Raw genomic sequence first — 57333 nt, forward strand, 5'->3', positions numbered from 1 at the left:
AACCTCACGCTCTCGGGCAACTCCGGCAACGTCCAGCTCGCGGGCTCGACGGTCGGCGGGCGCATCGCGCTCACCGAGAACGCGCCGGCGGTCAACTTCGGTGCGGGCAACACCGCCGCCGGAGTCGACGGCACCTTCACGGGAACGGCGGCGGGCGCTGCGGCGGCCGGCGACCAGGCCGTGGCCGTCATCGTCCCCGAGGCCAACAAGGGCGAGCTGACCTGGACGCTCGAGGGCACCAGCAACCTGGTGAACCTCGGCGTCGCCGAGGAGCAGGGCGACCACTTCGCCGCCTCCGGTGAGCTCGTGCCGGTCCGCGTGACCGACACCCGCCTCAACGGCCCGGCCTGGTCGGTCACCGGCCAGCTGAGCGACTTCCGCTCCGGCGAGAAGACGTTCTCGGGCAAGCACCTCGGCTGGACCCCCGAGGTCCTGGAGAACACGGGCGGTGCCGTCGCCGGCGCTGCCGTCCCCTCCGGGTTCGACTCGGGCAACGGCCTCGCCACGCCCCGCGTCCTCGGCTCCGCCGCGGCGCAGCACCCGACCGGATCCTCGGTCCTGGGCGCCGACCTCGACCTGAAGCTCCCGCTCTCGGTCGGAACCGGCACCTACACCGCGACGCTGACGCTCACCGCGCTCGGCTAGCACCGGTGGGGCGGCCTCCGGGCCGCCCCACCCTCCCCCCGTCTCTCCGCGAGACGCCACTCCGGTACGCCCCGCTCGGCGTGCCGCGCACCGGAGCGGCGTCCCACGGGGAGGCATCCCCCCTTGCAACGGAAGCCTGATCGATGCCGCTCATGCCACGCACCTCCCGCACCACCGCCGCCCTGCTGCTGATGACGCTCCTCGCAGCCGGCGGCCTCTCGGCTCAGGCGGGTGCCCAGGAGGCGGACCCCGCCTCCACGCCGGTCACCTGGGGGGTGCGCCCCGCCGACACCGAGCAGGGCAGCGAGCGGCCGAACTACGCCTACGCCCTCGATCCCGGCGGACGCCTCAGCGACGCCCTGATCGTCTCCAACTACGACGACGAGGAGCAGACGTTCCGCGTCTACGGCTCCGACGGCTTCATCACCGAGGCCGGCCAGCTCGACCTGCTCCCCGCCGCGGAGCCCTCGACGCAGCTGGGCAGCTGGATCGCGTTCCCCGAGCCCGAGGTCACCGTGCCCGCCGGCGAGAGCGTGCAGGTCCCGTTCGAGGTCGTCGTCCCCGACGACGTGACCCCGGGCGACTACGCCGCGGGCGTCGTCTCCTCGATCCTGGTGCAGGGCGAGACCGGAGTCTCGGTCGACCGGCGCCTGGGCTCGCGCATGTACCTCCGCGTCGGCGGCGAGCTCGCCCCGCGCCTGTCGATCGACGGCCTCGCCGTCTCGTACCAGGGCGGCTGGAACCCCTTCGCCCCCGGCTCCGCGACCGTCGACTACACCGTGACCAACGCGGGCAACACCCGTATCGCGCCGGGCGCCGAGATCAGCGTCGCCGGCCTCTTCGGCCTCGCGCCGGTGTCCGCGACCGACCCGGAGCCGCTGCCCGAGCTCCTCCCCGGAACCTCCGTCTCGCGCACCGTGACCGTCGCCGGAGTCTGGCCGCTCTTCGTCGCGACCGCCCGCGCCGCGCTCTCGGGCACCGTCGTCACCGCCGACCAGGCCGCGCAGGCCGACTCCGCCGTCGTCGTCCCCGACGTGCCGGTCGCCACCGCCGAGACCTCGGCCGCGGCCGTGCCGTGGAGCGCCGTGCTCCTCCTCGCCCTGCTCATCGGGCTCATCGTGCTGACCGTCGTCCGCCGCCGCCGCCGGGCCGCGGGGGAGCAGGCGCGCATCGACGCCGCCGTCGCCGCCGCTCTCGGCGCCCAGCCGGAGGACGCCGACCGCGCGGAGGTCCGCTCCTGACCGGGTGCGGCCGACGCGGTCCGCGGGGGATCGCGCCGGCGCGGCCCGCCGTCTCCGGGCGCGCGGCCGCCGCTCTAGCGGACCGCCCGCCCCTCGGCGCGCAGCTGCTCGAGGAAGCCGTCCACCACGGCGGGGCTGAGCAGGTGCCCGCGCAGCATCAGCGCGGCACCGCGCACGCCCCCGCTGCCGCCCAGCTCGGCGGTCACCACGTCGAGCCGCTGCGTCGCGAGGGGGAGGGAGCGCTCGTCGATCACCGAGCGCACGGCCGTCAGGATCTCCGGGCTGGCGAGGGCGACCGCGCCGCCCAGCACGATGACGGAGGGGTTCAGCAGGCTCACGCAGGTGGCCAGCACCTCGCCGAGCTGGAGGCCCGCGATCCGCGCCGCCTCGACGGCCTCGGGATCGCGCGCCTTCAGCAGGTCGATCAGCTCGCGCACCGACTGCACGTCGCGGCCCGCCCGGGCGAGCCCGGCGGCCAGAGCGGAGCCGCCCGCGACCGCCTCGAGGTCCCCCTCCTGACCGCCCGCCGCGGCCGGGGCCGTGCGCGGCACCTGGACGTGGCCGAGATCACCGGCGGAGCCGAGGGCTCCGCGCTGGAGCAGCCCGGACGAGACGATGCCCGCGCCGATGCCGGTGCCGACCTTCACGAACATCAGGTCGAGGGCGTGCGGGAAGCGCGAGGCCCGCTCGCCGAGCGCCAGCAGGTTCACGTCGTTGTCGACGAGCACCGTGGTGTCGTAGCGCCGGCGCACGAAGGCGGGGATGTCGAAGCCGTCCCAGCCGGGCATGATCGGCGGGCGCACCGGGCGGCCGCTCGCGTGCTCCACCGGGCCGGGCACGCCGACCCCGATTCCCGCGAGGGCGGTGCGGTCGACCCCGGCCGCGGCGAGGATCCCGTCGCAGACGTCGAGCGCGTGCCCGAGCACCGCCACGGGGCCCTGCGCGATGTCGAGCTCCTCGCGGCGCTCGGCGATGATGCGGCCGTCGAAGTCGGTCAGCGCGATGGTCGAGTGCGCCGCGCCCAGGTCGATGGCCAGGAGCGAGCGGACGGCCGGGTCGAAGACGAGGCGCGCGGACGGGCGGCCGCCGGTCGACGGAGCGCGGTCGAGGTGCGCGATCAGTCCGAGCTCGAAGAACTGCTCCAGGCGCGTCATCACCGCGGTCCGCGCGAGGCCCGTCTCCTCGACCAGCTCGGCGCGGGTGCGCGGTCGACCGTCGGCGAACAGCCTCAGCATGTCGCCGGTCGCGGTACCGGCGCGCTCGGCCACGCTCAGCTCCTTCTCTCGGCCCGGAGGACGGGTTCGGGGGACAGCACACCTGAGGAAACCAGTCGACGCACGGTCGCGCAATCTCGGCGGGCCCTGCGTGCGGGTCCTGCGCAACACGGCCGGCCGGAGGCGCGACGCGCGCCCGGCCGAGGCCCCTCCCCACTCCGATCGCCCGGGTGCGCCCCGACGATCGCCGCTCAGCCAGCCCTTCCAGACAGGAGAGAACGATGACCTCGTCCGACACCACCACCACAGGCGCCCCCCGATCGAGCGGGCGCATCGGCCTCTGGCTGATCGGGGCCCGGGGCAGCGTCGCCACCACGGCCGCCGTGGGCCTGCACGCCATCGCCGCCGGAGCCGCGCCCAGCTCGGGCTGCGCCACCGCGACCCCCGCCTTCGAGGACGTCCCGCTCGCCGGGTTCGCCGACATCGTCATCGGCGGCCACGACGTCTCGCCGACCCCGCTGCTCGAGAAGGCCACGGGCCTCGCGGCCGGTGGCATGTTCCCGACCTCGGTCGTCGCCGAGGTGGCCGACCGGATCGACGCGACCGACGCCGAGATCCGCCTCGCCCCCGCCGACGCCGCGTCGCAGCAGGAGGAGATCGACCGCCGGGCCGCCGACATCGTCGCCTTCCGCGAGCGCCACGGCCTCGCCCGGGTCGTCGTGATCGACGTCGCCTCGACCGAGGTGCTGCCGGCCGACCGTCCCGAGTTCCACGACCTCGCCGCTCTGCGCGCCGCCCTGGCGCGTCCGGGCGAGCGCCTCCTGCCGCCGAGCTCGATCGCCGCCCTCTCGGCCGTCGTCGCGGGCGCGGCCTACGCCTGCTTCACTCCCTCGACCGCGCTGGCTCTGCCGGCCCTGGAGGAGTGGGCCGCCGAGGCCGGGATCCCGATCGCCGGCCAGGACGGCAAGACGGGGGAGACCCTGCTCCGCAGCGTGCTCGCGCCGATGTTCACGGCGCGCGGGATGCGCGTGCTCTCGTGGGCGGGGGCGAACCTCCTCGGCGGCGGCGACGGGCAGACCCTCGCCGACCCGGAGGCGGTGCGCTCGAAGCTCGTCTCGAAGAACCGAGGACTCCGCAGCCTCCTCGGCGACGACGTCGTCACTCCGCTCCACATCGACAACGTCCCGGACCTCGGCGACGTCAAGACCGCCTGGGACCACGTGCACGCGGAGGGCTTCCTCGGCTCGCGGATCACGGTGCAGACGATCTGGTCGGCGTACGACTCGGCCCTCGCGGCGCCGCTGATCCTCGACCTCGCCCGCCTGCTGGCGCTCGCGGACGAGGCCGGCGTCTCGGGCCCGGTCGGCGAGCTCGGCTTCTTCTTCAAGGACCCGTGGGGCAGCGACGTGCACGGCTTCGCCGAGCAGACCGCGGAGCTGGTGGCCTGGTCCGCCCGCACCGGCGCGCTCGTCGCCGAGCGCCGCACCCCGGTGACGAGCGGGACGCGGAGCGATGGCTGAGCTGCGCGACTACCTCGAGCTCGTCCGCGCGAAGGCCGCGCTGACCGTGATCGGCGACACCGTCGCGGGCCGAGCGTGGGCGGGCCGCGGAGTGGGAGCGCGCACGGTCGCGCTCCCACTGTCCTCGGCGCTGCTCTACTCGGCGGGCATGGCGCTCAACGATTACGCGGACGCCGAGCTCGACGCCCGGGAGCGGCCGGAGCGGCCGATCCCCTCGGGGCGCATCCGGCGCTCGGCGGCACTGGGCACGGCGGCCGCGCTGACCGCGGCGGGGATCGTCGTGGCGGCCGTCGTGGACGGGCGGCGCTCGCTCGCGCTCTCGCTGCCGCTCGCGGCCGGGATCTGGTCGTACGACCTTCTCGCGAAGCCGACTCCGCTGGGCCCGGTCGTGATGGCGGCCTGCCGCGGTCTCGACGTGCTGCTCGGCGCGGGCGTCGACGGCGTGCGCGCGGCGGCCCCCGCCTCCGCCGCTGTGGCCGCGCACACGCTCGGCGTCACCGTGCTCTCGCGCGGCGAGGTGCACGGCACCACCCCGGTCGCGGCGGGAGCGGTCTCGGCCGGCACCGCGGCGATCGCGCTGTCCACCGCGGCCGGCGCTCTGGCCGAGCGCCGGGCCGCCCCCGCCGCGGTCGTCGCCGCGGGCCTCGGGCGCTGGCTCCTGCTCGTGCTCACCGCGCAGCTGCAGGCCGTGCGGACGCCGACGGCCGCGGCCGCGCGGACGGCCACCCGCGCGGGCATCACCGGGATGATCCCGCTGCAGGCTGCGCTCGCCGGTCTGAAGCGTCCCGAGCTGGGGGCGGCGCTGCTCGCGCTCGACGCGCTCGGCTCCCTCCTGCTCCGCCGCCCGCGGACGGCGGACATCACATGAGCGCCACCGGACCCGTCCTCGGCTACGGCACCAACGGCTTCGCCGACCACACCCTCGACGACGCGCTCACGGTGATCCACGCCGCGGGGTACCGCGCCGTCGCGCTCACCCTCGGGCACCCGCACCTCGATCCCTTCGCAGCCGACTGGCGCGAGCGGACGCTGGCGCTCCGGTCGCGGCTCGACGAGCTGGGCCTGCGCGTGGTCGTCGAGACGGGCGCGCGGTACCTGCTCGACCCGTTCGCGAAGCACCGCCCCACGCTGGTCGACGAGGAGGCCGGCCCCCGGGTCCGCTTCCTCGAGCGCGCGATCGAGATCGCCGCGCTGCTGGGCGCCGACGCCGTCTCCCTCTGGTCGGGGGTCGTGCCGGCGGGCGCGGATGCGGCCGCGGCCTGGCGGCTGCTCGTCGAGCGGATGCGCGGCGTCGTCGCGACGGCCGAGCGCCACGGCGTGCGGCTGGCCGTCGAGCCCGAGCCGGGGATGCTGGTGGAGACGGTGGCCGACGCGCTGCTGCTGCGCCGCGAGCTCGGCGACCCGGAGTCGGTCGGGCTGACGGTCGACCTCGGCCACTGCGTCGTGGTGGAGCCGGACGGCGTGGTCGGAGCCCTCCGCAGCGCCGGGGACCTGCTGCTGAACGTGCAGGTCGACGACATGCTCCCGGAGCGGCACGAGCACCTCGAGCTCGGCACCGGATCGCTCGACCTCGCGGCCGCCTTCGCGACCCTCGCCGAGATCGGCTACCGCGGGATCGCCGCCGTCGAGCTGCCCCGGCACTCGCACGACGCGCCCCGCCTGGCCGTGGCGAGCCTCGCGGCGATGGAGGAGGCGCTCGGCGGCGCCTCCTCGCACGCCGAGCACCCGTGGACCGCGGCCGCCCGCTCCGCCGTCCTCGAGCGCCCGTCGCGGATCGAGCGCTTCTTCCCCGCCGCGGGCCGCGAGGCCGGACGCGAGCCGCTCCGGCCCGCCGAGGACCCGCACGGCCTCGTCCACGGCACGCACGACGACGCGGCCCGCGCCGCCCTGGTGCAGGCCGCGGCGCAGGCGCTCGGCGACGACGACCTGGCCGCTCTCCTCCTCCGCCTCTACCGCGGCGGGGACGGCGCCGAGCGCCGCGGAGTGCTGGCCGGGCTGAACGCCCTCGGCGACCCGGGACCGGCGACGACCCTCGCCGGTCTCGAGCTGACCGCCGACGCCCTGCGCGCCAACGACACCCGGCTCGTCGCCGCGGCGATGGGCTCCTTCGCCCGCCGCCACCTCGACGCGCACGCCTGGCGGCACGGGGTGCTCAAGCTCGTCTTCCTCGGCGTCCCGCTCGCGGCGGTCGCCGGGCTGGAGGAGCGCAGCGACGCCGAGCTGCGCGCGATGGCCGGCCGCTTCGCGGACGAGCGCCGCGCGGCCGGGCGCCCGCTCCCGGACGATCTGGCGGTGCTCCTGCCGAGCTGACCGCCCCCGAACGCCGCCCCGACCGCGGGGCACCACCACCGATGAGAAAGGCGCGACGATGCGCATCTTCGACCCGCACATCCACATGACCTCCCGCACCACCGACGACTACCAGGCGATGTTCGACGCCGGCGTCCGCGCGGTCGTCGAACCCTCCTTCTGGCTCGGCCAGCCGCGCACGAACGTCGGCTCGTTCACGGACTACTTCGACGCCCTGATCGGCTGGGAGCGCTTCCGCGCCGCGCAGTTCGGCATCCGCCACCACTGCACCATCGGGCTCAACCCGAAGGAGGCGAACGACCCGCGCTGCCGGGCCGTCCTGCCCGAGCTCGACCGCTACCTCGCCAAGGACGGCGTCGTCGCGGTCGGCGAGACCGGCTACGACTCGCTCACCCCCGAGGAGGACCAGGTCTTCCGCCAGCAGCTCGAGCTCGCCGGCGAGCACGGCCTCCCCGCGATGGTGCACACCCCGCACCGCGACAAGGAGTCGGGCACCCGCCGGACCCTCGAGGTCGTCGCCGACTCGGGGCTCGAGCCCGGGCGGGTCCTCGTCGACCACCTCAACGAGGTCACCGTCGACGCGGTCCGCGACTCCGGCTGCTGGATGGGCTTCTCCATCTACCCCGACACGAAGATGGACGAGACCCGCCTGGTGACGCTGGTCGAGCGGATCGGGCTGGACCGCGTCCTGGTCAACTCCGCCGCCGACTGGGGCCGCTCCGACCCGCTCACGACCGCGAAGACCGGCCGCCTCCTCCTCGTCGCCGGCTTCAGCGCGGGCGACGTGGACCGGCTGCTCTGGCAGAACCCGGTCGAGTTCTACGGGCAGAGCGGACGCCTGGACCTCTCGCCCGTCGCGGGCTTCGACGTGCAGGAGTCGGCCGGCCGCACCTTCGAGGGCAACTCCGTGCTCCGGGGCGCGCCGCGCGTGGCGGAGGTCGTGTGATGCACCTCTCCTACTGCACCAACGTCCATCCCGCCGAGGACCTGGCCGGAGTCGTCCGCCAGCTCGACGTCTACGCCGGACCCGCGCGCGTGGCCGCCGGGCTCGCCCTGGTCGGAGTCGGCCTGTGGATCCCGCGTGACCTCGCGGCCCGCCTGGTCGCCAGCGCCGAGGACCGCGCCGTCCTCCGCGCGGCCCTGCAGCGCAACGGCCTGGAGGTGCGCACGCTCAACGCGTTCCCGTACGCCGCGTTCCACGCCGAGGTCGTGAAGCTCGACGTCTACCGCCCCGACTGGACCACGCCGGAGCGCCTGCAGTACACGATCGACTGCGCGCGGATCCTGGCCGACCTGCTGCCCGCCGGCGCCGACGGCAGCATCTCGACGCTGCCGCTGGGCTGGCGCGAGGGCTGGGGACGGGAGCAGGACGAGGCCGCCTGCCGGAACCTCGCCCGGCTCGTCGAGGAGCTGCGCGACCTGCGCCGCTCCACGGGCCACGCGATCCGCCTGGCGATCGAGCCCGAGCCCGGCTGCATCCTCGACACCGTGGACGACGTCGTCGACTGGCTGCACCCGCGGATCGGAGTGGTCGACCCGGCGTACGTGGGCGTGTGCCTGGACACCTGCCACCTCGCCGTCTCCTTCGCCGACCCGGTCTCGGCCGTCCGCCGCATCCGCGACGCGGGCCTGCGCGTGGTCAAGGTGCAGGCCTCGGCCGCGCTCCACCTGGAGGACCCCTCGGGCCGCGCCGCGCTCACCCCGTTCGTCGAGAAGCGCTACCTGCACCAGACCCGCGAGAACGGGATCGACGGAGTGCTCCGCGTCGACGACCTGCCCGAGGCGCTGGACACGCTCCCCGGCACCGGCCCGTGGCGCGTGCACTTCCACGTGCCGCTGCACCACCGGCCGGAGGCGCCGCTCTCGGCGACCACGGCCGTCCTGGCGGAGGCGGTCTCGGCGGTCGACGCCGCCTGGCCGTACGACGAGATCCACCTCGACGTCGAGACCTACACCTGGTCGGTGCTCGCCGACGCCCCGAGCGACCTCTCGACGGGCATCGGCGCCGAGCTCGCCTGGGCGGCCGCGCACCTGCTCACGCCCGCCTCCCGAGAGGCGCTGCTGGCGCCCCTCCTCCCGCAGGCGGCGGCGCTGTGAGGCCCGTGCTGCTGCTCGACGTGGTCGGGCTGACCTCGACGGCGCTCGCCGACATGCCCCGCCTCTCGCGGCTGGCCCGCGCGGGCGGGCGCCTGCCGCTGGACACGGTCCTGCCCGCGGTCACCTGCAGCGTGCAGTCGACCATGCTCACCGGCTCGATGCCCGCGCAGCACGGGATCGTCGGCAACGGCTGGTACTTCCGCGACCTCGGCGAGGTGCACCTGTGGCGCCAGCACAACCGCCTGGTCACGGGGGAGAAGGTCTGGGAGACCGCGCGCCGGCTGAGCGGGGAGCCGTACCGCGCGGCCAACATCGGCTGGTGGTACGCGATGGGGGCGACGACCGACGTCACCGTCACTCCGCGCCCGATCTACCACGCCGACGGCCGCAAGTCGCCGGACGCGTACGTGCGCCCGCCGGCGCTGCACGACGAGCTGGTCTCGCGCTTCGGCGCCTTCCCGCTGTTCCAGTACTGGGGGCCGACCGCGTCGCTCCGCTCGACCCAGTGGATGGTCGACGCGACCCGGCACGTGCTGGCCGGAGACGGCTCCGGACCGCCCGAGCTGACCACGGCGTACCTGCCGCACCTCGACTACGACCTCCAGCGCTTCGGTCCGGACTCGCCCGAGGCGCGCCGGGCCGCGTCGGAGCTCGACGTGGTGCTCGCTCCGCTGCTCGACGACGCGGAGGCGCTGGGCGCGTCGGTGATCGTGGTCGCCGAGTACGGGATCGCCGACGCCGACACCCCGGTCGACGTGAACCGGGCGCTCCGCCGCGAGGGCCTGCTCGAGGTCTACGTGCAGGACGGCCGCGAGCAGCTGGACCCGTGGACGTCGCGCGCGTTCGCCGTCGCCGACCACCAGGTCGCCCACGTCTACGTGCAGGACGCGGCGGACCTGCCGCAGGTGCGCTCGATCCTCGAGGGGCTCGACGGCGTCGACGAGGTGCTCGACCGGGAGGCGCAGGCCCGCTACGGCCTCGACCACGAGCGCTCGGGCGAGTTCGTCGTGGTCGCCCGGCCGGGGGCGTGGTTCACCTACTACTACTGGCTCGACGACGACCGCGCGCCCGACTTCGCCCGCGGCGTCGACATCCACCGCAAGCCCGGCTACGACCCGGCCGAGCTCTTCTTCGATCCGGCCGACCCGCTGGTGAAGGCGAAGGCGGCGGGCAACCTGGCCAAGAAGGCACTGGGGCTGCGCTACGCGATGAACCTGGTGCCCCTGGACGCGTCGCTCGTGCGCGGCACGCACGGGAGGCTGCCGTCCTCATCGGCCGACACCCCGCTCGTGCTGGCCTCGGACGCGGACCTGCTGCCGGCCGGAGCCGCGTCGCTCCCGGCCACCGCGGTGCGCGACCTGGTGCTCGCGGCGCACGGCCCGGCCCTCGCGAAGGAGGCGTCGGCGCTCGCGCGCTGAGGGAGGGGACGCCCGGCGGCCCGTGCGCGGGCCGTCGGGTGTCGGGGGCTCAGCCGGGGTCGCCGCGGTCCGACGCGAGCTCAGGCGAGCTCGCCGCGGACCGACGCGAGCTCAGGCGAGCTCGCCGCGGACCGCAGCGGGCTCAGGTCCTCGCCGCGGACCCAGCCGGGCGGCCGGGCGGCTCAGCGCGGCACGAGCCCGGTGAGCCGCGCCGTCAGCCGCTCGACGGGACCCGCACCGAGGAACCGCCACCACAGCACGGCGGCCGCGCACAGCCCGAGCACGAGGGCGAGAGCGGCGAGCGGAGTGTCGGCGGAGTAGCCGAGGCCCGCCCGCGCGAGCGCCGCGACGAGAGCGACCTGCAGCACGTAGACCGAGAGCGCGAGCGTGCCGATCGCCCGGAGCGGCACCAGCAGCCGCTGGACCGCGGTGGAGCGCGACGTGGTCAGCAGCACCACCGCCACGTAGGCCAGGAGCACGAGCCCGAGGTCGTGCAGGGTGTCCGGGAGGCTGCCGGAGGGCGACTCCACGCCGAGCAGGAGCGCGACCAGCGGCCGCACCGGGTACGCGACGACCGCGACCGCCGCGAGCACCGGCAGCAGCCGGTCGCGCTGCGCGCCGTGCCGCAGCAGCAGGGCTCCGAGGAGGAAGAAGGGGAGCAGGTTGGTCGCGCGGTAGCTCGGCCCGGTGAAGAGCCAGACGGCGAGCGGAGAGCCGGGTGCGGCGGCGGCGACCGCGGCGTTCGCGGGCCCGGCGGCGAGCGCGAGCACAGCGGCCAGCGCGGCGATCGTCCGGGAGCGGAGGAGCAGCAGCGGCGTGCCGAGCACGAGCACGACGCCGAGGTACTGCAGCACGATCGCGATCCAGCTGCCCCAGGTCTCGAGCCAGACGCCGAGCGCCACGAGCACCGCGCCGCGGATCGCGTTCCGCAGCAGCACCCGCCCGGGGGAGGCACCGGGCCGCGCGAGCACCAGGGCCGCCGACATCCCCATCACCAGCGCGAACAGCGGTGACGCGAGATCGTTGACGTTCCACGCCAGGAACCCGACCACTCCCGTGCGCGCGCTCGGCACGAGCGGCATCGCGTGCGCGACGAGCATGGCCGCCACCGCCACTCCGCGCAGCACGTCGGGGGCGACCAGTCGGTCGTGCCGGAGTCGCGGAGCCGTCGCAGTCATCCCGCGAGAGTAGGCGCGCCCCCGCCGCCGCGCCCCGCGCGAGCGCACCTCGCGCCACCGGCCGCCCGCCGGGCCGTCCGCCGGGCCGTCGGCCGGGGCGCCACCCGCTCCGCCGACGTGCGCTGCTGTCCGCTCCCCTCCGTCGGCCGGGGCCTCCGGCCGCCCGCTCCCAGCCGTCGCTGACCGGCCGCGGCGCCGCCCGCCCCGCCCGCGTGCGCTGCTGTCCGCTCCGCTCCGTCGGTCCGGGCCTCCGGCGGCCCGCTCCCACCCGTCGCTGACCGGCCGCGGCGCCGCCCGCTCCGCCGACGGGCGCTGCTGTCCGCTCCGCTCCGTCGGCCCGGCCTCCGGCCGCCCGCTCCGATCCGTCGCTGACGGCCCGTTCCGTCCTCCCGCACGGGCCGTTCGTGACGGATCGACGCCCGGCGCCCTCCGGCAGGCCCGCGCTCGCTCCGCATGCGGCGCCCAGTCGCGCCCGGCCCGCTCCGATCCGTCGCGGACGGCCCGTCCTGCGCTCCTCCGCAGGCCGTGAGCGACGGATCAGCGCCCGCCCGCGCCGCCGCCTCGCGCGGATCCCCGCCGCAATGCCCCGTCCGTGCCCTCGGCCTGCTCCGATGCGGCACGAACGGCTCCTTCCGTCCTCCCGAAGCGACCGGCCGTGACCCCTCGGCGCCCGTTCGTCCGCACGCGCGCCCGCGCCGCCGCCTCGCGCTGGGCGCAGGATGTCCCGGCCGTGCCCCCGGCCCGCTCCGATGCGTCGAGAACGGTCCCCTCCACCCGTCGGAAGCAACCGTTCGTGACCCCTCGACGCCCGCTCGTCCGCACGCGCGCCCGCGCCGCCGCCTCGCGCTCGGCGCCGCCGCGACGTCCCGGCCTCGCCGCGGCCTGCTCCGATGCGTCACGAACGGTCCCTTCCTCCCTTCCGAAGCGACCGTTCGTGACCCTTCGACGACCGTTCGTCCGTACGCGCGCCCGCGCCGCCGCCTCGCGCTCGGCACCGCCGCGACGTCCCGGCCTCGCATCGGCCTGCTCCGATGCGTCACGAACGGTCCCTTCCTCCCTCCCGAAGCGACCGTTCGTGACCCCTCGGCGCCCGCCCGCCCGCGAGCGGCCTGCACTCGGCCCGCACCGAGCACGACCGGGCATGCTGGACGGATGACCGACGCCGCCCCGTCCCCCGACCGCCCGCGCCGTGCCCGCAGCCAGCACGTGCTCACCGTGCTGCGCACCGAGCGCCTCACCGGCCACCTGGTCCGCGTGCACCTCGGCGGCGACGGGCTCGACGCGTTCCTCGCCGAGTCCGACCCCGAGCGCCTCGCCGCGACCGACCGCTACGTGAAGCTCCTGCTCCCGCCGCGCGGCTCCGACCTCCAGCCGCCCTTCGACCTCGACGCGCTCCGGGCGAGCGTCGCCCCCGAGCAGCTGCCCGTGCGCCGCACCTACACCGTCCGCTCGGTCGACCTCGAGCGGCGCTCGATCGCCGTCGACTTCGTCGTGCACGGCGACGAAGGGGTGGCGGGACCGTGGGCGCTCGCCGCGGCTCCCGGCGACCGGATCGCCCTCTCCGCGCCCGGCGGCGCCTGGTCGCCGAGCGCCGACCCCGAGGTCGTGCACCTGCTGCTCGGCGACGACTCCGCTCTGCCGGCGATCGCCTCCGCCCTCGAGGGGATGTCCGCGCACGCGCGCGGCCTGGTCCTGATCGAGGTCGACTCGGCCGCCGACGAGCTCGATCTTCCCGCTCCGGCCGGAGTGGAGGTGCGCTGGCTGCACCGCGGCGGTCTCGAGGCCGGCCGGGCGCTGGTCGTGGCCGTGCGGGCCGAGCCGAGGCCCGAGGGCGTGCTCGAGGTCTTCGCGCACGGCGAGCGCACGGCGATGAAGCAGCTGCGCACCCTCCTGCAGGACGAGTGGGGCGTGGAGCGCCGGGCGCTCTCGCTCTCGGCCTACTGGGCTCTCGGCCGCGCCGAGGACCGCTTCCAGGCCGAGAAGCGCGAGCCGGTCGGCGCCATCTTCGCCGACTGACGCGGGAGCGCACTCCGTCCGCGCACCTCCGGGAAGGGACCAGCCTCGGACCCACCTCTACTCCGGTCCCCACGACCGGACCGTCCGATGGCGGTCCGGCCCTGCGAGCCTCGCGCCCGCCGCCCCCGCCGTTGTGCGGGCTGCTCGACCGACACGATGAGGAGAGCCCCCGTGGGAGTGCTGATCTTCGGCGCCTGGCGGCGCCGGATCGAGTTCGAGGACCGGACGCTCGCGAACGTGCGGATCGCCGTGCGCGCGCGGATGGAGCAGGGGCAGCCGTTCCGCTTGACCTGGAGGACGCTGCAGGAGTCGGAGCCGCGCTCGCACGCGATCCTCGTGCAGCCGAACGCGGTGCTGGAGTACCGCTTCGATCGTCCCCGTCTGCACGCCGTGAACCGCCTCTGGCTGCGCGAGCTCCTCACCCCCGCGTCCGGCCGCGACATGGTCGTCGCCGCCGAGCCCGAGCAGGCGCCGCTCCTCGGTGACGACCGTCCGTCCCCGGTTCCCGAGGGAGGGCTCGCGGCCTAGTCGGAGCGGAGCCCCTCACTCCCGGGCGAGGCCGACCGGGAGCCCGCCCGCGAGGGCGGCGGCGGATCCGAAGAGCAGCGCCCCCACCCCGCCCGGGGCGGTGGCGACGACGGTGTTCAGCACGGCTCCGACGAGCGCGAAGCCCAGCACGTTCGGCAGCGAGAGGATCGCGTCGAGGTCGACCTGATCGCCGACGACCTGCCCGAGGAGCGTGTCGGCCTGGGTGAAGAGGTCCGAGTGCACGAGCAGCGGATGGGCGACCAGGACGGCGACGAGGCCGAGCACCGCGAGCGCGAGGCCGAGCAGGAACGAGAGCTTGACGGCCGACCAGAAGTCGACGTGCACGAGCGTGAGGCGGAGCGGAGCCTGATCGCCGGCCGGCTTCCCGGAGCCGGTCATCGGGCGTCAGCGGCGCGCTGGTCGGCGGCGACGACGTCGACGACGACGAGGGCTGAGGCGGCGGCGAGGGCGAGGGCGCGGTTCACGAGGGTCTCCTGGGGCGGGACGGGCGCCGGGAGCAGAGGCTCGGCGGCGTTCTGCCAGAGTCCCGGGCCGGAGGAGTCCGTGCGTCGTTCGGGAGTAGCGTCCGGTGCGCCTCGGGGATGACCGCGCGTCCGCTGCTCCCGCCGACAGCCCGCCACCCGCCGAGGGCCCCTCCTCTCCGGCGTGCGGTCGATGCGGATCGCCGCCTGCCGCTCGCAGGACCTCCTCCGCGCGGTGGATCCTGCCCGGACACGGAGCGCCGCGCAGGACGCCGCGGCCACCGCCCCAGCGGGACTCCCGCCGACACGGATGTTGCAGCGCCGCCGCAGCCGGACATGTACCTGTGACTCCGCGAAAGGGGAACCATGAGCATCCGCTCCCGAGACGACTTCTCCGAGCTGTACCGCGCCCACTTCGACGACCTGCTCCGCTTCGTCCGCCGCCGCGCTCCCGCCGCGACGGTCGACGACATCGTCGGCGAGACCTTCCTCGCCGCCTGGCGTCGCCGGCAGGACCTGCCGGAGAACGTGCGGCCCTGGCTGTTCGGCACCGCCCGGCACGCGATCCTCAACGCCGCCCGCGGCGAGAACCGCCGGCAGGCGCTGGCCGTGCGGATCGGGACCCTCGCCCCGGAGGAGCAGGCCGACCCGTCGGTCGGCGACCGCCTCGACCTGGCGAGCGCGTGGAAGCGGCTGCCCCTCGCCGAGCAGGAGGCTCTGGCCCTCCACGTGTGGGAGGACCTCCCGCAGGCCGAGGCGGCGCAGGTGCTCGGCTGCTCCCGGGCCGCCTACGCGATGCGGCTCAGCCGCGCGAAGCGGCGGCTGGCGGCGCTGCTCGCCCCCCTCGACTCCACCCTCCTCTCCTGGCACGGCAGAACGGACCCTCTCATGACCGACCAGCTCCTCGACCTGCTCCGCGCCCACGACGCCGAGCCCCGCACCCCCCTCACCGCTGGCGAGGCCGCACGTCGGGACGCGCTCCTCGGCGAGATCCTGGTCAGCGAGGACGCGGCCGCTCCCCGTTTCTTCCGCCCCCGCGACTGGGCCGTCGCCGGCGCGGCGACCGTGCTCCTGACCGCCGCAGCCGCAGCCGCGGTGGTCGTCGTGGTCCCGGGTCTCATCCCCGGCACCGGCTCCGTCGGGCTGAACCGCGCGGTGCTCGCCTCCTGGACCGCGATCCCCGAGCGCATCCTGCCGAGCTCCGAGCTCGGGCAGTCGGCGACGCAGTGGTGCGCGACGAACCTGCAGAGCCCCAACGGCGAGGCAGGGCCGGCGGAGGTCTCGCACCTCGACGCGCGCGGCGACGCCGCCTCGATGATCTACCGCTTCGACGACTCCCGCTACTACTGCCTCAGCGCCGGGAACGGCGCGGGGATGTGGGAGGTGGCGGACGCCGCACCGGTCGGCCCCCTCGCCGCGGACGCCGTCCAGCTCAGCTCGGCCGGAACCTTCGGAGAGGGGGACGCCGCTCTGATCTACGCGGTCGGCTTCGCGGGCGCGGACGTGGAATCGGTGGTGCTGAACGAGGCCGGTGTCGAGCCGGTCGTCGCGACCCTCGAGGGCGGCTCCTGGACCGCCTGGTGGCCCTCGTCCGACGGTCTCGCCGCCGGGCCCGCAGGCACGGTCACGATCACCACCCGGGACGGCTCGAGCCGCGAGGTCCCCGTCGACTCCCTCTACCGCCCGTGAGCGGGCCGCGGCACTCCCGTTCGGACGGGCCGGAGCAGGAGGGGACGGGTGCGCGCGTCCTGTCCACGCGCTTCACCGACGTCCACTACCTCGACGAGGGACCGGAGGACGGCACTCCGCTCGTGCTCGTGCACGGCTTCCCCGACGTCCCCGCCACCTGGGACGGCGTCCTGGAGCTGCTTCCCCCCGGGCTCCGGGTGGTGCGCCCCTTCCTCCGCACCCGCGCCTCCCGTGACGCGCTAGAGCGTCTGCGGCCGCGGACGGTCCGTGCCCACCCCGCGGACGCTCCTGCTGGAGGCCGCGAGGAGCGAGGCGACGAGGACGACCGCGGCGCAGCCGAGCAGGGTGCGGTCGAGCCCGACGAGGTCGGCGAGCGGGCCCACGAGCGCCTCCCCGAGCGGCACGGCGAGGAAGGAGCCGACCATGTCGTAGGAGTAGACCCGGGCGAGCGCCTCGCGGGGGACATGGGTCTGCAGCGACTGGTCCCAGGCGATGGCGAAGATCTCGAGCGCGACTCCGCCGAGGGCGAAGGCGAGGAGGAGGGCGGGGAGCGCCGGGACGGCTCCGAGGGCGGCGACCGGGACGGCCGTCACCGCCATGAGGGCGACGCCCGCCCCCAGCGCACGGCGGGGCCGCCAGCGCAGCGCGATCACGGCCCCGATCACCAGGCCGACGGTCTGCGCGGCGATCACGAGTCCCCATGCCGCTCGGCCGAAGGACCGGTCGGCGACGACCGGGCCGAGGACCGTGGTCGCGCCGACGAACGCGGCGTTGACGGCGGTGAACTGCGCCACGACGATCCACACCCAGCGCCGGCTCGTGAACTCCCGCCACCCCTCGCGGAGGTCGGCGAGGACGGAGGCGCCCGGGCCCGAGCGGACCGTCCGCGGCAGCCGCACACGGGAGTAGAGGACCGCGGCCAGGGCGAAGCCTGCGGCGTCGACCGCCAGCCCCCACCCGGGACCCACCAGTGCGACGAGCGCGGCCCCGCCTGAGGCGCCGACGATGCTCCCGGCGTTCAGGCCCAGGCGGAGCAGGGCGTTGGCCGGGCGGAGCTCGCCGACCGGCACCGTCTCGGGGACGAGGGCGGCCGCGGCGGGCAGGCTCATCGCCGCGACGGCGCCGTTGAGCACGCTGAGCACGACCAGGGCCGCGACGGTCGCCGTCCCCGTGATCACCGTCACGGCGACCGCGGCCTGAGTGGCTGCTGCCGCGAGCGCGGTGCCGACGAGGATCACGGAGCGGGGGAGCCGGTCGGCGAGGACGCCGCCGAGCAGCAGGACGGCGACGTTGGCGAGGGAGCGCGCGGCGACGACGAGTCCGAGGTCCGTCGGCGAGCCCGTCAGGTCCAGCACGGCGAAGGCCAGGGCGATCGGAGCGACGGCGTTGCCGAGGACGCCGGTCGTGCGGGCGGCGAGGAGCCAGCGGAAGGGGCCGTGCGCGAGAGGACCGTGCGCCAGCGGCCCGCGCCCGTCGCGGGTCACGGCCGGCGGAGCGGGAACATCGCGGTCGTCATCGACACCGGCGCGGTCCCGGGGGTCCTCGGCGGCCGGGCCGCCGCGTGCAGCAGCGCGGACGCCTCCCCGACGTGCCGCACCACCCGCCGCCAGACCTCGGGGTCGACCCAGAGCTCCGCGTCCGTCGAGAGCTGAGGACCGTCCGCCCGGCTCGACGAGCGCCGCCGGAGCTCCTCGATCAGGGCCTCGAGGTGCAGGTCCCGCTCCTCCTCCGGCCCGGCGTCCACTGACGCGGTCACGTCGAAGGGCCTTCCGGAGGCCTCGTGCCGGTACCTCTTCGCCTCGCCGCCCCGCAGGCGCACGGTCTCGACGACGGCCACGAGCCCGGCGCGCTCCAGCACGCGGAAGTGGTAGCTCGCCGTCGCCTGCGACAGCTGCAGCTCGCGGGCGGCCTCCGCGGCGCTCATCGCCGCTCCCGTCACCAGGGACAGCAGGCGGAGGCGGATCGGATGCGCGGTGGCGCGCAGCTCGTCGAGAGAGGACATGCGGCCATGGTGACCGGCGGCTCCCGCACCGTCAAACAGGGCTTTGGGGGTGGGGCGGCGCTCACCGAGCCGCTCCGGTGCACATCGGGCGGCGCTCGCCGGGCCGCTCTGACGAGCGATCCGGAGGGCCCACCGCTCTCCCCAGCGATCAGGGAGCGGGGCCCGGAGTCGTCCTCCGGGCCCCGTCGCTCAGACCTGGGCGGTGCCGCTGTCCTCGACCGGGCCGGACGCGTCCGACTCCTCGGTGATCTCGGTGTCGGTCTCGTCGGCGCGGTCGCGGAGCGCGTCGGCCATCGCGCCGGCGCCCTCGGCTCCGTGGTCGTGCTCGACCTGGTCGATCAGGCCGCCGAGCTTCTCGTCGTTGCTGGCGTCCTCGGCTCCGTCCATCACGGGGCTGTTCTGCTCGTTGTCGCTCATGGCGCTCCTCCTGGGTCGACCGGCCTCTGCGCCGGTGGTCCGACGCTACGCGCGCGGCCCGTGCGGTGCAGGTGATCGACGGGAATCGGCCAGTCCGGTATCGAGCGCTCGATGGGCGTTCCCGGTCATCCCCGAGTCGAGCGGATATCGCTTTCCACCCTCCGGAGAAGTGAGCGGATATCGCCTGTCGAATGAGCCCCTATCGCTTTCCGGCGAGGTGAACAGTTCTCTCAGAGAAGTGCCCCTCGGAGACCCTCCCTGCTATGATCGGGCGACTTCTGCACCAGGGACCGGGGGGTCGTTCTCGGCGGACGATCGATCATCCACACGCCTGTTATCTCGATCATCACCAGTGAAGGCGCGTATGGCTTCGTATCTCTTCGTCTGCTCCGGCGGCGGGCATCTCAAGGAGATGTTCGCCCTCTCGGGGCTCCTCGGAGTCGACCCGGAGGAGCAGCACTGGGCGACGGTCGACAGCGCCCTCAGCCGCACCCTCCTCGCCGACCGGCGCGTGACCCACCTCGCCGATCCGCCGCCCCGCGCCGTGGTGCCGGTGCTCCGCAATGCGATGATCGGCCGCTCCCTGCTGGCCCGCGGGTCCTTCGACGCCGTCTTCAGCACCGGAGCCAGCCCCGCCCTCTCCTTCCTGCCGCTCGCGGCCTCGCGCGGCATCCCCGCGCACTACATCGAGAGCGCCGCCCGCGTGCTCGGCCCGTCGATGACCGGTCGGATCCTCGCCCGGGTCCCCGCCGTCTCGACCTACACCCAGTACCGCTCCTGGGCCGACGACCGCTGGAGCTTCGGCGGCTCGATCTTCGACACCTACCGCGTCGAGGACGTCGTCCCGCAGCCGATCCGCCGCGCCGTGGTCTCGGTCGGCACGCAGGACGGCTACCCGTTCCCCCGCTTCTTCGCCGCGCTCGCGCCGCTGCTCGAGGGCGTGGAGGTGCTCTGGCAGACCGGAGCGAACGACGTCTCCGGGCTCGGGATCGACGGCCGCCACTCCGTGCCGCACGACGAGCTCAACGCCGCGATGAAGGCGGCCGACGTCGTCATCGCGCACGGGGGAGTGGGCACCGCGCTCAGCGCCATCGAGCAGGGCCGGGTGCCGATCCTGGTTCCGCGCCGCGCCTCGTTCGGCGAGCACGTCGACGACCACCAGGTGCAGATCGCCACCCGCCTGGCCGACTCCGGCCTCGCGGTCACCGTCGACATCGAGGGCCTCTCCCGCGAGACGCTCGAACTCGCCGCGGCGAGGCGGGTCGTCTCCGCCGATTCCGCCGTGCCCTTCGTGGTGCACGAGACGGCCGAGAAGTCCTCGGGCCTCTCCCGCCGACTCTTCCCCTCCTCCCGCTGATCCCCGCCCGAGCGACCAGACGTGATGAGAACGACATCCACGCGTCATCCGCGGCCCGTACACTCTCGAATGGGTTGGGGGGCCGGACGTCACTTCATGTGCGTCGAATTCGGAATGGTCGGCCGACTCGACACTGATGGCGAAAGCTCCGAAGGATTCTCGATATGACTGACACCCCGCGCGGCCTCTCGCGCCGCCTCCTGCTCGCCGCCTCCGCTGTCGGAGCCGCCGCGACCGCCTCCGCTCTCGTAGCGACCCCGGCGCTCGCCGCGCCGAACTACAGCGTGATCCCGAAGCTTCCGGGCGAGGTCTCGCGCCTCGACACCGCGTTCTCGAAGAACGGCAGGAAGCCTTACGAGATCATCGATGTGAAGATCGGCGGCGACTCCACCCGCCTCTTCGTCCCGCACTCGGCGAAGCCGAAATCAGGCTCCTCGGTGCCGGTCGCCTGGTTCTACCACGCCAGCGGCAGCGACTACACGTCGCTCTACTTCGCCTACAGGTACTCGGCCGATCCACTCGTCGACCTGGGCTTCGTCAGCATCTGTCCGGACTTCGGCGGTCCGAGCAACTACACCAACCCCACGGCGCTCGCCGTGCAGACGGCCGCCACGGCCTGGGTGCAGAACCTCTGGGACGTCCGCGCGAGCTTCCTCCGCTCGAACTCCGGCGGCGGAGCGATGATGTGCTGGGCCTACGCGAAGAAGATGGTGCCGAACATCTACGGGGCGTACCACGCCAGCAGCGTCTTCGACGTCGAGGACCTCGCGGCGCGCGATACCAGTCCGTCGAACCGCGTTCTCGCCGTGTACGGGGGAGACCGGGCGCTGATGCGCGCGACCAACCCCGCCCGGCTGCCGCAGGACGCGTGGAAGGGCATGCGTCTGCGCGTCAGCGCCGGCACGGCCGACAAGCTCGCTCCCGCCGAGCTCCACGGCGGACGCCTGCGTCGCCTGGCGCTCCCCGTCGCCAGGGAGGCGACGATCGCGTACCACAGCGGCGCCGAATTCGATAATGGTCACGTCGTACCGGAGTTCACCAACAAGGACTCGGTCGGGACCTTCCGCCGCTGGCTCCAGGAGGGCCCCGCCTGATCCGCGGCAGGATCGACGCGACCCCTCCTCCCCGGGGGTCGGCGCCAGGGTCGAGCAGTGGAGGAGGAGGGCACGGCATCGCAGGCGTCCCAGCCGCCGAGAGGCGGCTCGCGAGGGCATCGCGATCCTCATCGAGGCCGACGGGACCACTCCCGTGAGCGCCGCACCGCCCGCCCCCTCCTCCACCACTCCGCTCCGACGCCAGAAGGACTCCCTGACGTGATCGACATCCTCCCGCGACGACTCCTCGTCGGCGCGCTCTTCTCGGTCGCCCTGGTGATCGTCCTCGGGATGGGGTACATCTTCTCGACCCGGGAGCCGGCCACCGGCCTCCTGGTGATCGCCGCCGGAGTCGGCGGCATCGTCGGCGCCTACGTGCTGCTGAGGGTCCCCGCGCACTGGCTGCCGGCGATGGCGCTCGCGTTCTTCGCGCTCGTCCCGACGCCGCTCACCCCCTCGACCCTGACGTTCCGCATGACGCTCTGGGCGGTCATCCTCGTGATCTGGGCGATCCGGCGCGGGCTCGCTCCCGAGCTGTGGCGCGCCCCCGTCAAGGCGTGGACCCGCGAGCTCGTGCTCTCCCCGTGGCGGGCCGTGGTGATCCTCGCGTTCATCGCCCTCATGCTCTGGTCGGCCCTGGCGACGGTGCGCAGCTCCTACGCGACCGAGGGCGTCTCGTGGATGTTCAGCTTCGCGATCTGCGTGGGCGTGCCGATGCTCGTCTTCGACGCCCAGCGCGAGGCCGTGCTGCTGCGCAAGACGTGGGTGATCCTCTCGGGGCTGCTCGCCCTCTACGCCGCCCTCGAGCTGGTCGCGCAGAGCTCCCCGATCCTCGGTGCCGTCTACGGCGCCCTCGGCTACGAGCAGGACCAGCACTGGTCGCTCTACCGCGCCGAGATCACCTTCGGCCACCCGCTGCTCGCCGGCACCTTCCTCACGGTGGGCGCCGGTCTCGCGTTCGGCTCCTGGCTCCAGGGCTCCCGCAAGTCGGACCTGCTGCTGGGCATCCTGGCCTCGGGCGGCGTCGTCGCGACCGTCTCGCGCGGACCGATGGCGGCCATCGCCGTCGCGGTCATCGTCGCGCTCGTCGCCGTGGGCTTCCTCAACCCGAACCGCTCGCTGCTCCGGCCCGGCTCGATCCTGATCGCCGGGCTCGTCGCGGGTGTCGGAGTCCTGAACTTCGAGCCCGTCACCGCCCGCAACAACAACCTCGACGCCTCCATCTCGGCCGGCGCCCGCGACCTCGCGGTGACCGTGTCGCTGAAGGCGGCCGAGCTCACGCACTGGCTCGGCTCCGGAGCGGCGACGTCCGGCATCAGCGGCAGGCGGTTCTCGGACGTCGTCATCGAGAACTCGTTCCTGCAGCTGCTGATCAGCGTCGGCATCCCCGGCCTGCTGCTCTTCGTGATCATGGTGGCCGCGATGTTCGGCGCCACGCTCAGCCGTCGCGACGTCGGTCCTGCGGCGGGCCTGCTCGGCTTCATGGTCTGCCTCGCCGGCTACAACGCCATCGACGCGGTCCGCCCCAGCCACCTGCTCCTGGGATTCCTCGTCATCATCTGCCTCAACCCGGTGCACGTCCCCGACTTCTCGAAGGGCATCCGGATGCGCCAGCCCCTCGGGGCGAGGATCTTCGACGCGCCGATGGCCGTCGGGATGCGGGGCGAGCGATGAGCCGCCTCGCCCGCAGGAACGACTCGTCGCCGGCCGCGCTCGTCGTCCAGCAGTCGCTCGCGCCGCCGGACTCGACCACGCAGTACGTCGACTCGATCGTCGACGGCCTGGCGCCCGGCGTCGAGCTGCTGTTCTTCTCCTGGCGCAGCGCCCTGCTCGCCGACTACGACGTGCTGCACGTGCACTGGCCCGAGCTGATGATCCGCGGCCGCAGCCCGCTGCACCGCTTCCTCCGCCGCCGCGCCCTCGACGTGCTGCTGGTGCGCCTCGCGCTCCAGCGCATCCCGCTCGTGCGGACGGTGCACAACCTGCACCCGCACGAGCTCGGTCCCGCCGCCGAGCGCCGCTCGCTGGCCCGGATCGACCGCGCGACCGACCTGTTCGTCCGCCTGAACCCCACGACCGTCACTCCCGGCCGGGCGCCCGCCGTCACCGTGCTGCACGGCCACTACCGCGACCAGTTCGCCCAGCACCCGCTGCCCGAGCGCGAGCACGGCCGCGTCCTCTACTTCGGCATCATCCGCCCGTACAAGGGCGTCGTCGAGCTGATGGACGTGTTCCGCGGCGTGGAGGACGACTCCCTCTCCCTGCACGTGGTCGGCAGCCCCAGCACGGGCCAGCGCGAGCTGGTCGAGGAGCGGGCCGCCCGCGACACCCGGGTGCGCACCACGCTCCGCCGGGTCGACGACGCCGAGATGGTCGACGAGATCGGCCGGGCCGAGCTGATCGTCCTGCCCTACCGCGAGATGCACAACTCCGGCTCGATCCTGGTCGCCCTCTCGCTCGGCCGGCCGATCCTGGTGCCGCGCACGCCCACCAACACGGCCCTGGCCGAGGAGGTCGGCAGCGACTGGGTGATCGAGTACGACGGCGATCTCACGCCCGAGCTGATCACCGCCGCCCTCGAGCGCACGCGCACCCGTCCGCCGGAGGGGCTCCCCGCCCTCTCCGGTCGCGACTGGGACGTGCTCGGACTCCAGCTCAAGAAGGCCTACGAGGGCGCGATCGCCACCAAGAAGGGCTCGACCCGATGACCGGGACCACGCAGAAGCCGTCTCCGAGCCTCGGCCGCTCCGCGAGCCGCGGCGCCGCCGTCACGATCGGCGGGCAGGCGATCCGCATCGCCGTCCAGCTGGGCAGCATCGTCGTCCTCGCGCGCCTGCTCGCGCCGGCCGACTACGGCCTGCTCGCGATGGTCACGGCGATCATCGGCATCGGCGAGATCTTCCGCGACTTCGGCCTCTCCTCCGCCGCCATCCAGGCGAAGGAGATCACGCCGGGCCAGAAGAGCAACCTGTTCTGGATGAACGCGGGCATCGGCCTCACCCTCACCCTGCTGGTCATCGCGGCCTCGTGGCCGATCGCCGCCCTCTACGGCGACGACCGGCTCCAGCTGCTGACCGTCGTGCTCTCCTCGACGTTCCTCCTCAACGGGATCTCGACGCAGTTCCGCGCCGACCTCGCCCGGCACCTCCGCTTCGTGAAGCTCACCCTGGTCGACATCGTCGGCCAGGTGCTGGGCCTCCTGGTCGGCGTGCTGATGGCGCTCGGCGGCGCCGGCTACTGGGCGCTGGCCGCGAGCCAGGTCGTGCAGCCGCTCATCGGCGTGCTGATGCTGGTCTTCATCACGGGCTGGCGTCCCGGCCGCTACCGCCGCGGCGAGGCGATGGGCCACTTCCTCCGCTACGGAGGCGGCGTCTTTGCGACCCAGGCGCTGACCTACGCGAGCAAGAACGTCGACTCCGTCATCATCGGCGCGCGCTTCGGCCCGGTCGACCTGGGCCTCTACAACCGCGCGTTCCAGCTGATGATGCTGCCGCTGCAGCAGCTGAACGCCCCGGCGCAGCGCGTCGCCCTGCCCGTGCTCTCCAAGCTGCAGGACGAGCGCGAGCGGTTCCGCACGTTCATCCTCTTCGGCCAGTCGGCGATGCTGACGGTGATGGGCCTCGTGCTCGCCGTCCTCGGCTCCCAGTCCGACTCGGTCATCCGGATCCTGCTGGGGGAGCGCTGGCTCGCCTCGGTCCCGATCTTCCAGATCCTGCTCGTGGCCGGGTTCTTCCAGGCCACGGCGTACTGCTCCTGGTGGGTGTTCCTCTCCAAAGGCCTCGTGCGCCAGAGCGTCTGGTACAGCCTGGCGACCCGCCCGCTGATGGTCGTCCTGATCCTGCTCGGCTCCAACTGGGGAGTGACGGGCGTCGCGGTCGCGTACGCCGGCTCGCTCGCCCTCACCTGGCCGATCGCGCTGATCTGGATCGGCCGCACCTCCGACGCCCCCGCCCGCGAGATGTTCACCAACGGCCTCCGCAGCGGCATCGCGTTCGGCTCGATCATGGTCGGCTCCTCCTTCTCCACCGTCTGGATCGCCGCCGACCAGCCCGTCCTCCGCCTCCTCGTGGGCGGTGCCGCCGTCCTGGTCGGGGTCGGGCTCTGGATGCTGATCCTCCCCGCGTTCCGCCGCCAGATCCTCGGCCTCGCCGACCTGCGCCGCCACTTCCGCCGCAGCCGCCCGGCCGCCGCTCCCGCCCCGGCCACGGTCGACGCCACCAGCCCCACCGGTGACAGCGCGCTGGTCGACGGAGCCGTCACGGCCGGCACCCCCGACTCCGAGCGGCCTCCCGCCGCCGTTCCCCCCACCGAAAGAGATCGATGAAACTCAAGCTCGGCGTCGTCAAGTCCTGGAAGAAGGACTTCGTCACGACGACCCGCCTGCCCGCCCGCCGCGACGCGGCGGTGCTCCGTGCCGCCCTCGTGGACCTCCGACCCGAGCCCGAGTCGCACCTCGTGATCGCCGCTCCCGGCAGCGGCAACATCGGCGACCAGGCGATGCTGGAGGCGTTCCTCGAGAACACCACCGGTCCCGTCGTGGTCGTCCAGCGCTACGCCGGCGACGTCGTGATCCCCGAGGAGCAGGCCGACCGGGTCGAGGTCGTCGAGCTCCCGCACCTGGTCTACGGAGTGGGCGACGCGCACGCCGCCGACCTCCGCGCCTACGCCGCGCTGATCCGCCGCGCCCGCTCGGTCTCGGTCGTCGGCGCCGACATGATGGACGGCAAGTACAGCCTCCGCGGCTCGGTCCGCCGCTCCCTGCTCGCGCAGGCGGCCGCCGAGGCTGGGGTGCCCACGCGCATCCTTGGCTTCTCCTGGAACGCGGCGGCGCGCCTCGCCGCCCGCCGCTCCCTGATCGCCGCCTCCCGCGCCGGCGTCGTCCCGATGCTCCGCGACCCGCTCTCGGCGGAGCGCGCCCGGAGCATCGGCGTGCAGCGCGTCGAGGAGGTCACGGACATCGTCTTCTCGGCGCGCACCCGCGACCGCAGCTTCCGCGAGGGGCTGGGGCTGCCCGAGGGCGTCCCCTTCGCGCTCGTGAACGCGAGCGCCCTCGTCGCCGGCATGGTCGACCAGGTGCCGGAGTACGAGCGCATCGTCGACCGCCTCCGCGCCGCCGGCGTGCACGTCGTGCTCCTCCCGCACGTCTCCCGCCCCATCGGCGACGACAAGGTGGCCGTCCGCGCGGTCGCCGAGCGCGTGGGATCCGAGGGCGTCACCGTCGTCGACCGCGTGCTCATGCCCGCCGAGATCCGCGGCCTCGCCGAGGACGCCCTGCTGACCGTCACCGGCCGCATGCACCTCGCGATCATGTCGCTCTCGCTCGGCGTCCCCGCGATCACCCTCGCCACCCAGGGCAAGGTCGAGGGCATCATGCGCCTCATCGGCCTGCCGCAGCTGTGCGTCGAGCCGGTCCCCGGCTTCGCCGACCGCGTCCTCCCGGTGATCGACCGCATCCTCGCGGAGCCGGGCGACGGCGGCGTGCGCGCCACCATCGACGCGGCCATGCCCGAGGTGCGCCGCCTCTCGGCGCTCAACACCCGCGGCCTCGGCGCGGAGGTCGTGCGATGAGCGCGGCGCAGGAGAAGGGACCGCGCATGCGGATCATGTTCGTCGTCACGTCGCTGCACGGCGGCGGGGCCGAGTTCGTCGCCCGCACCTGGATGGGCTGGCTCCTCGAGCAGGGCCACCACGTCGACGTCGTCACCACCTCGGTGAAGGGCACGGACGAGTACCTCCCCGAGGGCGCCGTGCTGCACCGCATCGGCGAGGGCAAGGGCCACGTCGGCAAGGCGCGGATGCTCAAGGAGCTGTTCCGCCGCCGCACCCCCGACGTCGCGGTCGCCCTGCAGGGCTACCCGAACATCGTGCTCCTGGCCTCGGCCGAGATGACCGCGAAGGCGGACCGCCCGAAGACCATCGTGAGCGAGCGCAACCTCGTCTCGCTCGGCATCCCGGGCTTCTCGAGGACCCAGAAGGTGCAGCTCGGGCTCGCCAAGACGCTCTACCGCCGCGCCGACCACGTCATCGCGATCTCGCACCCCGTCGCAGGCGAGCTCGTCGCCGGCTTCGGCGTCTCGGGCGAGCGCTGCACCGTCGTGCCGAACCCGGCGACCGCCAAGGTCGACCGCTCCCGCCAGGTCTCGCGCACCCCCGGCACCGCGGCGGGCCTGCAGATCGTGCTGCCCTGCCGCCTCGTCGTCCAGAAGCGCCCCGAGCTCGCGATCCTCGCGGCCGAGGAGCTGGAGCGCCGCGGCATCCCCGCGAAGGTCGTCTCCTTCGGCGGCGGCCCGCTGCTCGGCAGCATGAAGGCGGAGGCGACCGCGCGCGGCGTGGACTTCCAGGACATGGGCTGGGTCGAGGACTGGTTCCACCACTTCGACGAGAACGCCGTCGTGCTGCTCCCGTCGCTGCGCGAGGGCTTCGGCAACGTGCTGGTCGAGGCGGCCGCCGCCGGCGTCCCCTCGGTCGCCGTGTCCGGGGCGCTCGGAGTCGCGGACGCGATCGTCCCCGGCCTGACCGGCGAGCTCGCGCTCACCCCCTCCGCCTCCGACCTCGCCGACGCGCTGATCCGCGCGAGCGAGCTCGAGATCACCGGCATCGACCGCTGGCTCGACCGCTTCTCGCTGGAGTCCAGCGGCCGCGACCTCGAGACGGTGCTCCGCCGGGTCGTGGGGCAGAAGTGACCCTCGTCTCGGTGGTGGTCCCGGCGCACCAGGAGGAGGCGCACCTCGCCTCGGCCCTGGAGCGCCTGCTGCGGCAGACCCACGCCGAGCTCGAGATCCTCGTGGTCGACGACGCCTCGACCGACGGGACCGAGGCGATCGGCCGCGCGTTCGCCGAGGAGCACGAGCGGATCCGCTACCTCCGCCAGGACGAGAACCAGGGCGTCGCCGCCGCTCGCGAGCGCGCCGTCGGCGAGGCCGCCGGCGAGTGGGTCTGGCTGGTCGACGCCGACGACGAGTGGCCGGAGACCGCGGTCGAGGCCATGCTCTCGGCGGGGGAGGCGGGCCGCGCCGACGTGGTGGTCGCCCAGGCGGTCGCGGTCGACGCCACCGGATCCACGCCCGTCGGCTCCCTGCGCGGCCCGCTCGCGCTCTCGGGCCGGGGCGCCTTCACCGCGCTCCTGGTCGGGGAGCTGACCGGGCACCTCTGGAACAAGCTGTTCCGCCGCGAGCTGTTCGACGGCATCGAGTTCACGCGGATCCGCCAGCACTCGGACCAGGCGCAGGTCGCGCAGCTGCTCGCCGCGGCCGACGAGGTCGTCGTCGTCCCCGACTCCGTCTACGAGTACCGCCTCCGCTCGGGCTCGATCATCCGCTCGGGCGCGAAGCGCGCCGACTCGCTCGCCGGGCTCGCCGCCGTGATCGAGCGGACGGCCCGTGGGCTCGACCCGCGCCTCCTCGACTCGCAGGACTACTCCTACTACCGCGCGCGCTTCTCCCTGCTCTCCCGCTTCAAGGACGCCACCTCGGGCGCGCACAGCCCCGAGGAGGCCGACCGGCTCTGGCGGGCCGCGCACGACGAGGCGGGACTCCGGCACCTGGTCGCGCTCGTGCGCCGGCGCGACCTCAAGCGCTCCGTCCTCTTCGGGCTCGCCGCCGCGGCGCCCGCGCTCTACCGAGCGGCGATGAGCGCCGGGAACGGACGCCGGTGACCGTCGTCTCCCCGGTGCGCGGAGAGGCCGGAGTGCGCTTCCCGGCAATCGAGTCCTCGTCACTATTCCGTCGAATGTGCGGCGCGGACGATACACCCTTAGTCTTGATCCTCGGTCGCATTCTGCGACTGAGCCTGCGTCCTTCTCTGAGCCTTGTTCACCTCGGATGGAATTCACGAGCGGTACGACCGGGCACAAGGGGGAGAGAATGAAGCTGCTGAAGCCTGCGGGCGGGGCCCGACGCGAATGGGTGGATTTCGCCAAGGGTGCCGCCATCCTGATGGTCGTGTACTACCACACGTCGTTGTACCTCGGTGACATCGGGGTCGAGAACACTCTCGGCCGCATCAAGGTCGTGTTCGAGCTGTTCCCGATGCCCCTCTTCTTCCTGGTGTCCGGTCTCTTCGGCTCGCGCATCCGCACCTGGAGCTTCGGCGACCTCTGGCGCCGCAGGCTGTACCCGCTGCTCTGGCTCTACGTGGTCTGGTCCGTGATCCGCATGGCCTTCTACCTGGTCGTGCCGCTCGCGAACGGCGGACTCGGCGAGCTCCCCGCGACCGACCCGCTCAACCTGCTCCTGCTGTTCTTCTGGCCCAGCAGCAGCTACTGGTTCATCTACGGCCTCGTCCTCTTCACGCTCGGCGCGTGGCTCCTGCGCAAGGTCGACCACCGCGTGCAGGTCGCCCTCGCCGCGGTGATGGGGACGATGTTCACCACCGGTCTCCTCAACACGACCAACGTGGGCTGGAACCGCATCGGCGCCCTGTTCGTCTTCTTCCTGGTGGGCACGCTCTACTCGAAGAGGATCATCGACTTCGTCGAGCAGAAGGGGAGCCGCGCGTTCCTCTACGTCACTCCGGTCTTCGTCGTGCTGAGCGCGGTGCTCTTCCTCTTCCCGATCCGCTGGGTGCCGTTCCTCGCCCTCGCCGGCCAGATGGCCGCCGTCGCGATGGGCATCCTCGTGTCGCGGGCCCTCTCCCGAGTGCGATTCCTGAACTTCTTCACGATCTGCGGCGAGCGCAGCCTGCACATCTACCTGCTGCACCTCTACTTCATCGTGATCGCCATCACGATCCTGCGGGTGATCCTCCCCGAGGACCGCTCCGAGATCGGCGGCTTCGAGGTGCCGCTGCTGCTGGTCGTGATGGTGCTCGCGGTCGTCCTCTCGCTCTTCGTGACCCGCTACCTCTCGAAGGTCAAGTGGATCTACGTCCCCCCGGCCGCCCTCGGCGGCCCCGGCAAGCGGCGCAAGCCCGTGCCCGTCCCTGCGCGCGGCCCCGGAGTCGTCTCCGATCCCGTCGCGGTCCCGGCCGATGAGCCCGGCACCTCCCCCAGTTACGAGAAGAAGAGAGCGGAGTCCCACGAGTGAAGACGACACGAGCACGCAGAGCCGGAGTCCTGGCGGCCGTCGTGGCCGTCGCCCTCGGGCTGGCCGGCTGCTCCTCGCAGCCCGAGCCCGTCCGCACGCCCGACGGCTTCACGACGGAGAAGGCGATCGAGTACCGCTCGGTCGACGGCGTCTCGCTGAAGGCCGACGCCTGCCTCCCCACCGCGGGCGGCACCGACCGCCCCGCGCTGCTGATGCTGCACGGCGGAGGGTTCGTCGACGGCGCCCGCGACGAGGGCGGGATGACCGAGCTCTGCGAGTACTACGCCGAGCGCGGCTTCGTCTCGGTCTCCGTCGACTACCGCCTCCTCCAGGACAGCCGGTACCCCGGCCAGATCGAGGACGCGCAGGCCGCCGTGGAGTGGCTGCGCGAGCCCGCGCAGGTCACGCGCTTCGGCCTCGACCCCGCCCGCATCGGCGTGATGGGCAGCTCCGCCGGAGCGATCATCGGAGCGACCATGGGCACGCTCGGCGAGGGCTCCCTCACCGAGGGCTCGCGGGTCAAGACGGTCGTCGCCTTCTCGGCGGTGGCCGACATGACCGAGACCGGGATGTCGCTGGGCACGCCGCTGCCCGAGGCGAAGGAGCAGATCCTCTCCTACCTGGACTGCGACGAGATCGACTCGACGACCTGCCCGCAGAGCATCCCCGCGTCGCCGATCACCTCGGTCGACTCCACGGACGCCCCGCAGATCTGGCTGACCTCCGAGGACGAGCTCGTCCCGGTCGAGCAGGCCGACGCGATGCAGGTCGCCCTGCAGGACGCCGGAGTGGCGTCCGAGGTCGGCGTGGACGGCTCCGGCCACCACGGGCTCCAGAACAACACCCCGAACAACAAGAAGGCGATCCTCGCCTTCCTGCAGGCCCACCTCTGATCCACCGCTCCCGCGCGAAACCTCGCGGCCGGTTCCGCGCAACGCGGACGACACATCACGACGCTACAGTCAGACCCCCTGCACTCCGGTGCAGTCGACGAAAGGGACACCACACACCATGACCTTGAACGGACTGTTCGCCGGCATCGGCCGGAGGTGGGTCTACATCGTCGCCTTCGCTCTGCTCGGCGCCGTGGCGGCCCTGGTACTCAACGCCGTCCTCCTCCCGCAGTACAAGGCGGACGCACGCGTGTACGTCGCGGTCTCCTCGTCCGGAGTCCTCTCGACCGCGGACCGGGTCGCGGCCAACAGCGCCGCCTCCCAGGCCACGGTCACCTCCGTCGCCCTCGGCACCTCGGACACCGTCCTGCAGGGCGTCATCGACGGCCTCGGCATCGACGAGCCCATCGAGGAATTCGCCAAGCGCGTGACCGTCCTCGCCGAGCCGGAGTCCGTGGTCATCACGATCTCGGCCACCGACCCCTCGCCCGAGCAGGCCGCGGTCATCGCCAACGCGGTCGCCGCCCAGCTCGACGCGGCCGTGAAGGGCGCCGATCCGGCGACCACCACGAACGGCGTCGCCGTCCCGCAGATCCAGCTCCAGGTGCTCAGCCAGGCGCTCCCGCCGGAGCTGCCGGTCACCGGTGGCATCCTCGTCCTGCTCGCGCTCGGCATCCTCGGCGGCGCCGTGGTCGGCGTGGGAGTGGCGATCGTGATGACCGCCCTCGACCGCCGCCTCCGCAGCGGCGACGACGTCCGCTCCGCGATCGACCGGCCGCTGCTGGGCATCGTCCCGGTCAAGGCCACCAAGCTCGACGAGATGCTGAACTCGACCGAGATCCCGGCCCGCTACTCGGCCGTGGCGTTCGAGCTCTCCGCCATCGCGCGCACCCGCTCGTACTCCTCCTTCGCGATCGCCCCGGCGTCCGAGAAGACCCCGCACACCGCCAGCGCGGTGCTGCTCGCCAAGGCGCTGGCCGTGCTCGGCTCGTCCGTCGTGATCGTGGACGGCACCGCCGAGGGCTCGGCTCTCGCTTCCGCCTCGGGCGGACGCCCGGGCCTGCGCGAGGTGCTCGCCGGAGCCGCCTCGCTCGACGACGCGATCATCAAGCGCTCGACCGACCGCGTCGACCTGCTCCCCGCGGGCGGCGCCCAGGCCGGCACGCCGATGCCGACCGACGCCCTCCGTGCGCTGGTCGAGGAGCTCGAGAAGGTCTACGACATCGTCCTGATCGTCACCGGCACCCTCGGCGCGACCGAGCAGTCGCCGACCTTCCGCGGCGTGGCCGACGGCGCCGTCCTCGTCCTGATCGAGGGCAAGGTCGACTCGCCCCAGGCCGCCGCCGACGTGCACTGGATCGAGACCGCCGGCACCCCCGTGGTCGGCGCAGTCGTCCTGGCCCGCCACAAGCTGCAGAAGGCCCCCGCGATCGTCTGATCGCGTCCTCGCACGCTGCGGAAGAGCGCACCCCGGCCCCGGCCGCGGTGCGCTCTTCCGCGTCCGGGGACTGCGCGGTGCCCGGCGGGGGCCCGGCTGCCCTCTCTCCGGGCCCAGCCGGCCCCTCCGACGCCTGGCCGGCACTCCAGCCCCCTCCACCCCTCCGCGAGCCCGTTCACTCCGCGAGCCCGCAGAACTCGCGGTACTCGCGCGCGACTCCGCCCACCTCCGCGGACTCGGCAGGAGGCGGCGTCACCGTCCGGGCCCGCGGGCTCTCCGGGGCCGACCGACCGGTCCGTCCTTCCTCAGCGTCTCCAGCGCCCGCCGTGGCCTGATCACGTGCCTCACCGGCTCCCGGGAGCCCGCTCACCCCGCGAGTCCGCAGAAGTCGCAGTACTCGCGCGCGACTCCGCCCACTTCCGCGGACTCGACAGGAGGCGGCGTCGCCGTCCGGGCCCGCTCGACTCCCCGGGACCTGCCCGGCCCGTCCAGCCCTCTCCAGCGCCCGCCGTGGCCGGAACCGGCTCCCGGGAGCCCGCTCACCCCGCGAGTCCGCAGAAGTCGCCGTACTGGCGCGCGACTCCGCCGACTCCCGCGTGGTCGGCGGGAGGCGGGCAGACGCAGAACCGCCGCCGTCGAGGGGACGACGGCGGCGGTTCTGCGCGCGGGGAGCGGATCAGGTCACGGCGTGCAGGCCACGTTCCCGATCAGGTCCTTCCCGGAGTTGGAGCAGCTCAGCGTGTTGCCGCTGGTGGACCAGTTGGACGGCTGGTGGAGGTAGACCACCGCGTTGCTGGTCTTCAGCGCGAGGTTGCCGCTGATGGTGTTGTCGTTGCCCGAGCCGTCGGCGCGGGTGATCACCTGGTAGCCGTAGGTGGTGGTGCCCGCGGCGGAGTTGCCCGCGGCAAGCCAGCTGTTGCCCGAGACCAGGATCAGCGAGACGACGTCCGAGGCGAGCCGCGATCCGCCGAGGACCGTGTTCCCGATGATGTCGCCGTCGAGGGTGCCCTCCTTGGCCTCGATCGGCTCGGCGCCGGTGTCGCTGATCGCGTTGTCCACGACCGCGATGCGGGCCGTGCGGTCAGGGTTGCAGCTGTTGTACTCGCACCAGTTGCGGTCGGAGGTGCCGACGTAGACGCCCTCGCCGTACTTGGCGGAGACGAGGCCGGTGCGGCGGATGGTGCTGCCGACGATCAGGGAGTCGGTGGTCTGGCTGCGGAAGTGGACCGCCTCGTAGCCGATCTCGCTCACCGTCAGGCCGGCCATCTGGACGCCCTTGCTGGCGAGCACCTGGATGCCCTGGAAGGAGCTGCGGACCGAGAAGCCCACGAGGTGCACGTCGCTCACCGTGTTCAGGATGAGTGCGGTGCCGCTCGAGGTGGATCCGGAGGTGAGGACCGCGTTGGGCGAGCCGCAGATCCAGATCGAGCCGGGCTGGGCGGCGGTGCCGCGGAGGGCGAACTTGCCGGTGTAGACGCCGTCGGCCAGGCGGATGACGTCGCCGGAGGAGGGGTTGGTCAGGGCCGTGACGAGCTGCGCCGAGGTCGACACCGTCTTGGTGGCGGCGGGGCAGTCGAAGGCCGCGAGCAGCGAGGCGCGGGAGGCGAGGATGTCGGCCGAGGTGGTGGCCGACTCCTTCAGCCGCGAGTCGCGGCCGGCGTCGTCGGTCGCCGTGACGGTGTACGTGTAGGCGCGTCCCGCCTCGGCGGTCTCGTCGCGGTACTGGCGCACCGGGTCGGCGACGGTGCCGACGACCGTGTCGCCGGAGCCGTCCTCGTTCGAGCGGTGCACGTCGTACGAGACGACCCGCGAGCTGAAGGGCGCGTCCCAGGCGACGGTGTAGCCGTCGGTCAGGGGGGAGAGCTCCACGGCGTCGGTCGCGAGGCCGTCCTCGGCGAGGACGAACGCGTCGATGATCAGGTTCTTGTCGGTCGACTGGGAGTTCTTCGTCCCCGTGTAGGAGATGGTCACGGTGTGCGTGCCCTCGGCGAGGTCGGTCGTCTCGTAGACCGGCACCTGGTACTGCGCGGTCGAGCTGTAGCGGTCGACCTTGGTGACGGGTCCGCCGTCGACCGAGACCGCGGCGATGCCGGAGGAGGAGGTCTTCCGGCTGATCCAGCGCCACGACGTGCCGACGAAGGTGAACTTCACCGATCCGGCGGAGGTCAGGTACTTCATCCCGCCGCCGCTGTCGCCGCCCGCCATCGATCTCCACGAGCCGGTGTACTGCAGCGCGGGGTCGGTCTCCTGCACGAGGAGGCTGGTCGCTCCGGAAGGATCGAGCACGGGGCCGTCGTCCTCGCCGCCGCCGGTCTCGTCGGTCGGCTCCTCGGTGGCGGGAGTCGCGCGGGTGATGTCGAACGCGTCGATGACCAGGTTCTTGTCGCTCGCGGAGCTGTTGGCCGTGCCGCTCCAGGCGATCTTGACCGTGTGGACGGTGTCGGCGAGGTCCTTCTTCGTGAACACCGGGACCTGGTACGCCGTGGTCTTCGTGTACCGGTCGACCGAGGTGCTCGCGCCGTCGACCGTGACGGTGGCGATGCCGGCGGAGGCGGTGGTGCGGCTGACCCAGCTGAAGCCGGTGCCGCGGAAGCTGAACGAGACGGAGCCGGTGCTGTTGAGGAACTTGATCCCGCCGCCGCTGTCGCCGCCCGTCATCGTGCGCCACGAGCCGCTGTAGGTCAGCGAGGAGTTCGTCTCCTGGATCCGCGTGCTCTGCCCGGCGCCCGGGTCGAGAGTGGCCGCGGAGGCGGCGGGCGCCGTGAGGGGGGCGACCAGGATGCCGAGAGCGGCGATCAGAGCGGTGGTGAGGGAGAGGCGTGCGCGTCGTCGGCGAGGGCGGGTCGGGTCTGGCGTCGTCTGAGGATTCACGATCGGCTCCGGGTCTTCGAGGGGGCGTCGGGGGCGGTTCGAGGGGGCTGCTCAAGGGGGTGGTGCTGGTCCTCCCGACGCTATAGACGGGCCTTGCGACTGATGGCTGGATGAGACGGATTCAGGTTGTAGTACCCCATTCGGGCGTGGTGGTCGGGCTTATATCAGCGATTCCGCTGAAGGACTGGCGGACCGCCGCGCATGCGTGTATACGGAACGGTCACACGCGCTGTCGACGACGGATCGGAGGGCGGATGTCGGATCGGGAGGGGACTCCGGGAATGCCCGTCCGCGGAATGGACGAGGGGGAGTGCTGCTCGGTCGAGGAACGGCGACCCTACCCGGCGACTCTGGACACGGCCCCGGGCCGGGCCGCTGGGCGAGAGAATTGACCGGGCGTTCACCGGGCCGACCCCTCGCCGAAACACTGCGATGATGGGCTCTCCACTGGTGATCGCCGTCGCACCCGCGTCGCGGATCACCCGCCGCGGGCGAGCGGCGGTCCCGACGAGAGGGAGGACGCGATGGACACGGCCACGACCGCGACCGGCGACCGCCCGTCCACCCCGCCGTCCCGGGAGCGCCCGAGCTGCCCCCGGGTCCGCGCTCGCACCGTGATCGGACGGCTCCTGCTCGTCCCCCTCGTGGTGCTCGCCCTCTTCGGCGCCGGGATCCCGCTCTACGTCACGCCCCCGATCGACCCGATCCCTGAGCAGGCGGACGCGGTCTTCGTGCTGGGCCCCTCCACGAGGGCACGCGTCGAGTTCGCCCGCCGGATCATCACCTCCGGGGCGACGGACACGATGGTGCTCTCGGTCGGCCCCGGCGAGATGAACGCTCCCTACGAGGCCAAGAAGTACAAGAAGTGCAACGAGCCCGGCGGCGACGTCCTCTGCTACTCCGCCGACCCGCTCACGACCCAGGGAGAGGCCCGGCAGCTGCGCGACATGGCCGAGCAGTACGGCTGGGACCACGTCATCGTGATCACCAACGCCTCCCACCTCGTGCGCGCCGAGATGATCATCGAGCGCTGCTACTCCGGCGAGCTCTCGATGGTGCCCTCGGGCGAGCCGATGGGCCTGGACTACCTGGTGAACCAGTACGTCTACCAGACCGGCGCGTTCCTCAAGGCCTTCCTGGTCACCAACGGCTGTTGACGCGAGCACTCCTCCTCGAGCCGCCGAGCCCGCCTGCGCTAGTCTGCCCGGGGCGCCATCGGCCCCGAGCCCGCTCCTGCGGAGCCCGGCCGGCCCGGCCCACGACGGCAGCGCGGCAGGAGGATCGACCGGGGAGACCCGCGACGCTCCCCGCTCCGCACCGGTCACCCCCACGCGAACCCCTCCGAAAGGCCCGCCCGTGACACCTGCCCGATCGATCTTCGCCGTCGGCCGCGGCCAGTACGAGAACATCGGCGACATCATCCTGCGTCGCCAGCTCCTCGACTGGCTCCGCGAGTCGGGTCCGCTCCACGTCTACGTGGGCCACTCGCCGTGGGGCTACGACGACGGCCTGCGCCTGGGCCCGGACGACACGGTGTACCGCTCGCTCCTGCGCTGGTACGCGGCGCTCGCCCGCGAGGCCCTCGCCGGCCGGGCGAACTCGGTGTTCAAGCCGGGAGAGATCCAGCTGACCCTGATCGGGATGAAGGAGCACCTCGTGATGCTCCCGGGCATCGCCCTCGTGCGCCTCGGCGGCGGCCGCGTGATCCGCGCCGGCGTGGGCACCCGCAACTTCGCCCCGCTGCCCCGCGCGATCATGTGGCCCTCGATGGCGCTCTCGAGCTACACCCGCTGGCGCGACGACAAGACGGCCGGCTACATGCGCGTCGGCGCCGCCATGCCCGACCTCGGCTACGGCGAGGGCTCGAGCGACGCGGAGCTGACCGCGTTCGCCGCGCAGCCCGACGAGGAGCGGCGCGTTCTGGTCCTCTCCCTCCGCGAGGACCACGAGGTGGACGCCCGCCCCTACCCCGAGCAGGAGTGGCTGGCCGCGATCAAGGGCTTCGCCGAGCGCGAGGACCTCGACATCGTCGTCGTCACGCAGGTCGCCGTCGACGCCGAGCGCTCCCGCCGTCTCGCCGCCGACCTCGACGCGGACATCCTCGACTGGGATCCGGCGCACACCCACGACGAGCACGAGATCCTGCTGCGCGAGCTCTACCGCACGGCCCGCGTCGCGATGAGCGACCGGCTGCACGTGATCATCATGGCGTTCACCGAGGGCGCGGCCCCGGTGAGCCTGCAGATGGACGGATCGACGAAGGCCTCGCGCCACTTCGAGACCATCGGGATCCACGACGTCACGGTCGACATGTCCCGGACGACCCCGGCCGCCGGCGTCGAGACCTTCTCCGCCGTCGTCGCCCGCCGGAGCGAGCTGCTCGAGAAGCTGCTCGTCGCCCGCGGGCGCCTCCGCGGCGTCCGCGACGACATCCAGGCGCTGCTCGCCGTGCCGCCCCGCAGCCGCCCGGCCGCCGCGGCAGCCCCTGCCGGCCCGAAGACGCGGGTGTACCACGTCGGCCGCAGCGGAGAGGTCCCCGGAGGCATGACGCAGGTCGTCAACGGGTACCTGCGCTGGCCGTTCGAGCGCTCGGACGTCCGGGTGATCTCCTCCCGCACCGCTCCGGGCGAGCACGTCGCCGCGGCCCGCCTGGCCGCCGGCGCCGCCGCCCGCATCGTCGCGATCGCGCGCCGCGAGCCCGGCGCCGTGATCGTCGTCCACCTCTCGGAGCGCGGCTCGTTCCTCCGCGAGGGGTCCCTCCTCCGCCTCGCGCACCGCCTGGGCCTGCGCACGGTCGCCCACCTGCACGGCAGCGAGTTCGCCGCCTTCACCGCCGCGCACCCGCGCCTGGTGAAGGACGTGCTGCGCAGCGCGGACGAGATCATCTCGCTCTCGGAGGAGACCTCGGCGATCTGCCGCCGCTACGTCACCGCCGAGCGCGTGCACCTCGTGCCCAACGCGCTCGAGCAGGGCACCCCGCGCGAGAAGACCCGCACCGTCGTCTTCGGCGGCGTCGTCAGCCACCGCAAGGGCGTCGACGTGCTGCAGAAGGCGTGGGCGCAGGTCGAGGGCAAGGAGGGCTGGCGCCTGCTTGTCGCCGGTCCGATCCGCGAGCCGGAGGTCGTCGACCGCGGCGTCCCGGGGATCGAGTTCCTCGGCTCGCTCGAGAACGCCCGCCTGCTCGCCCTGCTCGACGAGGCGTCCATCGCCGTCCTGCCCTCGCGCGACGAGGCGATGCCGATCTTCATCCTCGAGGCCCTCGCCCGCGACGCGGCCGTCGTCTCGACCGCGGTCGGCGGCATCCCCGAGGTCCTCGGCGACGGCTGCGGCCGCGTGGTCGCGCCCGGAGACGTCGAGGGCCTCGCCGCCGCGCTGACCGAGCTCATCACCGACGAGGACGCCCGGGCCGAGGTCGTCGAGAAGGCCGGGGCGCGCTTCCGCGAGCGCTTCTCCGCCGACGCCGTGTTCCCGCGGGTCGAGGAGGTCTGGCTCGGCTGAGCCGCCTGCGACTTCGCCCCGGATCGCGCCCCGGGCCCCGCTCCGGGCCTGGGCGGAGCCGCGGGAGCGTAAAATCGCTGGAGTCCGCGTCGCCGTGCCGTCGCGCGCCCAGCCGTCCGCTCCCGGACGCCTTCTCCCTCCATCCCAGAGAGGCTCGACCGTGGCCATCGCCGCCGACTCCGACCGCCGCCTGTGGACCCTGCCCCTCGCGCGCGCCGTGATCGCGGCGGTCGCCGGCTGCGTCGTCACCTTCTCGCCCGACCACGGGCCCGCCTTCGGCCTCGCCGTCTTCGGCGGCTTCGCGATCGCGACCGGCGCCGTCTCGCTCGCCCTCGGGCTCCGCAGCTGGAGCGGCCGGGCCCGCCCGCTCGCCCTCGGCTCCGCGGTGCTCACCCTGGTCGCCGGAGTCGCGGCGCTCGTCGCGCTCCCGGTCGCCAACCTGCTCTCCTTCGTCGCCCTCGTCGCCGGCTGGGCGCTGCTCTCCGGCTTCCTCGAGTTCTCGAGCGGCCGCCGCGGTCAGGGCCTCGCCGCCCGCGACTCCGTGATCGTCGGCGTCGGCACGATGCTCCTCGGCGCCGCCTTCGGACTCCTCCCGCCCCACCCCGTCGTCACCGTCGGCCTCCTCGGCGCCTACGCCGTGATGGTCGCCGTCTTCCTCGCCATCGCGGCGTTCTCGCTCAAATGGGCCGCCGGCGCCGACGCAGCCACCGGACACGATCCCGTCGCCCCCACGACACCGACCTCCGGAGGAGACCGATGACCGCCGAAGGCCAGCAGCCCGACCCCGCCTCTCCCGCCGACCGCGCCTCGGCGGCCGACTCCGCCCCGGCGCGCGACCCCGGCGAGTTCACGCCCCGCACGTTCCAGCCGACCCGCAAGGACCGCCTGCGCCCGCTCGAGCTCATCGGCTTCTCCGCGGTGATGGCGGCCTTCGTCGGCCTGGTCGTCATGCTCTCGACCCGCGAGCCGGTCGTCGCGCTCATCTCGTTCGGCGTCGCCTTCATCGTCGTGCTCGTCGCGATCGCCATGTTCTCGCTGACCTTCAAGCCGGACGAGGCCGAGATCGCGGACATCGACGAGCAGGACTCCGCACACTAGGCGAGGGACGGCTCCGCCGCTCCCAGTCGGCCGGGAGCACGCCGCGCGGGCGGATAGTCCCTTCCGCCGCGCATGCTGATGGAGCAGCCCGGAGGGCGTCTCGAGATCCCGCCTGCGCATGCGGGCGCCGCTTCCGCGTCGGTGGTCGCGCGTAGCGTGCGGAGGGTGGCGGAGGCGATCGGGCGGTGGTGGCAGCGGCGGCGGTTCTCGCGCGGCGCCGACGTCCCCTACGCGGTCGGCACCTACCGGGAGGCGTGGGCGTCCTACCCCGTCCTGGTGCGGCAGTACCGGCCCGAGTACAACGAGGGCATCGTGCTCAGCCAGATCCCGCCCGCGGCCGACGTGTACCTGTGCTGGCTCTGCGACGCCGGGCATGTCTTCGTCGCCACCCCCGAGGAGCAACGCCACCGTCCCGGCCGGGAGCGGCGCCGCTCCTCCTGGTGCCCCGACTGCGCCGAGCTCGCCTCGCCGCGCCTGCCCCGGGCCGCGCCGATGATCGGCGGTCGGCTCGCCGAGGTGCTCGCGCCGGCGGCCGCCCCCGGCGACGGCTCCTTCGTCCTCCTGGCGCCGCCCGCCGTGATCGCGCGGGGGCTCCCGACGTCCGCGTCGCTCACCGGCCGCGGGTCCGTGTCGCCCACCGGCCCGAGCGGATCCGCGCCCGCCGCGTCGTCGACTCCTCCGTCCGCTCGATCCACCCCTCCAGCTGCCGCCGCTCCGGCCGCGCGAGACGCACCGCCGTGTCCGCCGGATCGAAGACGAGCCGCTCGGCGAGCTGCGCGTCGCGATCGAGTACGACTCCACCGGCCGTCACGGACTCGAGCACGTCGGGCACCGCGAGGAGGCCGACCGGCGGAAGGACCGCGCGCTCCGCTCCGCCGGGTGGGAGGTGGTGCGCATCCGCACGGGGAAGCTGCTGCCGCTCGGCCCCCACGACCTGGTCGCCACGGGGGTCACGGCCGCGCTGGCGGACCGCCTGGTCGACCGGCTCCGCGATGTCCGCGGTCCGCTGCTCGTCGACGCCTGGGGGCGCTGAGCGCGTCGTGCGGCGGCTGCGGGACGGTCCTCGGGGGACCCGTCCCCGGCGCGCCCTCCCCGGCACTCCGTCCCGGTGTCCGGCTCGGCGGAGCGGGACCCGCCGACGCAGTGCCGGCGAGCGGGAACGGTCGAGTGGGAGCCGGCGAGTCGGAGCGGTCGAGTCGCAGCCGCCCGCTCGCAGCCGACGCGTCAGAGCCGCAGGGCCAGCGCCTCGCTGCGCCAGCGGCGGTGCAGCGCCCAGGGGTCGGGCTCCCCGGCGCGCACGGTCTCGATGTGGGCGTCGAGCGCGGGGCTGCGCGCGAACCACTCGGTGCGCTCCAGGCGCTCGTCGGCGAACTGGGCGTGCCGATGCTGCTCGAGTGCTCGCCCGCCGCGCTCGAACGCGAGGAGCTCCTCGTGCCGGAGCCGGTGGAGGCGCTGCCGGGGATTGCCGCTGGTGCCGATCTTGATCCGCTCGCCGAAGCGGATGTAGTAGACGACGTCGACCCGGGGCGGCGGGAGCTCGCCGTCGGGTGCGTCGCCGAGCCGCCACTCGCAGGCGGCGCAGAGCCAGGCGGAGGGGAGCCGGACGCCCAGGCGGGACCCGCACGCGGCGCACGGCGAGGGCAGGACGTCGATCACGCCGTCCTCGCGGGCGACCCAGTCGTGCGCGAGCCCGAGGTGCGCCGCGCAGAGCGCGAGGGGGGCGCCCGTCTCGGCCGAGGAGGCGCACCCTCCGATCGCGCACGCTGACATGCCGCCGACGCTAGGTGCGACCCCCGACATCGCGCCGCCGTCGACCGCGCCGCCGCGAGCACGCAGGAGTCGGAGTGCTCGCTCTCGAGGACGGCGGCACCCGCGCGCTCGCTGCCCGGCGGATCAGCTCAGGCGGTCGACCAGCGACGAGGCGAGGCCCGTGTAGCCGCCCGGCGTCAGCGCCAGCAGGCGCTCCTTCGCCGCGTCGCCGATGTCGAGACCCTGCACGAAGACGGCGAGGTCGTCGGCACCGAGGCGCTTGCCGCGGGTCAGGTCCTTCAGCAGCGCGTACGGGTCGGTGATCGAGGAGCGGCCGGCCGCCACCTCTGCGCGGATCACCGTCTGGATCGCCTCGGCCAGCACCTCCCAGTTGCCGTCGAGGTCGGCGGCGAGGGCGGTCGGGTCGAGGTCGATCTCGAGCAGGCCGCGGGCGATGTTGTCGAGGGCGAGGAGGGAGTGGCCGAACGCGACGCCGATGTTGCGCTGCGTGGTCGAGTCGGTGAGGTCGCGCTGGAGGCGCGAGGTGACCAGGGTCTGCGCGAGCGAGTCGAGCAGGGCGCTGGAGAGCTCGAGGTTCGCCTCGGCGTTCTCGAAGCGGATCGGGTTGATCTTGTGCGGCATCGTGGACGAGCCGGTCGCCCCGGCCTGGGGGATCTGCCGGAAGTAGCCGAGCGAGATGTAGGTCCAGACATCGGTGCAGATGTTGTGCAGGATGCGGTTCGCGTGCGCGGCCCTGCCGTAGAGCTCGGCCTGCCAGTCGTGCGACTCGATCTGGGTGGTCAGCGGGTTGAAGACGAGGCCGAGGGAGGTGACGAACTCCTCCGCGAGGGCGGGCCAGTCGGTGCCGGGGTCGGCGGCGAGGTGCGCGGCGAACGTGCCCGTCGCTCCGCTGAACTTGCCCAGGTACTCCGTCGCCTCGATCTGCGCGACGACCCGCTCGAGCCGGTACGCGTAGACGGCGAACTCCTTGCCCATCGTGGTCGGGGTCGCGGGCTGGCCGTGGGTGCGGCTGAGCATCGACTCGTCGCGGTAGCGGACGGCCAGCTCCCGGAGCGACGCGACGACCGAGCGCAGCTTCGGCAGCCAGATCTCGCCGACGGCCTGGCGGACTACGATCGCGTAGGAGAGGTTGTTGATGTCCTCGCTGGTGGCTGCGAAGTGGGTGAGCTCGGCGATGCGCTGCAGGCCCAGCTCCTCGAGCCACTGGCGGACGAGGTACTCCACGGCCTTCACGTCGTGGCGGGTGCGGGCCTCGAGGGTCGCCAGCTCGTCGATCTCGGGCTGGCCGAAGTCGCGGGCGCGGCGGCGCAGCTCCTCGGCGGTCGCCGCGTCGACGGGCTCGGAGCCGAAGAGGCGGCGGTCGGTCAGCGCCAGCAGCCACTCGACCTCGACGTGCACCCGCGCGCGGTTCAGCCCCGCCTCCGAGAGGTACTCGCCGAGCGACGAGACGGCACCGCTGTAGCGGCCGTCGAGGGGGCTCAGCGGCTGGGTGGGGAGCGAGGTCATGCGGTGGTGCCTTCCGGTTCTCAGGTGTCCTGCGCGAGGGCGGCGCGCGCGTCGGTGGAGTCGGGGCGGACCGAGCGGTTGCCGCGCAGTCCTGGTTCGATCTGGGCGAAGAGGGCCCGGCAGGCGCGCTCGATGAGCGCGAGCACCGAGTCGAACGCCGCCGCATCGGAATAGTAGGGGTCGGGGACGTCGCCCTGCGGGGAGAGGCCGGGCTCGAAGTCGAGCAGGCGGCGGATCTTCTGCCGGTCGACCTCGGTGCGCGCCCAGGAGCGCAGCGCGCGCTCGTGCCCGTGGTCGAGCGCGACGACCAGGTCGAACTCGGCGAAGCGGGACGGGTCGAAGAGCTGGGCGCGGTGGCGGCCCCCGTCGAAGCCGTGACGCTCCAGCGCCGCGAGGGCGCGGCTGTCGGCGTGCTCGCCGAGGTGCCATTCGCCGGTGCCGGCCGAGCTGATCTCGATCGCGGAGCCGAGCCCCGCCTGCTCCGCCAGGGAGCGCAGCACCACCTCGGCCATCGGCGACCGGCAGATGTTGCCGGTGCAGACGAAGCACACGGCGAAGGCCGAGGGCGCAGGGGAGTCGGGGGTCACCCGCCCATCATGGCGCACCGCGGCTCCTCCACAGCAGGCCGATCGCGGCCGTCGTCCACCGATGGCGCGCGACGCCTCCCGGGCGGCGGCGGCGCGGCCGATGCTGACTGCCGAGCCCGCGGTGTCAGTCCTGACGGCGGCGGAGGAAGGGGCGCAGGAGCAGGCCGATGAACCAGTTCACCAGGGCGAGCACGAGGGCGCCGAGCACGCCCCACCAGAAGCCGTCCACGACGAGGCCGAAGCCGAAGAGGCCGCTGATCCAGGCGGTCAGGAGCAGCAGGAGGCCGTTGACGAGGAACGAGACCAGGCCGAGCGTCAGCACGTACAGGGGGAATGCGACCACCCGCACCACTCCGCCGACGACGGCGTTGACGACGCCGAAGATCACCGCCACCAGCAGGTACGTGAGGACCGCCGCTGCGGGGCCCTCCTCGTACGGGTCCACGCGCACGCCCGCCACGACCAGGGTCGTGAGCCAGATCGCGACGGCGTTGGTCAGGAGGCCGAGGAGGAGTCTGCTCATGCCTCCACTATCCCCGCAGGCGGGGCGGGGCGGGCCGCGAGCCGGGGCTCAGGTGAGGGGCCCGCCGATGGTCGGCTCGGGCGCAGGAGTGCAGAGGCGGGGGTCGTCGGCGCAGGTCCGCGGAGGGAGCACCGCGGTGGGCTCGGGCTGCGGCAGGGGCTCCGCCGTCGGCTGCGGGGCCTCGGTCGGCTCGGGGGCGGGCGCGGGAGCCGGCTCCGGAGCCGGGGGATCGGGCGTCGGCTCCTGGGTGGGCTCGGGCGCCGTGGTCGGCCGGGGAGCTGCGGGAGGCGCGGGGCGCGGGGGAGGAGCGAATCCGCTGCCCGGCTCCGGGACCAGCGGCTCGCGCGCCTCGATCACGGCGACGGCCAGCGGAGCGACCGCGGCTCCCGAGGCGAGAGCGCTCCGGAGCTGCTCGACCGCGTCGGTCAGCACCGCCCGCCGGGACGTCGATCCGCGACCGGAGGCGAGGGTCGACGTGGCGAGGCCGAGCACGCGCTCGGCCAGCGCCGTCCGTTGCTCCCCGGCCGCGGTCGTCGCGGTGGTGATGGCGTCGGCCGAGACTCCCTCGAGCGCTGCGTTCAGGGATCCGATCGCCACCAGCAGATCGGTGCGGGCCGCGCCCGCGACGGTGCCGTCGGTCGCGGTGAGGAGCGCGAGCGAGTCGTCCCGCAGCGCGAGGCCGGCCTCGCGCGCGGCGGTGTAGGCCGGAGGCGCGGCGACGTCGATGGACGTCTCGCGGAGAGTCGGGGTCGCCTGCGTGCCCTCCGCGGAGGGCGTGCATCCGGTGAGCGCGCTGGCGGCGACGAGCAGGGCGATCGCGGCCGTGGCGCCCCGGAGGAGCGGGCGCGCACCCCCGCGCCGCTCGGCTCGCCCTCGACTCCGCATCACTGCACCCTAATCGGGGGACGGCCGCCGTGGGCGCCGGTCAGCGGGGCGGTTCGCGCATCCGAGACCCGGGTCGGCCGCACCTCCGGGCCGCACCGGCGGCGCTCGACCGGTGGGAAGGGGGGCCGGCGCACGCCCGTCGAGGGCGGGGGACGGCGCGCGCGGAACGGCGGGGCGCCCGCCGCCGCGCCGCCTAGCATGGGGCGGGTGACCGACCAGCAGGAGCCTCCCGTCCGCCTCCGCCCCGAGATCCTGGCGCTCCCCGCCTACAAGCAGGGCCGCGCGGCCGCCGCCGACGCCTTCAAGCTCTCCTCCAACGAGAACCCGTTCGACCCGCTGCCCTCCGTGCTCGCGCGGGTCCGCGAGGTGGACGACTTCAACCGGTACCCGGACGCGGCGGCGACCGCCCTGCGCACAGCGCTCGCCGCGGAGTACGGCGTCCCGATCGAGGAGGTGATCGTCGGAGCCGGCTCCGTCGCGGTCATCGCCCAGCTCATCACCGCGGCGGCGGGCCCGGGCGACGAGGTCGTCTACGCCTGGCGCTCGTTCGAGGCGTACCCCTCGCTCGTCACGACCGCGGGCGCCACCAGCGTGCGCGTGCCGCTCCGCGCCGACGACACCCACGACCTCGACGCCATGGCGCAGGCCGTCACCGAGCGCACCCGCCTGCTGATCGTCTGCAGCCCCAACAACCCCACCGGCACCGTCGCGACCGCCGACGACGTCGAGGCGCTCCTCGAGCGCGTCCCGGGAGACGTCCTCGTGCTCCTCGACGAGGCGTACGCCGAGTTCGTCGACGACGAGCGGGCCGTGAACGGCACCCGCCTTCTCGGCCGCTACCCGAACCTCGTGATCGCGCGCACCTTCTCCAAGGCGTACGGCCTGGCCGGCCTCCGCGTCGGCTACGCGATCGGCCACGCGCGGATCCTCGACGCGGCCCGCTCCACCGCCATCCCGCTCTCGGTCACCCGGTTCGCCGAGACAGCGGCGGTCGCCTCCCTCGAGCACCGCGAGGAGCTCCTCGAGCGCGTCCACCGCATCACCCGCCTCCGCGACGACCTCTGGCGGGCGCTGCTCGACCAGGGCTGGACGATCCCGGAGTCGCAGGCGAACTTCCTCTGGTTCGACACCCGCGAGGACACGGCGCGGGCGGCCGAGGTCTTCGAGCGCGCCGGGGTCGTGGTCCGCGCGTTCCCGCCGGAGGGGATCCGCGTCTCCGTCGGCGAGGCGCGCTCTGTCGACAAGCTCCTCAGCGCGGCGGCCGAGATTGTGGCTTCCCTCCCCGAGGGCCACCCCGCGAGACGGATAGGTTAGTCGGGTGGTAGCCACCAGCACGGAGTCGCCGACTGTCCAGTTCCTCTCCGCGGACGGGCGGTTCTCGCCGACCCCCGCGGCCGAGCAGTACGCCTCCTACCTCGACGGGGTGGACGAGGCGCAGCACCGCTCCTTCTACCGCGAGATGGCGGTGGTCCGCCGCTTCGACACCGAGGCCGCGAACCTGCAGCGCCAGGGCCAGCTCGGACTGTGGGTCCCGAGCCACGGCCAGGAGGCGGCGCAGGTCGGCTCCGCGTTCGCGATGCGCCCGCAGGACCACGTGTTCCCCTCCTACCGCGAGCACGTCGTCGGCAAGATCCGCGGCATCGACCTGCTCGGCGTCCTCGCGCTCCTGCGCGGCACGACGCACGGCGGCTGGGACCCGACCGACCCGACGAACGGGAACTTCCACCTCTACACGCTGGTGCTCGGCTCGCAGGCCCTGCACGCGACCGGCTACGCGATGGGCCTCACCCTCGACGGAGCGACCGGCACGGGCGACCCCGAGAAGGATGCGGCCGTCGTCGTCTACTTCGGCGACGGCGCCTCCAGCCAGGGCGACGTCAGCGAGGCGATGGTCTTCGCCGCGAGCTACCAGGCTCCCGAGGTCTTCTTCCTCCAGAACAACCACTACGCGATCTCGGTCCCCGTGGCCACGCAGTCGCGCAGCCCCCTCTACCTCCGCTCCTCCGGCTTCGGCATCCCCGGCGTGCAGATCGACGGCAACGACGTGCTCGCGAGCTACGCGGTCACCGCCAAGCACCTGCAGGACGCGCGCTCCGGCGGCGGTCCCCAGTTCATCGAGGCGCTGACCTACCGGATCGGCGCGCACACCTCGAGCGACGACCCGACGAAGTACCGCACCGACGACGAGCTCGCCTCGTGGGTCGCGAAGGATCCGATCACCCGCTTCGCCGCGTTCCTGCGGAGCGAGGGCGTGGAGCAGTCCTTCTTCGACGAGGTCGACGAGGAGGCGAAGGACTTCGCGTCCGACATCCGCCGCCGCCTCCTCGCCCTCGACGTCCCGCCCACGGGCGTCATGTTCGACCACGTCTACTCGGAGCCGCACGTGCTCGTCGAGGAGCAGAAGGCGTGGCTGCAGCGCTACGAAGAATCGTTCGGAGGCGAGTGATGACGATCGACACCAGCACGACGGCCGCGCAGCCGCCCCTCACCGGGTCGCAGCTCGAGTCCATGTCCATGGCCAAGGCGCTCAACGCCGGCCTCCGCCGCGCGATGACGCAGGACGACCGCGTCCTCCTGATGGGCGAGGACATCGGCCCCCTGGGCGGCGTCTTCCGCATCACCGAGGGCCTGCACGCCGAGTTCGGGGCGAAGCGCGTGCTCGACACGCCGCTCGCCGAGTCCGGCATCGTCGGCACCGCGATCGGGCTCGCGATGCGCGGCTTCCGCCCGGTCTGCGAGATCCAGTTCGACGGGTTCATCTACCCGGCGTTCGACCAGATCACCTCGCAGCTGGCCAAGATGACCAACCGCCACGAGGGTGCGATCACCATGCCCGTCGTCATCCGCGTGCCCTACGGCGGGCACATCGGAGCGGTCGAGCACCACCAGGAGAGCAACGAGGCGTACTTCGCGCACACCGCGGGCCTGCGCGCGGTCAGCCCGTCGACTCCCAACGACGCCTACTGGATGATCCAGGAGGCCATCGCCTCGGACGACCCCGTCATGTTCTTCGAGCCCAAGAGCCGCTACTGGCCCAAGGGCGACGTCGACCTCAGCGGTTCCGCCGCGCCGCTGCACGCCAGCCGCGTCGTCCGCCAGGGCACCGAGGTCACGCTGGTCGGCTGGGGCCCGATGGTCGCGGTCCTCCTCCAGGCCGCCGAGCTCGCGGGCGAGGAGGGCACGAGCGTCGAGGTCGTCGACCTGCGCTCGCTCTCCCCGATCGACTGGGAGCCGCTGCTCGCGTCTGTCCGCAGGACCGGCCGGCTCGTCGTCGCGCAGGAGGCGTCCGCGAACGTGAGCCTCGGCTCCGAGATCGCGGCGACCGTCACCGAGCGCGCCTTCTTCTCGCTGGAGGCGCCGGTCCTCCGGGTCGCCGGCTTCGACACCCCCTTCCCGCCCGCCAAGGTCGAGAAGCTCTTCCTCCCCGACGTCGACCGCGTGCTCGAGGCCGTCGACCGCTCGCTCGCGTACTGACGCGCGCGACATCCGCCCGCACGAGCCCACAGGAGTCCCCCCGATGACAGAGCAGTTCCTCCTCCCCGACGTCGGCGAGGGCCTCACCGAGGCCGAGATCGTGGCCTGGAAGGTCAAGGTCGGCGACGAGGTGGCCGTCAACCAGGTCCTCGTCGAGATCGAGACCGCCAAGTCGCTCGTCGAGCTCCCCTCGCCGTTCAGCGGCACCGTGGTCGACGTGCTCGTCGACGAGGGCCAGACGGTCGACGTCGGCACCGCGATCATCACCGTCCAGGCCGGAGCCGGCTCGATCGGCTCCGAGGTGCCCGCGATTCCGGCCCACCCCGCGCAGGCCGCCACTCCGCCCGCCCCCTCCACCACCGAGCCGGGCGAGGGCTCCGGAGCCGCGCTCGTCGGCTACGGCACCGCCGGCGGACACGTCCAGACCCGCCGCCGCCGACCGGGCGCCACCGCCCCGGCCGCCGCCGCGCTCCCCGTCATCGCGAAGCCGCCGATCCGCAAGCTCGCGAAGGACCTCGACGTCGACCTCCTCGAGGTGCAGGCCACCGGCCTCGCCGGCGAGGTCACCCGCGACGACGTCATCCGCCACGCCTCCCAGGCCAGCGTCTTCCGCAACATCCAGACCCCCGCCTGGGGCGACGACCGCGAGGAGCGCATCCCCGTGCGCGGCGTCCGCAAGGCGATCGCCGCCGCGATGTCGACGAGCGCGTTCACCGCGCCCCACGTCAGCGTCTTCGTCGACGTCGACGCGACCCGCACCATGGAGTTCGTCAAGCGCCTCAAGAACTCGCCCGACTTCGCCGGCGTCAAGGTCTCGCCGCTGCTCATCATGGCCAAGGCCATCATCTGGGCCGTCCGCCGCAACCCCACCGTCAACTCCGCCTGGACCGACACCGAGATCGTCGTCCGCCACTACGTCAACCTCGGCATCGCCGCGGCCACCCCGCGCGGACTGCTCGTCCCCAACGTCAAGGACGCCCAGTCGATGAGCCTCCTCGAACTGGCCCAGGCCCTCGAGAAGCTCACCCTCGACGCCCGCGACGGCAAGACCACCGCCGCCGACATGCAGAACGGCACCATCACCATCACCAACATCGGCGTGTTCGGGATGGACACGGGCACCCCGATCCTGAACCCCGGCGAAGTCGCGATCATCGCCCTCGGCACGATCAAGCAGAAGCCCTGGGTCGTCGACGGCGAGGTCCGCCCCCGCTTCGTCACCACGGTCGGCGGCTCCTTCGACCACCGCGTCGTCGACGGCGACGTCGTCAGCCGCTTCGTCGCCGACGTCGCCAGCGTGCTGGAGGAACCGGCGCTGCTCTTGGATTGAGCGGATTCCTCCTTCGTCGTCATCCGCTCCGCGGTCGGCTGTACGAGGTGGGGGCGTGTCGTGGAGCGGGGAGCGTACCGCTACGGCGAATCGCTGGAACGCGATTCGGCGGTGAGCTCGGCGGTGCTCGATCGAGCGGATTCCTCCTTCGTCGTCATCCGCTCCGCGGTCGGCTGTCCGAGGTGGTGCGTTTCGTGGAGCGGGGAGCGTACCGCTACGGCGAATCGCTGGAACGCGATTCGGCGGTCAGCTCGGCCCTGCGGGCGAGCGTGCGCTGACGTGGCTCGGCCCTGAGGGCGAGCGTGCACGGATGCGGCTCGGCCCTTCGCTGTCGCGGGAGGGCGGGTGGTCTCCGCTGAGGGTGCGGTGGGCGCCGGCGCCTGCGACGGCGCGGGGCACGGGCCGCGGCTGCGCCGGCGGGAGCGGGAGAGCGGGGGAACGGCAGCGGTCAGCGGGGGGCGACCGCGAAGGAGTGCAGGGCGAGGGCGTCGCTCAGGCGGGCGGCGACGCGGGCGCCGCGGACGCTGGTGCCCTGGGGGTCCAGCGGCGGGCTGACGACGGCGGCGCCGAGGCGGCCGGGAGCGGAGAGGACGAGGGCGCCCGAGACGCTCGACTTGGCGGGGACGCCGACCGCGCGCATCCAGCGGCCCGAGCCGTCGTAGACGCCGCACGTCGCCATGACCGCGACCACGTCGCGGGCGACCGAGGCCGGCACGACCCGCTCGCCGGTCCCCGGGTGCACGCCGCCGAACGCGAGCGTCGCGCCCATCGCGGCCAGGTCGCGGACGTCGACCAGCACGGCGCACGCCCGGGCGTACGCGGAGACGGCGTCGTCGGCGCTGCGGTGCAGGGTGCCCTCCGCGCGCATCAGGTGCGCGAGGGCGTGGTTCCGGTCGCCGAGCAGGTGCTCGTCGGCGGCGACGCTCTCGTCGACGGAGAGCGGGCGGCCGGCGAAGGCGGAGAGGCCGCGGAGGATCCGCTCGCTCCGGCCGTCGGCGTCGCCGCCGTCGACCAGGGCGGCGGTCAGCAGCGCTCCCGCGTTGACCATCGGGTTCGGCGGGCGCCCGGTGCCGCTCTCGAGCTTGAGGGCGTCGAAGGCCTCGCCGGTGGGCTCGATGCCGACGCGGTCGAGCGCGTCACCGCCGGTGTCGAGGAGCGCGAGCGCGAACAGGAACGGCTTCACGGCCGACTGGATGCTGAATTCCGACTCCGCGTCGGCGCTCGCGCGGACGGACCCGTCGGGCAGGACGAGCGCGATCGCGCAGAGTCCCGGGTCGGCGTCCGCGAGCGCGGGGATGCTGTCGTCGACCTCGCCCCCGTCGTCCGGCAGCACCTCCCGGCGCAGCGCCTCGAGGTCGAAGGCCAGGGGATCGGGGAGGGGGCTCATCCGTCCACTCTGTCAGGGCGGGGAGCCCGTCGCGTCCCGGGCCTCAGACGAGCCCGAACTCCGCGTCCAGCGCGTCCAGCTCCGCGGCGAACGACGCGCGCAGACTCTCCTTCTCGTCGGCGGGCAGCCAGGAGGCCTCCGCTCCGGTGAGCGCCATCGCGCGCAGCTGCGCGGCGGTCGCGCCGATCGGGCCGGCGGCGAGGCGGTACTCGTCGGCGAGCGTGGTCGGGAACATCCCGGGATCGTCGGAGCAGGGCACGACCCGAGTCCCGCGTCGAGCATCGCCCGGATGGACGCGCGCCGCCAGGGCCGCCAGGAGCGGCGCGAGGTCGTCGAGGCGACGGTGAACACGACGCCCTGCTCGCGGACGCGCTCGACGACGGCGGGGTCCTCGAGGACGAAGTAGCCGTGGTCGATCCGGTCGCAGCCCAGCAGATCGAGGCAGGTCGTCGTGTCGGCCGCGGTCGGGGCGTGCTCGGAGGAGTGGGCGGTCCGGCCCAGGCCGGCCTCCCCGGCGAGGCGGTAGGCGTCGGCGAAGCGCTCGGGCGGACCCGCCGTCTCGAGGTTGTCGAGCCCGATCCCCGCCACGTACTCGTGGGGGTGGCGGACGACCTCGCGGACCAGCTCGAGCGCCTCCTCCCCGCTGTGGCCCGCGGCCTGAGCCGGGACGGTTCCCGACGGGGCCCGCGGGTCCGCGCGGCTCCGGGAAGCCGGACGCGGTCCTGCGGGTCGGACGTCGCTACGCCGTGAGCGCGACCGCCGTCCACGAGACGGGCGGGAGGGTCAGCGTCAGCACGCCGTCCTCGAGCGTCGCCGTGGCCTCGCGCAGGCGCACGCGGTTCTGGTCGTCACGCGTGTTCTTCGCGTAGGGGTCCTCGTCGAACAGGGCCAGCGCCTCCGCGATGCTCGAGACTCCGAGGCCGCTGACGTCGACGGTGACCTCGATCGGCTCCGTCTGCGACCGGTTCACCAGGAAGACGGCCGCGCGGCCCTCGTCGACGGTGGCGACGGAGTCGATGAGCGGAGCGTCGCCGTGACGGGCGGTCGAGTAGGTCCCCGCGTCGATCCGGGGGCGCAGCACCGAGCCGGAGGCCAGACGCGCGGTGGTCGAGAACGGGAAGAACGTGGTCTGGCGCCACGCGGCTCCGCCCGGCTCGGTCATGATCGGCGCGATCACGTTGACGAGCTGCGCGAGGGAGGCGGAGGTGACCCGGTCGGAGTTCTTCAGCAGCGTGATCATCAGGTTGCCGAGGACGACGGCGTCGGCGACGGAGTAGACGTCCTCGAGCAGGCGCGGGGCGTAGGCCCACTCGCGGGTGCTCTGGTCGCCCTCGGCGTCGGCCTTCTCCTTGGCCTGCCACTCCTCGAGGTACCAGACGTTCCACTCGTCGAAGGAGAGCTTGATGTCCTTCGTCTTCTTGAGCTTGAACTTCACGTGGTCCACGGTCGCCGCGACGGTGGCGATGAAGTACTCCATGTCGAGGGAGGAGGCGAGGAAGGAGCCGAGGTCTCCGTCGTACTCCTGGTAGTAGGCGTGGCACGAGACGTACTCGACGTCGTCGTACGCGTGCTCGAGGACCACGCGCTCCCACTCGCCGAAGGTCGGCATCGACGAGCTCGACGAGCCGCAGACGACCAGCTCGAGCGAGGGGTCGGCGATCTTGAGGGCCTTGGCGGTGCGGGAGGCGAGCTTGCCGTAGTCGTCGGCGCTCATGTGGCCGACCTGCCAGGGGCCGTCCATCTCGTTCCCGAGGCACCACATGCGGATGTCGTAGGGCTCGGTCCCGCCGTTGGCGATGCGCTGGTCGGCGAGAGCGGTGCCGGCCGGTCCGTTGGCGTACTCGAGGACGTCGAGCGCCTCGAGGACGCCGCGGGTGCCGAGGTTGACGGCGTACATGATCTCGCTGCCGGTCAGCTCCGCCCACTTGGCGAAGTCGTCCAGCCCGACCTCGTTGGTCTCGAGCGAGTGCCAGGCCAGGTCGCGGCGGCGGGGGCGCTCGGAGCGCGGGCCGACGCCGTCCTCCCAGCGGTAGCCCGAGACGAAGTTGCCGCCGGGGTAGCGGATCGTCGTGGTGCCCAGCTCCTTGACCAGCTCGACCACGTCGAGGCGGAAGCCGTCCTCGTTCGAGGCGGGGTGGCCGGGCTCGTAGATGCCGTCGTACACGCAGCGGCCGAGGTGCTCGACGAACGAGCCGAAGAGGCGCGGAGTGACGGGGGCGACGACCGCGGCGGGGTCGAGGCTGATGCGCGCGGTGGCGGCGGAGGCGTCGGTCATGAGGGCCTTTCGGGCTTCGGGCTCCCGCAGCGGGCTCGGCGGCGAGCGGTCTTTCTAACGTTGTACACGATGGTCCGCCCCGCCTCCGCTGCTGTCAAGAGCGGCACGGGCCCCACCCGCCTCGCTGCGCCGCTGCCGAGGTCGGCAGACCTCCTCGCGCGTCGGCCCTCCCCGCCGCCGCTCAGCGCACCTGTGCTCGACTGGGCGGGTGCCCTCCTCCGATGCCGTCACCGACGCCTGCTCCGAGCTCGCCGACCGCGCCGACGCCCTCGCGGCGTCGCATCCCCGCCCGCGCGCGTTCCTCGCGGCCGTCGCGAAGGACGTCGCCGGCATCCGCAGCGCCCCGCTCGGCGCCCTCGACCTGGCGCACGGCGGCCGCAACCGGGTCCGGGGGAAGGGCTTCCGCCGCCCCTACGACGACGGCACCCGCGGCCAGGCCCGCCACTTCGCCGGCGTCGCGGGCGCCACGCTGTACCTCGGCGGCCCGCTCGCGCACCTGTTCCTCCGCACCGTCGGCGGCGACGTCCGCGGCTCGGCCGACGACCGGCTGACGACGCGGGCCGTGGAGTGGAGCCGGCTACTCCGCCGCGGCGAGCTGGCCGTCGCGGACGCGGGAGCCTGGATCCGCCGCGAGATCTGCGGCAGCGGGACCTGCGCCTAGGCCCCGGCCGACGCCCGGCCGACCGGCGGGTCCTCCGCGATCGGCCGGCCCGCGGTCGACTCCCGGGCGACCACGGTGAACGCCGCCTCGTGGAGCGTCCCGGGGCCGGTGCGGGTGCCCTCGATCCGGGCCTGCAGCACCTCGACCGCGGTGCGCGCGATCTCGTCGCGCCCCGAGTCCACGCTGGAGAGGCTGGGGGAGGAGTAGCCCGCCTCGTCGATGTCGTCGAAGCCGATCACCGCCACCTCCTCGGGGACGCGGACCCCCGCCTCCTGGAGCGCGCGGACCGCGCCGAGCGCGAGGGTGTCGTTGAGCGCGAACACGGCGTCGAAGTCGAGCCCGGAGGCGAGCACGCGGCGCATCGCCTCGGCGCCGCCGGAGCGCCGCCACGGGCCCGAGACGCCGATCATCCGCTCGTCGTAGGCGATGCCGGCCTCGGCGAGCGCGGCGCGGTAGCCCTCGAGGCGGAGCGACGCCGAGCTGACGGCGGCGTCGGGGTGGGTCCCGAGCGCCACGATCCGGCGCCTTCCGGAGGCGAGCAGGTGCGCGGTGGCCGCGTGCGCCGCAGCGGTGTTCTGCATGGTGACGTGGTCGACCAGCCCGGTGAAGATCCGCTCGCCGAGCAGCACCAGGGGGAAGCCGACCGCGAGTGCGTCCTCGTCGGCGAGGCCCAGCGGGCTGAAGAGCAGGCCGTCGGTGAGCTGCCGGCGCTCGCTCGCCAGGACGCTCCGCTCGCGCTCGGGGTCGCCGCCGGTCTGCTCGATCAGCACCGTCAGGCCGCGCTCGTCGGCGGCGCGCATCACGCTGTCGGCGAGCTCGGCGAAGTAGGGGAGGCTCAGCTCCGGCAGGGCGAGGCCGATCACGCCGGTGCGGCCGCGGCGCAGGCTCCGCGCGGAGAGGTTGGGGCGGTAGCCCAGCTGCGCGATGGCCGCCTGCACCCGGGAGCGGGTGGCCGGGCGCACGTGCGGATAGTCGTTGATCACGTTCGAGACGGTCTTGATCGAGACGTCGGCGGCGCGGGCGACGTCGTGCAGCGTGACGGCCACGGTCCTCCCTCCGCTCGGCCCTCACGCTACCCCGGGGCTCCGCTCCGCCCTGTCGCGGATCGACGCCGGGGCGGCATGTGGGCGGGGCGCGTCGCCGGAGCAGGACGCGCCCCGCAGCCGATCAGGTGTACCAGCTGGGCTCGGGGACGGTGTCGAGCAGGGCGAAGACGCCGACCTCGCGGCGCTTGTAGGGCAGCGGATCGTGCAGGGAGTGGGTGCGGAGGTTCCGCCAGTAGAGGTCGAGTCCGACCGAGCTCGCGGAGGCGCGGGCGCCGGTCAGCTCGAAGACGCGGGTCGCCGTCGCGAGGCCGTCCTCCACGATCCGCGCCTTGGCGGCGGCGATCCGCACGGCGATCTCGCCGCGGCGCCGAGGCGTCAGCTCCTCGCGCGGAGCGTGCAGCGCGGCCGAGAGCGCGGCCCCCGTCGCGTCGATCAGCGCCTCGTCGGCCCAGAGCCGGGACTGCAGGTCGCCGTATCCCTCGAGCACGTACCACTCGTCGCCGGCGCGCTCCTTGTCGTCGCCGCCGTACGGCCAGGCCCGGGTGCGCTCGCGGGTGTACTGCGCCGCGCGCTCGAGAGCTCCCTGCGCGATGCCGAGGTAGAACTCGGCGAAGACCTGCTGGATGACGGGCACGTTGAGGGTGTTGTAGACGAGCGGACGGTAGACCTTGTCGACGAAGCCGGCCGCCGCCGCCCACGGCACGCGGACGCCGCGGATCTCGACGGAGCCGGACTCGGTGAGGCGCTGGCCGAGGCTGTCCCAGTCGCGGCCGAAGACGATCCCCTCCTGATCGGTGGGCACGATCGCGAAGAGGTGGGTGTCCGTCCCCTCGAGCACCCCCTCGAGCACGGTCAGGTCGCTGACCACGCCGCCGGTCGAGAACGACTTGCGGCCGGTGAAGACCAGCTCGTCGCCCTCCTCCCGCACGGTGAGGTCGGAGTCGCGCGGGTTCACCGCGCCTCCGTAGAGGAGGTCCCCCTCGGTCGCGAGCTGCTCGACCGCGATGATCTGCTCGGGGGTCCCCACGAGGCGGGCCGCCCAGGCCCAGAGGTAGTGGTAGCCGAGCAGCTGGCCGATCGAGCCGTCGCCGCGCGCGACGGTGCGGACGACGCGGAGGGCGGTGGTCCACTCCTGGGCACCGCCGCCGTGCTCGGCGGGCCCGAGCAGCGTGACGAGGCCGGCCGCCTTGAGCAGGGCGACCTCGGCGAAGGGGGCGGCGCCGGCGCGGTCGCGCTCGAGGGCGTCGGTCGCGAGCACGGCGGCGACCTCCTCGGCGCGGACGAGCCAGGCGTCGGGGGAGTCGGGCCGGGGGGCGGCCGACCAGTGCTCGGCGGCGGCGCCGATCGGCGTCGCGGCGTCGGCGCCGGTGGTCGTGGGTGCGGTGGTGGTCACGGTGTCCTCGTCTCGTCGGGGGCGGTGTGCAGCGACTGTGCCAGGGGCGAGGTGCTCGGAGCGAGGCGCGTGTCGCCCCGTGTCCGCGTGTGTCCGCGGATGACCGGCGGGCGCCTCTGCACGATTTTGACAATCGTTATCAATAGCCGTTAGCGTGGGGGCACCCGCCCGGCCCCTGACCCAGATCGGCTCACCGTGAAGACCCGCCTCCTCGCCCTCACCGCCCTCCTCGGCGGCACCGCGCTCGCCCTGAGCGGCTGCTCCGGAGCGGGCAGCGCCTCCGACAGCTCCTCCGCCGCCGCCGCGGGCGGGCCCATGAAGGTCGTCGCGTCGACGAACGTCTACGGCGACCTCGTCTCGAGCATCGGCGGCGACCTGGTCGAGGTGACCAGCATCATCGACAGCCCGGACAAGGACCCGCACGAGTACGAGGCCACCGCCCGCGACCAGCTCGCCGTGTCCGGCGC

General features: G+C 73.8%; 51 protein-coding genes and 1 pseudogene (2 of these 52 running past the window's edge). 33 read left to right on the forward strand and 19 right to left on the reverse strand.

What is annotated here, in order from left to right; translation table 11 throughout:
* Both C5C29_RS04120 and C5C29_RS04125 read left to right on the forward strand, forming a co-directional pair.
* Nucleotides 1–645, forward strand: the 3' portion of a protein-coding gene (locus C5C29_RS04120) for a hypothetical protein (RefSeq protein ID WP_104222462.1). It extends 624 nt beyond the left edge of the window; the window shows 645 of its 1269 coding nt (coding positions 625–1269); its start codon lies beyond the left edge, outside the window; its stop codon occupies nt 643–645.
* Between the two features lie 152 nt (nt 646–797).
* Nucleotides 798–1886, forward strand: coding sequence for a hypothetical protein (locus tag C5C29_RS04125; RefSeq protein ID WP_146078976.1), 1089 nt, complete (start codon nt 798–800; stop codon nt 1884–1886).
* 74 nt (nt 1887–1960) lie between these two features.
* Here the strand turns inward: C5C29_RS04125 and C5C29_RS04130 are convergent, their stop codons facing one another.
* Nucleotides 1961–3154, reverse strand: coding sequence for an ROK family protein (locus C5C29_RS04130; protein ID WP_258062157.1), 1194 nt, complete (start codon nt 3152–3154; stop codon nt 1961–1963).
* Nucleotides 3155–3381: 227 nt separating this feature from the next.
* On the opposite strand from C5C29_RS04130, the gene C5C29_RS04135 reads away from it, so the two are divergent.
* From C5C29_RS04135 to C5C29_RS04160, 6 genes are read left to right on the forward strand one after another with little or no spacing between them, the layout of a single operon-like run.
* Nucleotides 3382–4620 (forward strand): inositol-3-phosphate synthase, encoded by a 1239-nt coding sequence (locus C5C29_RS04135; protein WP_104222464.1) that lies wholly within the window; start codon nt 3382–3384, stop codon nt 4618–4620.
* A complete protein-coding gene (locus C5C29_RS04140) occupies nt 4613–5488 on the forward strand; it encodes an SCO3242 family prenyltransferase (protein WP_219812902.1) in 876 nt (291 codons plus the stop codon). Before C5C29_RS04135 ends, C5C29_RS04140 begins: the two co-directional genes overlap by 8 nt.
* Nucleotides 5485–6930 carry an EboA domain-containing protein gene (locus tag C5C29_RS17385; protein WP_104222465.1) on the forward strand — a complete coding sequence of 482 codons (1446 nt, stop codon included), beginning with the start codon at nt 5485–5487 and terminating at the stop codon, nt 6928–6930. The genes C5C29_RS04140 and C5C29_RS17385 overlap by 4 nt, the downstream gene beginning before the upstream one ends.
* Before the next feature lie 58 nt (nt 6931–6988).
* Complete coding sequence (locus C5C29_RS04150; protein ID WP_104222466.1) at nt 6989–7876, forward strand: TatD family hydrolase; 888 nt, start codon at nt 6989–6991, stop codon at nt 7874–7876.
* Nucleotides 7876–9027 carry a metabolite traffic protein EboE gene (eboE, locus tag C5C29_RS04155; RefSeq protein WP_104222467.1) on the forward strand — a complete coding sequence of 384 codons (1152 nt, stop codon included), beginning with the start codon at nt 7876–7878 and terminating at the stop codon, nt 9025–9027. The genes C5C29_RS04150 and eboE overlap by 1 nt, the downstream gene beginning before the upstream one ends.
* Nucleotides 9024–10445, forward strand: coding sequence for an alkaline phosphatase family protein (locus C5C29_RS04160; RefSeq protein WP_104222468.1), 1422 nt, complete (start codon nt 9024–9026; stop codon nt 10443–10445). Before eboE ends, C5C29_RS04160 begins: the two co-directional genes overlap by 4 nt.
* Before the next feature lie 182 nt (nt 10446–10627).
* On the opposite strand, the gene C5C29_RS04165 is transcribed toward C5C29_RS04160, so the two are convergent.
* Nucleotides 10628–11623: an acyltransferase family protein gene (locus C5C29_RS04165; protein WP_104222469.1), complete on the reverse strand. Its 996-nt coding sequence runs from the start codon at nt 11621–11623 to the stop codon at nt 10628–10630.
* A gap of 1152 nt (nt 11624–12775) precedes the next feature.
* On the opposite strand from C5C29_RS04165, the gene C5C29_RS04170 reads away from it, so the two are divergent.
* A complete protein-coding gene (locus tag C5C29_RS04170; RefSeq protein WP_104222470.1) occupies nt 12776–13639 on the forward strand; it encodes a siderophore-interacting protein in 864 nt (287 codons plus the stop codon).
* Nucleotides 13640–13810: 171 nt separating this feature from the next.
* A complete protein-coding gene (locus C5C29_RS04175; RefSeq protein ID WP_104222471.1) occupies nt 13811–14167 on the forward strand; it encodes a hypothetical protein in 357 nt (118 codons plus the stop codon).
* 15 nt (nt 14168–14182) lie between these two features.
* Here the strand turns inward: C5C29_RS04175 and C5C29_RS04180 are convergent, their stop codons facing one another.
* The gene (locus C5C29_RS04180) at nt 14183–14566 is read right to left on the reverse strand and encodes a DUF3566 domain-containing protein (protein WP_104222472.1); all 384 of its coding nucleotides are present in this window, start codon (nt 14564–14566) and stop codon (nt 14183–14185) included.
* A gap of 449 nt (nt 14567–15015) precedes the next feature.
* Between C5C29_RS04180 and C5C29_RS17040 the strand changes: the two genes are divergently transcribed.
* Complete coding sequence (locus tag C5C29_RS17040; RefSeq protein WP_181065542.1) at nt 15016–16338, forward strand: RNA polymerase sigma factor; 1323 nt, start codon at nt 15016–15018, stop codon at nt 16336–16338.
* A gap of 239 nt (nt 16339–16577) precedes the next feature.
* On the opposite strand, the gene C5C29_RS04190 is transcribed toward C5C29_RS17040, so the two are convergent.
* The 3 genes from C5C29_RS04190 to C5C29_RS04200 form a co-directional block, all read right to left on the reverse strand.
* Nucleotides 16578–17822 carry an MFS transporter gene (locus C5C29_RS04190; protein ID WP_258062160.1) on the reverse strand — a complete coding sequence of 415 codons (1245 nt, stop codon included), beginning with the start codon at nt 17820–17822 and terminating at the stop codon, nt 16578–16580.
* Complete coding sequence (locus C5C29_RS04195; protein ID WP_104222473.1) at nt 17819–18340, reverse strand: helix-turn-helix domain-containing protein; 522 nt, start codon at nt 18338–18340, stop codon at nt 17819–17821. Before C5C29_RS04195 ends, C5C29_RS04190 begins: the two co-directional genes overlap by 4 nt.
* A 189-nt stretch (nt 18341–18529) precedes the next feature.
* Entirely contained in the window at nt 18530–18757 is a 228-nt protein-coding gene (locus tag C5C29_RS04200; protein WP_104222474.1) for a hypothetical protein, read from the reverse strand.
* A gap of 364 nt (nt 18758–19121) precedes the next feature.
* Here C5C29_RS04200 and C5C29_RS04205 point away from each other — a divergent pair, with 364 nt between their 5' ends.
* The 11 genes from C5C29_RS04205 (at nt 19122) to C5C29_RS04255 (ending at nt 32562) form a co-directional block, all read left to right on the forward strand.
* Nucleotides 19122–20114: a glycosyltransferase gene (locus C5C29_RS04205; protein WP_104260670.1), complete on the forward strand. Its 993-nt coding sequence runs from the start codon at nt 19122–19124 to the stop codon at nt 20112–20114.
* A 164-nt stretch (nt 20115–20278) separates the two neighbouring features.
* Nucleotides 20279–21208 carry a S9 family peptidase gene (locus tag C5C29_RS04210; RefSeq protein ID WP_104222476.1) on the forward strand — a complete coding sequence of 310 codons (930 nt, stop codon included), beginning with the start codon at nt 20279–20281 and terminating at the stop codon, nt 21206–21208.
* Nucleotides 21209–21427: 219 nt separating this feature from the next.
* Nucleotides 21428–22882 carry an O-antigen ligase gene (locus C5C29_RS04215; protein ID WP_104307980.1) on the forward strand — a complete coding sequence of 485 codons (1455 nt, stop codon included), beginning with the start codon at nt 21428–21430 and terminating at the stop codon, nt 22880–22882.
* Nucleotides 22879–23916, forward strand: coding sequence for a glycosyltransferase (locus C5C29_RS04220; protein WP_104307981.1), 1038 nt, complete (start codon nt 22879–22881; stop codon nt 23914–23916). The genes C5C29_RS04215 and C5C29_RS04220 overlap by 4 nt, the downstream gene beginning before the upstream one ends.
* Nucleotides 23913–25532, forward strand: coding sequence for a lipopolysaccharide biosynthesis protein (locus tag C5C29_RS04225; RefSeq protein WP_104307982.1), 1620 nt, complete (start codon nt 23913–23915; stop codon nt 25530–25532). The genes C5C29_RS04220 and C5C29_RS04225 overlap by 4 nt, the downstream gene beginning before the upstream one ends.
* A complete protein-coding gene (locus C5C29_RS04230) occupies nt 25529–26776 on the forward strand; it encodes a polysaccharide pyruvyl transferase family protein (protein ID WP_104296021.1) in 1248 nt (415 codons plus the stop codon). The genes C5C29_RS04225 and C5C29_RS04230 overlap by 4 nt, the downstream gene beginning before the upstream one ends.
* Before the next feature lie 26 nt (nt 26777–26802).
* Entirely contained in the window at nt 26803–27891 is a 1089-nt protein-coding gene (locus C5C29_RS04235) for a glycosyltransferase (RefSeq protein WP_181067812.1), read from the forward strand.
* Nucleotides 27888–28862, forward strand: coding sequence for a glycosyltransferase family 2 protein (locus tag C5C29_RS04240; RefSeq protein ID WP_146083015.1), 975 nt, complete (start codon nt 27888–27890; stop codon nt 28860–28862). Before C5C29_RS04235 ends, C5C29_RS04240 begins: the two co-directional genes overlap by 4 nt.
* A gap of 208 nt (nt 28863–29070) precedes the next feature.
* Nucleotides 29071–30231, forward strand: a complete 1161-nt coding sequence (locus C5C29_RS04245) for an acyltransferase family protein (RefSeq protein ID WP_181027202.1) — start codon at nt 29071–29073, stop codon at nt 30229–30231.
* Nucleotides 30228–31124 (forward strand): alpha/beta hydrolase, encoded by an 897-nt coding sequence (locus tag C5C29_RS04250; RefSeq protein WP_146076557.1) that lies wholly within the window; start codon nt 30228–30230, stop codon nt 31122–31124. Before C5C29_RS04245 ends, C5C29_RS04250 begins: the two co-directional genes overlap by 4 nt.
* A 118-nt stretch (nt 31125–31242) precedes the next feature.
* Complete coding sequence (locus C5C29_RS04255; RefSeq protein ID WP_104233544.1) at nt 31243–32562, forward strand: Wzz/FepE/Etk N-terminal domain-containing protein; 1320 nt, start codon at nt 31243–31245, stop codon at nt 32560–32562.
* A 681-nt stretch (nt 32563–33243) separates the two neighbouring features.
* On the opposite strand, the gene C5C29_RS04260 is transcribed toward C5C29_RS04255, so the two are convergent.
* Nucleotides 33244–35433, reverse strand: a complete 2190-nt coding sequence (locus C5C29_RS04260; protein WP_104222486.1) for a hypothetical protein — start codon at nt 35431–35433, stop codon at nt 33244–33246.
* A gap of 524 nt (nt 35434–35957) precedes the next feature.
* Here C5C29_RS04260 and C5C29_RS04265 point away from each other — a divergent pair.
* The 4 genes from C5C29_RS04265 (at nt 35958) to C5C29_RS17390 (ending at nt 40029) form a co-directional block, all read left to right on the forward strand.
* Complete coding sequence (locus C5C29_RS04265; protein WP_104225187.1) at nt 35958–36590, forward strand: YdcF family protein; 633 nt, start codon at nt 35958–35960, stop codon at nt 36588–36590.
* Between the two features lie 199 nt (nt 36591–36789).
* Nucleotides 36790–38931: a glycosyltransferase family 4 protein gene (locus C5C29_RS04270; protein WP_104225186.1), complete on the forward strand. Its 2142-nt coding sequence runs from the start codon at nt 36790–36792 to the stop codon at nt 38929–38931.
* 160 nt (nt 38932–39091) lie between these two features.
* The gene (locus C5C29_RS04275) at nt 39092–39691 is read left to right on the forward strand and encodes a DUF308 domain-containing protein (RefSeq protein WP_104225185.1); all 600 of its coding nucleotides are present in this window, start codon (nt 39092–39094) and stop codon (nt 39689–39691) included.
* Nucleotides 39688–40029, forward strand: coding sequence for a hypothetical protein (locus C5C29_RS17390; RefSeq protein WP_258059918.1), 342 nt, complete (start codon nt 39688–39690; stop codon nt 40027–40029). The genes C5C29_RS04275 and C5C29_RS17390 overlap by 4 nt, the downstream gene beginning before the upstream one ends.
* 610 nt (nt 40030–40639) lie before the next feature.
* Here C5C29_RS17390 and C5C29_RS17640 read toward each other — a convergent pair.
* Nucleotides 40640–40861, reverse strand: coding sequence for a hypothetical protein (locus tag C5C29_RS17640; protein WP_374953986.1), 222 nt, complete (start codon nt 40859–40861; stop codon nt 40640–40642).
* Nucleotides 40862–40915: 54 nt separating this feature from the next.
* Between C5C29_RS17640 and C5C29_RS17645 the strand changes: the two genes are divergently transcribed.
* Entirely contained in the window at nt 40916–41062 is a 147-nt protein-coding gene (locus C5C29_RS17645; RefSeq protein WP_308471130.1) for a hypothetical protein, read from the forward strand.
* A gap of 191 nt (nt 41063–41253) precedes the next feature.
* On the opposite strand, the gene C5C29_RS04290 is transcribed toward C5C29_RS17645, so the two are convergent.
* The 5 genes from C5C29_RS04290 to C5C29_RS04310 form a co-directional block, all read right to left on the reverse strand.
* Nucleotides 41254–41799 (reverse strand): GIY-YIG nuclease family protein, encoded by a 546-nt coding sequence (locus C5C29_RS04290; RefSeq protein WP_104225197.1) that lies wholly within the window; start codon nt 41797–41799, stop codon nt 41254–41256.
* 123 nt (nt 41800–41922) lie between these two features.
* The gene (gene purB, locus C5C29_RS04295) at nt 41923–43305 is read right to left on the reverse strand and encodes an adenylosuccinate lyase (RefSeq protein WP_104225198.1); all 1383 of its coding nucleotides are present in this window, start codon (nt 43303–43305) and stop codon (nt 41923–41925) included.
* Nucleotides 43306–43325: 20 nt separating this feature from the next.
* On the reverse strand, nt 43326–43892 hold the full coding sequence (locus C5C29_RS04300) for a low molecular weight protein-tyrosine-phosphatase (protein WP_181027248.1): 567 nt from the start codon (nt 43890–43892) through the stop codon (nt 43326–43328).
* Between the two features lie 124 nt (nt 43893–44016).
* Complete coding sequence (locus tag C5C29_RS04305) at nt 44017–44415, reverse strand: phage holin family protein (protein WP_104225199.1); 399 nt, start codon at nt 44413–44415, stop codon at nt 44017–44019.
* A 48-nt stretch (nt 44416–44463) separates the two neighbouring features.
* Nucleotides 44464–45300, reverse strand: a complete 837-nt coding sequence (locus C5C29_RS04310) for a hypothetical protein (protein WP_104307984.1) — start codon at nt 45298–45300, stop codon at nt 44464–44466.
* A gap of 198 nt (nt 45301–45498) precedes the next feature.
* Between C5C29_RS04310 and hisC the strand changes: the two genes are divergently transcribed.
* From hisC to C5C29_RS04330, 4 genes are all read left to right on the forward strand, one after another.
* Entirely contained in the window at nt 45499–46614 is a 1116-nt protein-coding gene (gene hisC / locus C5C29_RS04315) for a histidinol-phosphate transaminase (protein WP_104225189.1), read from the forward strand.
* Nucleotides 46615–46618: 4 nt separating this feature from the next.
* Entirely contained in the window at nt 46619–47746 is a 1128-nt protein-coding gene (locus C5C29_RS04320) for a thiamine pyrophosphate-dependent dehydrogenase E1 component subunit alpha (RefSeq protein ID WP_104225190.1), read from the forward strand.
* Nucleotides 47747–47808: 62 nt separating this feature from the next.
* Nucleotides 47809–48774 (forward strand): alpha-ketoacid dehydrogenase subunit beta, encoded by a 966-nt coding sequence (locus tag C5C29_RS04325; RefSeq protein WP_181027250.1) that lies wholly within the window; start codon nt 47809–47811, stop codon nt 48772–48774.
* Between the two features lie 43 nt (nt 48775–48817).
* Nucleotides 48818–50104, forward strand: coding sequence for a dihydrolipoamide acetyltransferase family protein (locus tag C5C29_RS04330; RefSeq protein ID WP_104256442.1), 1287 nt, complete (start codon nt 48818–48820; stop codon nt 50102–50104).
* 448 nt (nt 50105–50552) lie between these two features.
* Here C5C29_RS04330 and glsA read toward each other — a convergent pair whose 3' ends face one another.
* From glsA to C5C29_RS04345, 4 genes and pseudogenes are all read right to left on the reverse strand, one after another.
* Nucleotides 50553–51491, reverse strand: coding sequence for a glutaminase A (gene glsA, locus C5C29_RS04335; RefSeq protein ID WP_104224548.1), 939 nt, complete (start codon nt 51489–51491; stop codon nt 50553–50555).
* 43 nt (nt 51492–51534) lie between these two features.
* Complete coding sequence (locus tag C5C29_RS17300) at nt 51535–51726, reverse strand: hypothetical protein (RefSeq protein WP_219813763.1); 192 nt, start codon at nt 51724–51726, stop codon at nt 51535–51537.
* 152 nt (nt 51727–51878) lie between these two features.
* Nucleotides 51879–52079 (reverse strand): annotated as a pseudogene (locus tag C5C29_RS17650) (hypothetical protein); the annotation flags it as partial.
* A gap of 151 nt (nt 52080–52230) precedes the next feature.
* Nucleotides 52231–53766, reverse strand: coding sequence for an alpha-N-arabinofuranosidase (locus C5C29_RS04345; RefSeq protein ID WP_104224547.1), 1536 nt, complete (start codon nt 53764–53766; stop codon nt 52231–52233).
* Nucleotides 53767–53974: 208 nt separating this feature from the next.
* Here C5C29_RS04345 and C5C29_RS04350 point away from each other — a divergent pair, with 208 nt between their 5' ends.
* On the forward strand, nt 53975–54427 hold the full coding sequence (locus tag C5C29_RS04350) for a hypothetical protein (RefSeq protein WP_104224546.1): 453 nt from the start codon (nt 53975–53977) through the stop codon (nt 54425–54427).
* On the opposite strand, the gene C5C29_RS04355 is transcribed toward C5C29_RS04350, so the two are convergent.
* Nucleotides 54424–55473 carry a LacI family DNA-binding transcriptional regulator gene (locus C5C29_RS04355; protein WP_104224545.1) on the reverse strand — a complete coding sequence of 350 codons (1050 nt, stop codon included), beginning with the start codon at nt 55471–55473 and terminating at the stop codon, nt 54424–54426. The genes C5C29_RS04350 and C5C29_RS04355 overlap by 4 nt on opposite strands.
* Before the next feature lie 121 nt (nt 55474–55594).
* Nucleotides 55595–56866, reverse strand: a complete 1272-nt coding sequence (locus tag C5C29_RS04360; RefSeq protein ID WP_258072316.1) for an acyl-CoA dehydrogenase family protein — start codon at nt 56864–56866, stop codon at nt 55595–55597.
* Nucleotides 56867–57061: 195 nt separating this feature from the next.
* On the opposite strand from C5C29_RS04360, the gene C5C29_RS04365 reads away from it, so the two are divergent.
* Nucleotides 57062–57333, forward strand: the start of a protein-coding gene (locus tag C5C29_RS04365) for a metal ABC transporter solute-binding protein, Zn/Mn family (RefSeq protein WP_104224544.1). The gene runs 691 nt beyond the window's last position; the window shows 272 of its 963 coding nt (coding positions 1–272); the start codon lies at nt 57062–57064; the stop codon falls past the right edge of the window.

It is taken from the genome of Rathayibacter sp. AY1H2, from assembly GCF_002931985.1.
Taxonomy (GTDB): domain Bacteria; phylum Actinomycetota; class Actinomycetes; order Actinomycetales; family Microbacteriaceae; genus Rathayibacter.

Coding starts and splice junctions, on each gene's coding strand:
- C5C29_RS04150 (WP_104222466.1), top strand. CDS start 6,989: ATGCGCATCTTCGACCCGCACATCCACATGACCTCCCGCACCACCGAC.
- C5C29_RS17390 (WP_258059918.1), top strand. CDS start 39,688: ATGACCGCCGAAGGCCAGCAGCCCGACCCCGCCTCTCCCGCCGACCGC.
- C5C29_RS17300 (WP_219813763.1), bottom strand. CDS start 51,726: ATGTTCCCGACCACGCTCGCCGACGAGTACCGCCTCGCCGCCGGCCCG.
- C5C29_RS04225 (WP_104307982.1), top strand. CDS start 23,913: ATGACCGGGACCACGCAGAAGCCGTCTCCGAGCCTCGGCCGCTCCGCG.
- C5C29_RS17385 (WP_104222465.1), top strand. CDS start 5,485: ATGAGCGCCACCGGACCCGTCCTCGGCTACGGCACCAACGGCTTCGCC.
- glsA (WP_104224548.1), bottom strand. CDS start 51,491: ATGAGCCCCCTCCCCGATCCCCTGGCCTTCGACCTCGAGGCGCTGCGC.
- C5C29_RS04135 (WP_104222464.1), top strand. CDS start 3,382: ATGACCTCGTCCGACACCACCACCACAGGCGCCCCCCGATCGAGCGGG.
- C5C29_RS04310 (WP_104307984.1), bottom strand. CDS start 45,300: ATGCGGAGTCGAGGGCGAGCCGAGCGGCGCGGGGGTGCGCGCCCGCTC.
- purB (WP_104225198.1), bottom strand. CDS start 43,305: ATGACCTCGCTCCCCACCCAGCCGCTGAGCCCCCTCGACGGCCGCTAC.
- C5C29_RS04325 (WP_181027250.1), top strand. CDS start 47,809: ATGTCCATGGCCAAGGCGCTCAACGCCGGCCTCCGCCGCGCGATGACG.
- C5C29_RS04220 (WP_104307981.1), top strand. CDS start 22,879: ATGAGCCGCCTCGCCCGCAGGAACGACTCGTCGCCGGCCGCGCTCGTC.
- C5C29_RS04305 (WP_104225199.1), bottom strand. CDS start 44,415: ATGAGCAGACTCCTCCTCGGCCTCCTGACCAACGCCGTCGCGATCTGG.
- C5C29_RS04265 (WP_104225187.1), top strand. CDS start 35,958: ATGGACACGGCCACGACCGCGACCGGCGACCGCCCGTCCACCCCGCCG.
- C5C29_RS04255 (WP_104233544.1), top strand. CDS start 31,243: ATGACCTTGAACGGACTGTTCGCCGGCATCGGCCGGAGGTGGGTCTAC.
- C5C29_RS04200 (WP_104222474.1), bottom strand. CDS start 18,757: ATGAGCGACAACGAGCAGAACAGCCCCGTGATGGACGGAGCCGAGGAC.
- C5C29_RS04165 (WP_104222469.1), bottom strand. CDS start 11,623: ATGACTGCGACGGCTCCGCGACTCCGGCACGACCGACTGGTCGCCCCC.
- C5C29_RS04245 (WP_181027202.1), top strand. CDS start 29,071: ATGAAGCTGCTGAAGCCTGCGGGCGGGGCCCGACGCGAATGGGTGGAT.
- C5C29_RS04140 (WP_219812902.1), top strand. CDS start 4,613: ATGGCTGAGCTGCGCGACTACCTCGAGCTCGTCCGCGCGAAGGCCGCG.
- C5C29_RS04330 (WP_104256442.1), top strand. CDS start 48,818: ATGACAGAGCAGTTCCTCCTCCCCGACGTCGGCGAGGGCCTCACCGAG.
- C5C29_RS17040 (WP_181065542.1), top strand. CDS start 15,016: ATGAGCATCCGCTCCCGAGACGACTTCTCCGAGCTGTACCGCGCCCAC.
- C5C29_RS04235 (WP_181067812.1), top strand. CDS start 26,803: ATGCGGATCATGTTCGTCGTCACGTCGCTGCACGGCGGCGGGGCCGAG.
- C5C29_RS04195 (WP_104222473.1), bottom strand. CDS start 18,340: ATGTCCTCTCTCGACGAGCTGCGCGCCACCGCGCATCCGATCCGCCTC.
- C5C29_RS04210 (WP_104222476.1), top strand. CDS start 20,279: ATGACTGACACCCCGCGCGGCCTCTCGCGCCGCCTCCTGCTCGCCGCC.
- C5C29_RS04170 (WP_104222470.1), top strand. CDS start 12,776: ATGACCGACGCCGCCCCGTCCCCCGACCGCCCGCGCCGTGCCCGCAGC.
- C5C29_RS04125 (WP_146078976.1), top strand. CDS start 798: ATGCCACGCACCTCCCGCACCACCGCCGCCCTGCTGCTGATGACGCTC.
- C5C29_RS04345 (WP_104224547.1), bottom strand. CDS start 53,766: ATGACCGACGCCTCCGCCGCCACCGCGCGCATCAGCCTCGACCCCGCC.
- eboE (WP_104222467.1), top strand. CDS start 7,876: ATGCACCTCTCCTACTGCACCAACGTCCATCCCGCCGAGGACCTGGCC.
- hisC (WP_104225189.1), top strand. CDS start 45,499: ATGGGGCGGGTGACCGACCAGCAGGAGCCTCCCGTCCGCCTCCGCCCC.
- C5C29_RS04180 (WP_104222472.1), bottom strand. CDS start 14,566: ATGACCGGCTCCGGGAAGCCGGCCGGCGATCAGGCTCCGCTCCGCCTC.
- C5C29_RS04205 (WP_104260670.1), top strand. CDS start 19,122: ATGGCTTCGTATCTCTTCGTCTGCTCCGGCGGCGGGCATCTCAAGGAG.
- C5C29_RS04230 (WP_104296021.1), top strand. CDS start 25,529: ATGAAACTCAAGCTCGGCGTCGTCAAGTCCTGGAAGAAGGACTTCGTC.
- C5C29_RS04290 (WP_104225197.1), bottom strand. CDS start 41,799: ATGTCAGCGTGCGCGATCGGAGGGTGCGCCTCCTCGGCCGAGACGGGC.